Consider the following 56,136-nt stretch of genomic DNA (forward strand, 5'->3'; position numbering starts at 1 on the left):
CGACGACATCCTCCGGCTTGTGCCGCTTCGTTCCCATCTGTCCGTCCTCGTCCTGGCGACGACATCCTCCGGCTTGTGCCGCTTCGTTCCCATCTGTCCGTCCTCGTCCTGGCCCGAAAGCCATACCTCAGGGCGGACCACTTCACTGGGGGCGGATCAACCGTCAGCCGATCCCCTGAACCATCCGTCTGAGTCAGTGCACTAGATCACGTCAAATCCGGCTCAACGTCGTGCGCTCGGAACTTCCGAACCTCCGCGACGTGCCGCTGTAGGCTCCCGGCGATGTCGGCCGGCGTCCCGCGTTGTCGCCCGCATGGCCGCGCTCAAATCCAAGCTGTCGCCCAGCCAGGGACTGATGGCCCGCATCATGCGGATCGTCCGCACCTGCCCGGATGCGGCCTCCGAGGTCTTGGAGCTGATATTCCTCGTCAGGGATCGTTATCGGAGGCAGCACAACGGTCCCGCCCATGCCGCCGGCATCGCCTTCGGAGCATGGGCCGAGGCCGATGCCGGAGTTAAAGGTCTGTAGGCCGCCAAAGAGCGGCTCGGTGATCACCAAGGTCGGCAAGCTGAAGATGCCGGCGAGCTACCGCTGCTCCAACAAGGAGGCTGCGTTCCAGGTCGGCGAGATCGTGTCGTATCGACTAGGTCCGTAAAACCGCTTTGCTGCCAGCCTTTTGCGTCACCGAGAATATCCGAGACGCGATGAGCACCTCGCAGCCTGGATACGGTCAAGCTTTGGTATCGAATGTTGCAAGCAAATCACGTTTCCTCAAAGCCCGGCCGCACTGCGACAAAACAGGATGTGTCGGTTGCATCCGAGCCGAGACAGGATGAAGCTGTCACGGTCTGAGAGGGTTATCGAATGCCGATGCATGCGACGAACGACCTTTTCCAGAGCTTCTCCGGAGTGTTGCATGCAATCGACATGCCGGGCGCCATGCTCGCCGCACTGCGACAAAAGCGGGCCTGTCGGTTGCATCCGAGCCGAGACAGGATGAAGCTGTCACGGTCTGAGAGGGTTATCGAATGCCGATGCATGCGACGAACGACCTTTTCCAGAGCTTCGCCCGAGGGTACGAGGCCCGCCGCGACACGGAGATGACGCTCTCCGAGTACYTGGAGGCCTGTCGCGACGAGCCCCTKATGTACGCCTCGGCCGCCGAGCGCATTCTCGCGGCGATCGGCGAGCCGGAATTCGTGGACACCGCCAGGGATTCGCGCCTCGGCCGGATCTTCATGAACCGGACGATCCGGACCTACCCGGCCTTCCGCGAATTCTACGGCATGGAGGAGACGATCGAGCGGATCGTCTCGTTCTTCCGCCACGCCGCGCAGGGCTTGGAAGAGCGCAAGCAGATCCTCTACCTGCTCGGGCCGGTGGGCGGCGGTAAGTCGTCGCTGGCCGAGCGGCTGAAGCTCCTGATGGAGGTTCACCCCGTCTACGTMCTCAAGGCYGGGGACGAAGTGTCGCCGGTCTTCGAGAGCCCGCTGGGCCTGTTCGACCCCGAGACCATGGGCGAGGAGATCCAGCGCCGCTACGGCATCCCGCGCCGGCGGCTGACCGRCCTGATGAGCCCCTGGGCGCTSAAGCGCCTCGACGAGTTCAACGGCGACATCTCGCGCTTCAAGGTGATCAAGGTCCGGCCGTCGCGCCTGCGCCAGATCGCCAYCGCCAAGACCGAGCCGGGCGACGAGAACAACCAGGACATCTCCTCGCTCGTCGGCAAGGTCGACATCCGSCGGCTGGAGACGCTGTCGCAGGCCGATCCCGAYGCCTACTCGTACTCGGGCGGCCTGAACCGRGCGAACCAGGGCATCCTCGAGTTCGTCGAGATGTTCAAGGCGCCGATCAAGATGCTGCACCCGCTGCTCACGGCGACGCAGGAGGGCAACTACGTCGGCACCGAGAATATCGGCGCGATCCCGTTCACCGGCGTGATCCTGGCGCACTCGAACGAGGCCGAGTGGCAGACCTTCAAGACCAACAAGAACAACGAGGCCTTCATCGATCGGATCTACGTGATCAAGGTCCCGTACTGCCTGCGCGTCACCGAGGAGCAGCGGATCTACGAGAAGCTGATCTCCGGCTCGGAGCTGTCGGACGCGGCCTGCGCCCGGCGCGATCCCGTTCACCGGCGTGATCCTGGCGCACTCGAACGAGGCCGAGTGGCAGACCTTCAAGACCAACAAGAACAACGAGGCCTTCATCGACCGGATCTACGTGATCAAGGTCCCGTACTGCCTGCGCGTCACCGAGGAGCAGCGGATCTACGAGAAGCTGATCTCCGGCTCGGAGCTGTCGGACGCGGCCTGCGCSCCCGGCACGCTGGAGATGCTGGCGCGGTTCTCGGTGCTGTCGCGGCTCCGCGAGCACGCCAATTCCAACGTCTTCTCCAAGATGCGGGTCTACGACGGCGAGTCCCTGCGCGAGGTCGATCCCCGCGCCCGCTCGATGCAGGAGTACAAGGACACGGCCGGCGTCGACGAGGGCATGGACGGGATCTCGACCCGTTTCGCCTTCAAGGTGCTGGCCGCGACCTTCAACCACGACACCACCGAGGTCTCGGCCGACCCGGTGCACCTGATGTACGTGCTGGAGCAGTCGCTGCGCCGCGAGCAGCTCCCGCCCGAGACCGAGAAGAAGTACCTCGAATTCATCAAGACCGAACTGGCCCCGCGCTACGCGGAGTTCATCGGGCACGAGATCCAGAAGGCCTACCTCGAATCGTACCACGATTACGGGCAGAACCTGTTCGACCGGTACATCGACTACGCCGACGCCTGGATCGAGGACCAGGACTTCAAGGACGCCGAGACCGGCCAGCTCATGAACCGGGAGCTCCTGAACCAGGAGCTGACCAAGATCGAGAAGCCCGCCGGGATCGCCAACCCGAAGGACTTCCGCAACGAGGTGGTGAAGTTCGCCCTGCGCTCCCGGGCGCAGCACGGCGGCCGGAATCCCAGCTGGACCAGCTACGAGAAGCTGCGCGAGGTGATCGAGCGGCGGATGTTCTCCCAGGTGGAGGAGCTGCTGCCGGTGATCTCCTTCGGCTCGAAGAAGGACGGCGAGACCGAGAAGAAGCACGGCGAGTTCGTCGAGCGCATGGTCGCGCGCGGCTACACCGAGCGGCAGGTCCGCCGCCTGGTGGAGTGGTACATGCGGGTGAAGCAGGCCGGCTGAGGGACGACGGGGCTCGACCGGCCCGCTCGGTCGGCCGGGCCCCGTTCCGACCCTCCGCCGCCACAGTTTCGGACGACCGGCCGGCGAAGATCGCGGCCCTGCTGCCAAAGAGGGATCCTTCCCTCCGGTGACAGCATGGTACGACAAGGGTCCGGACCCGGCCGGAGCACGCGGACGAGGGTTTTCGCAGCGGATGCACATCGTCGACCGACGTTTGAACCCGGGCGGCAAGAGCCTCCCGAACCGCCAGCGCTTCCTGCGGCGCGTGAAGGACGTGGCCCAGCGCGCGGTGCGGGAATCCGCCCGCGAGAAGGACATCAAGGATCTCGGCAAGGACGGCCGCGTCACCGTGCCGGCGGACGGCGTCCGGGAGCCCCGCTTCTCGCGCCAGCCCGGCACCGGCCTGCAGGATCACATCCTGCCCGGCAACAAGACCTACGTGGAGGGCGACACGATCGAGCGCCCGCCGGGCAGCGGCGGTGGTCGCGGCTCCGGCGAGGGCGGGGAGGGCGGCGAGAACAGCGAGGACGCGTTCCGCTTCGTGCTCACCCGCGAGGAGTTCCTGGAACTCTTCCTCGAGGATCTGGAATTGCCGGACCTCGCCAAGCGTCGCCTCGCCATCGTCGAGACGGAAGGGTTGCGCCGGGCGGGCTACACGGTCACCGGCTCGCCGGCGAACCTCGCGCTCACCCGCACCCTGCGGAACTCGATGTCGCGGCGGATCGCCCTCAAGCGCCCGAAGCCCGACGAGGTGGCGGCCCTGGAGGCCCGGCTCGACGCCCTCGCCGAGGGGCATCCGGAGCGGCCGGACCTGGAGCAGGCCCTGTTCCGGCTGCGCGAGCGCGCGAAGCGCATCCCCTACGTCGACCCGATCGACCTGCGATTCCGCCGGTTCGAGCCCTATCCGCGGCCGATCGCGCAGGCGGTGATGTTCTGCCTGATGGACGTGTCCGGCTCGATGACCGAGCACATGAAGGACCTCGCCAAGCGATTCTACATCCTGCTGCACATCTTCCTGACGCGCCGCTACCGGCACGTCGAGATCGTGTTCATCCGCCACACCGACCGGGCGACCGAGGTGGACGAGGAGACCTTCTTCGGCTCCCGCGAGACCGGCGGCACGCTAGTGTCGTCGGCGCTCGTGGAGATGAAGCGCGTCATCGCCGAGCGCTACGACCCGAACGACTGGAACATCTACGCGGCCCAGGCCTCGGACGGCGACAACGTCTCGTCCGACGGGCCGACCTCCACGGAGCTGCTGCGGTCGCACATCCTGCCCGCCTGCCAGCACTTCGCCTATCTGGAGGTGGGCGACGAGAACGGTCCCCGCGCCGGCTTCGTCGAGCACCGCACCACCCTGTGGCGGACCTACGAGGCCATCGCCAAGGCCGGCGGCCCGATCGCCATGCGCAAGGTCAACCACCGCCGGGAAATCTACCCGGTCTTCCGCGAGCTGTTCGGCCGCAAGGAAGGCCGCGCCGAGGCGGAGGCGTGATGGCGGCGCGCGCATCAACCGATCGGGAGGCCGCATGACGCTCGTCAAGGCACGCACGCCCCAGATCATCGCGGGCAACCAGAAGCCGCTGTTCACCGGCAACGACTGGGATTTCGACACGATCCGGCGGATCCACGACGCCTGCGAGGCGGTGGCCGGGCCGCAGCTCGGACTGTCGTGGTACCCGAACCAGATCGAGATCATCACGGCCGAGCAGATGCTCGACGCCTACGCGTCGATCGGCATGCCGCTGTTCTACAAGCACTGGTCGTTCGGCAAGCACTTCGCCCAGCACGAGGCCGGCTACCGCCGCGGCCTGATGGGGCTAGCCTACGAGATCGTCATCAACTCGGACCCCTGCATCTCCTACGTCATGGAGGAGAACACGGCGACGATGCAGACGCTGGTCATCGCGCACGCCGCCTTCGGCCACAACCACTTCTTCAAGAACAACTACCTGTTCCGGCAGTGGACCGACGCCGAGGGCATCCTCGACTACCTCGACTTCGCCAAGGGCTTCATCGCCCGCTGCGAGGAGCGCTACGGCCACCAGGCGGTGGAGCAGGTGCTCGACGCCGCCCACGCGCTGATGAGCCAGGGCGTCCACCGCTACCCGCGCAAGAAGCGGCCGGACCTCGCCTCCGAGCAGCGGCGCGAGCGCGAGCGGATCGAGCACGGCGAGCAGATCTACAACGATCTCTGGCGCACCCTGCCGCAGAAGATCGGCACGGCGCGTCCGGACGCGGCCGCCGAGCGGCGCAAGGCGCTGCTCGAACTGCCGCAGGAGAACATCCTGTATTTCCTGGAGAAGGCCGCGCCTCGCCTGCGCCCCTGGCAGCGCGAGATCCTGCGCATCGTCCGCCTGGTGGCCCAGTACTTCTATCCGCAGCGCCAGACCAAGGTGATGAACGAGGGCTGCGCCACCTACTGCCACTACCGGATCATGAACGCCCTGTCGGAATCCGGGCAGATCACCGAGGCGGCCTATCTCGAGTTCCTGCAGTCGCACACCAACGTCATCCGGCAGCCGAACTACGACGACCGCTCCTACGGCGGCCACAATCCCTACGCGATCGGTTTCGCGATGATGCAGGACATCGCCCGCGTCGCCGAGCAGCCGACCGAGGAGGATCGGGCGTGGTTCCCCGACATCGCGGGGGTCGGCGACGCCATGGCGGTCCTGCGCGACTGCTGGGAGAATTACCGGGACGAGAGCTTCATCCAGCAGTTCCTGTCGCCCAAGCTGATGCGCGACCTGCGCCTGTTCCACGTGGTCGACGATCCCGACGAGCCGGAGCTGCGGGTGGAGGCGATCCACGACGAGCGCGGCTATCGCAAGCTGCGCCGCTCCTTCGCGCGGCAGTACGACGTGGCGTGGCTCGACCCCGACATCGAGGTGGTGGACGTGGATCTGGAGGGCGACCGGCGCCTGATCCTGCACCACAAGGCGATCAACAAGATCACCCTGCAGAAGGACGACGCCAAGCGCGTGCTGCAGCACCTCGCCGACCTCTGGGGCTACGACGTGGTGCTCAAGGAGGTCGAGCCGGCCACCGGCGCGGTGCTCGGCGAGATCACCGCCAGCGCGCGGCCGATCTTCTTCTGAGCGGGACGGCGGGAGGGCACCTCCCGCCCGATTCCCCGTCCTGATGTGGCGTCCGGCCGAAACCCTCGATGGCGGCAGCCCTCTGTCATCACGAGCGCAGCGAAGTGACCCAGGGTCGCGCGACATCGGTGAATGTAGCGCCGACTGGATCGCTTCGCGCCGCTCGCCAAGACGGCACCGGCCGATCGACCGGGACCTTCCGATGAGGACGGCAGTTCCGAAGGCCTCGTGATTGCCTCGGCGGTACCGCCGTGCTGCATGGGGCAATGACCGCCACGATCCTCACCCTCGCCGAGACCGGCGACTTCCTCGACCGCGAATTCCCGCAGATGCAGGCGGGCGGGCGCGCCTACCACCTCGAGGCCGTGGGACCGCTCTCGGCGCGGATGCGGCTCGAAGCCCACGAGCGCTTCCTGCGTCCCGGCGCGACCGTGTCGGGGCCGGCCATGATGGCGCTGGCCGACTACGCCCTCTACGCGGCGATCCTGGCCAATATCGGTCCCGTGGCGCTCGCGGTGACGACGAGCCTCACCTTCAACTTCCTGCGCAAGCCCGCCACGGGGGATCTCGTGGCCGAATGCCGGCTGCTCAAGCTCGGCCGGCGCCTCGCCGTCGGCGAGGTGTCGATCACCGCCGTCGGCAGCTCGGACCTCGTCTGCCACGCCACCGGCACCTACTCGATCCCGCCGCGCTGACGCGCCAGGCCGTCATCGCGAGCGGAGCCAAGCGCGCCGGGGCTTCGCGACACTCGAGAGCGTGGCGCTGCTGGGTTTTCGCTCCGCTCGCCATGACGAGGGTGCCCGGCTCAGCCGACACGCGCCTCGGCGAGCCGGGCGGCGTAGCGGGCGATCAGGTCGACCTCCAGGTTGAGCCGGTCCCCCTGCCGCCGCTCGCCCCAGGTGGTGACCTGGAGCGTGTGCGGGATCAGCAGCACCGAGAACAGGTCGTCCTCGACCGCATTCACGGTGAGCGAGGTGCCGTCGAGGCAGACCGAGCCCTTCTCGGCGATGAACTTCTTCACGGCGGCCGGGGCCCGCAGGGTGAAGCGCTCGCTGGCGCCCCAGGCATCGGCCGTCACGCTCACGCGCTCCACGATCTCGGCGAGGCCGTCGACGTGGCCGGTGACGAGATGGCCGCCGAGCTCGTCGCCGATCTTCAGGGAGCGTTCGAGGTTGATCCGCGTGCCCGCCGCCCAGGTGCCGACGGTGGTGCGCGCCAGCGTCTCGGCGGCGGCGTCGACCGCGAAGACGCAGCCGCCCGCGGCGGGCTCCACCGACACGGCGGTGAGGCACGGTCCGGCGCAGGCGATCGAGGCGCCGAGCGCGATCGTCGCCGGATCGTAGGCGGCGCGGATCGCGATCCGGCGCAGGTCACCGTCGCCCGAGACCGAGACGACCGTGCCGATGGCGCTGACCAAGCCCGTGAACATCGCTTACGTCCTGTTGCGTTCGTAGGTCACGGCCGCGTCGGGCCCGAGCTGCAGCCGCTCGGCCTCCCGGAACCGGTCGCCCGCCAGGGCCTCTGCCAGGGCCGGGCCCAGGGCCGGCAGGCCGCCCGCTGCGCCCAGCTCCGACGGCCCGGTGACCAGCGTGCAGGCATCGATCAGATCGGCCCGGGCCAGCGCCTCCGCAAGGCGGGGGCCGCCCTCGCTGCACAGGCGGGTCAGGCCGCGCTCGCCGAGACGCGCCAGGGCCGCCGGAAGGTCGATCCCGCCGGCCGCGTCCGCCGCTACGGTGGCGACCTCGACGCCGAGGGCCTCCAGGGCCCGCCGCGCGTGGGCCGGGGCCGAGCGGGTCGTGAGCACCAAAGTCGGTGTGTCGCGGGCGGTGCGGGCGAGGACGCTCGCCGGGGAGAGCCGCAGATGCGTGTCGAGCACGACCCGCAGGGGCGAGCGCGTGCCGAGGCCTGGCAGCCGCACGGTCAGCGACGGGTCGTCGGCCCGGGCGGTGCCGATGCCGATCAGGATCGCGTCGGCGTGGGCCCGCCAGAGGTGGACCGCCCCGTCCGCCACCGGCCCGGTGATCCGCAGGCGCTCCGGCCCGGCGGAAGCGCAGAAGCCGTCGCGGGTGCGGGCGAGCTTGAGGTGCAGGGCCGGGCGGCCGCGGGTCACCCGGGTGACGTGGCCGACATGGTCGCGCGCCGCCTCCTTCCGCATCAGCCCGGTCTCGACCGCGACGCCGCCCCGCCGCAGGAGGTCGTGGCCGCGCCCCGCCACGCGCGGGTCGGGATCCTCCAGGGCGCTGACCACCCGGGCGATCCCGGCGGCCAGGATCGCGTCGGTGCAGGGCGGCGTGCGGCCGTGATGGGAGCAGGGCTCCAGGGTGACGTAGAGGGTCGCGCCGCGGGCGGCCTCGCCGGCGGCGGCGAGCGCCACGGGTTCCCCGTGCGGGCGCCCGCCCGGCGCCGTGGCCGCCGTCCCGAGGATGCGGCCGGTTTCGGGCTCGACCACGACGGCGCCGACCGACGGGTTCGGCCAGGTGGTGCCGAGCCCGCGTCGGCCCAGCGCCAGGGCGAGGCGCATGAAGTTCGGGTCGCCGCTCATGGACGCCCGGCGCGGCGCCGCCCCGACGCCTCGGGCTCCGGGTCGCCCTCCGGACCCGGCGCGGCCGCCGGTACCGGCGTGCCGTCGCTCAGCGTGCCGAGCAGCTCCTCGAAGTCCCGGGCCTCGCGGAAGTTCTTGTAGACGGAGGCGAAGCGCACGTAGGCGACGTCGTCGAGGCCCTTCAGCCCCGCCATCACCAGCTCGCCGATCGCCTCGGAGGTCACCTCGGGCTCGCCCGCGCTCTCGAGCTGCCGGGTGATGCCGCTGACCAGCCGCTCGATCCGCTCCGGATCGACGGCGCGCTTGCGCAGCGCCACGTCGATGGAGCGCTGGAGCTTGTCGCGGTCGAACGGCACGCGCTTGCCCGAGCGCTTGAGCACCACGACCTCGCGGAGCTGCACGCGCTCGAAGGTGGTGAAGCGGCCGGCACAGTCCGGACAGACCCGGCGGCGCCGTATCGCGGCGCCGTCCTCGGAGGGCCGCGAGTCCTTCACCTGGGTCTCGGAGCCGCCGCAGTAGGGACAGCGCATGGATCTCGCTACTCGGGCATGAAAACGGCCGCGGACCGGTCGGATCCGCGGCCGTTTCCTAATCCACCGCGGGCCGGCCCGGAAGACCGGCCCCGCCTCAAGCGGCCCTCTTGCCTCAGCCGTAGATCGGGAACCGGTCCGTCAGCGCGTGGACGCGGGTCTTGACGTCGGCCTCGACCGCGCTGTCGCCGGCCTCACCCTTGGCGGCGAGCCCGTCCAGCACCTCGACGATGAAGCCGCCGATCTGCTTGAACTCGGCGACGCCGAAGCCGCGCGAGGTGCCGGCCGGGGTGCCGAGCCGGATGCCCGAGGTGATGGTCGGCTTCTGCGTGTCGAAGGGGACGCCGTTCTTGTTGCAGGTGATGTGCGCCCGCGACAGGGCCGCCTCGGCGGCCTTGCCGGTGAGGCCCTTCCGCTGGAGGTCGACCAGCATCAGGTGGTTGTCGGTGCCGCCCGAGGTGATGTCGTAGCCGCCCGAGATCAGCGTGTCGGCGAGCGCCCGGGCGTTCTCCACCACCTGGCGCGCGTAGATCTTGAACTCGGGCTTCAGCGCCTCGCCGAAGGCCACCGCCTTGCCGGCGATGACGTGCATCAGCGGGCCGCCCTGGAGACCGGGGAAGATCGCCGAGTTGAACTTCTTGGCGAGCGCCTCGTCGTTCGTCAGGATCATGCCGCCGCGCGGGCCGCGGAGGGTCTTGTGGGTCGTCGTGGTGGCGACGTGGGCGTGCGGGAACGGCGACGGGTGGACGCCGGCCGCCACGAGGCCCGCGAAGTGGGCCATGTCGACCATGAAGTAGGCGCCGACCGAGTCGGCGATCTCGCGGAACTTGGCGAAGTCCCAGTGGCGCGGGTAGCCCGAGCCGCCGGCGATGATCACCTTCGGCTTGTGCTCCTGGGCGAGCTGGGCGACCTGCTCCATGTCGATCCGCTGGTCCTCGCGGCGCACCGTGTAGGAGACCGGCTTGAACCACTTGCCCGAGACGTTCGGCGGGGCGCCGTGCGTCAGGTGGCCGCCGGCGGCGAGGTCGAGGCCCAGGAAGGTATCGCCGGGCTGCATGAGCGCCAGGAACACACCCTGGTTGGCCTGGGAGCCGGAATTCGGCTGCACGTTGGCGAAGCCGCAGTCGAACAGGCGCTTGGCGCGCTCGATGGCGAGATCCTCGGCGATGTCCACGAACTGGCAGCCGCCGTAGTAGCGCCGGCCCGGATAGCCCTCGGCGTACTTGTTGGTGAGCACCGAGCCCTGAGCCTCCAGCACGGCGCGGGAGACGATGTTCTCCGAGGCGATCAGCTCGATCTCGTGCTGCTGGCGGCCGAGCTCCTTGGCCACCGCCTCGGCGATCTCGGGGTCGGCTTCCGTCAGCGGGGCGGCGAAGAAGCTGTTGGAGAAGTGCTTGTCGGCGGCGGTACCGGCGCTCATGGTCTGCCTCTGTTCTGGTAGGGGCGATGCCCGGCCTTTCGTCGGCGTGCACGGGCGGGCGTTGAAGGTGGGATTCCTACACGCGCCGAAGGCTCAGGCCAAGCACAGGCATTTTGCTCGCGCGCCAAGAATAATTTGTCGCAGCCTGCCGCGGCGACCTGGAGAGTGCTGCCGGCATATTTTCCTTCTCTGCTAACCACGGCTCGATAAAAGGAAAAAAGTCATGGAATAAATCATGAACGTTTCGAGGATCAGAGACGCGATGCGGTACTGTGATCTGCCGGATGTCCTGGATTATTCCATCACTGAGCTTCGGCTCGGCCTGGCCTTCATCGCGCGACGGCAGGACCAGCGCTGCCCCGGTTCAAGCGATCTGGGATATCAAGACCGGCAAGGCGCAGTAGACGCCGGCTCGCGCGCGCGAACTGCGCAGAGATGTCGGCGTGGATGACAGTTTTCCCGTCATAGAGGTTCACTTGAGACGAGGAAAATCGGTCAAGGGACTGTCAATATCCGCGATCCTACTCGGAGAGAGGTTGCCATGAGCATGGAAGCCTACGCGCTCTGCGCGGGCGCGATGCCTGGCGTGGCGGAATGGCAGGCGGCCATCCACGAAAACGGGTTCGATCTGAAACTCGACGCCGCGCGCATACCGCCGGCCACGCAAGGGCATCTGCCCGCGACCTGGCGGCGCCGCGAGGCCGGCTTCGAGTGCCAGATCATTCCGCTGTCGGATCTGACAGACGCCTATACCGACATCGACTTCGGCGGGCCGTGGACGTGCGTCTATGCCTTCTACTTCGCCACGCTCCCGGCTTGCGTCGGGGCGTGGATGGCTGTCGCGGCCTGCGCGGCCCAGTCGGACGGTATCGTCTTCGATCCGCAAGAGGGGCAGCTGCTCACCGCCGAGGGCGCGGTCGGCTGCGCTCGCGACACGGTGGCGCGCATCGTCAGTCTGGAGGCGCAGTTCGACGCCTCGGCGGGCGGCTGAGGCCGGACGGCGTGCCGCGCCGCGGCGGCGCCGTCAGGTCCGCGTCGCGAGGTTCGTCTCGATCAGGACCGTCTCGGTCTCGAACGCGGCCGCGTGCCACGCCCCTGCCGGGAAGTGGAATACGCTGCCGGCCGAGAACGGCTCGCGGCCCCGCTCGGTCTCCAGGATCCCCGAGCCCGAGAGCACCTGCACGAACTGCTCGTGATCGTGGCTGTGCGCCGGCGCCGAGACGCCGGCCGGGACGACCACGCGCACGAGGCTGGCGCCCGAGCCCGGGATCGTGCGCTTGGCGACGCCGTTCCCGCCGAGGCTCTCGGCGCGGTCGTCCCAGGCGGTCAGGTAATCGCTCATCACGGGTCTCCTCGCCGGCAGGGTGCCGCTCCGATCGGTCGGGTCAACGCTCGACCGGACCCCGCCCCCGCGTCAACCGGTCCCGCCGGGCTGGCGGCCGCGCCGGCCCTTGCCGGCCGCGGGGTCGGCCGGCGCCGGATCCGGTCGGGCCGGGTTGGTCGACGGCGCCGGAGGCACGGCGCTCGCGGACGGCGTGCCGGACGTGGGCCAGAAGGTCTCGAACAGCTCCTGCATCGCCCGGATGTTGTTGCCCTGAACCTCGGCCCCGGTGCGCAGCATCTGCTGGAACATGTCGGAGCCGGCGTCGCCCGCGCCCGCCTGCGGGCTGGCGGCCGGCTTGGCGGCGGGTCTGGCGGCCGGCTTCGGCGGAGCCGGCGGCTCGACCGCCGGCATCATCGCCCTGGCCATCTCGGCCCAGGCCGGGCCGAACGGGAACGGCACGGGCGGCGGCGGCGCGCTCGGCCGCGCCGGCTCGGCCTGCGGCTGGTTCAGCATGACGTGGACGATGCTCGCCACCACGGCGCCCGCCATCATCGGCAGCATCTGGCGCAGGACCTGCGCGCCGACGCCGCTCGTCGCCGAGGCCTGCCGCAGCACCGCCTGCATCAGCTGCGCCGAGCCGAACATCTGGCCGAGGGCCTCGAACCCCTGCGCCGGCGCCGGCTTGGCGGCCTCCAGACCGAACATCCGCGCGAAGCCGGTCGGGTCCAGACCGACGCTGCGCTGGAGGCCGAGCGTCAGGGCCGGCATCAGCGCCTCGAAGGCGCGGGCCGTCTGCTCGGTCGTCAGGCCGAACGGCTGGCCCATGGCCTGAAGCCCGGCCTCGCCCTGGGCCTGGAACATCTCGAGCGGGTTGAACATGACGCCTCGATCCTGTCCCGGCCGGGACCGCCCGGGACAGGGCATCGTGACCCTTTGCGCGGGGAAATACCAGTTCCCACCCGCGGAACTTGTGCCTCCGCGCCGCCGTCTCAGCTCAGCGGCTCGGGATGGGCGTGCCCCGGCGGCAGCGGCGCCGCCCGCTGGGGCGCCTCCGCGGCGATGTCGGGCCCCGGCCGACGCGGGCCCACACCCTCGAGCCGGTCGACCGTGCGGCGGGCCAGCAGGATGCCGAGCGCCCCGAACACCAGGGAGCCGATCCCCATCCCGGCCACCACCCCGCGGGGGCCGTAGAGTGCCGCGCCGAGCATGGCCGGCGGGATCGTCCCGAGCGTCGCCCGGCCCCAGTTCAGCAGCGTCGAGCGCAGCGGGAAGCCGAGATTGTTGAAGGCGGCGTTGCCGAGGAACAGGAGCCCGTTGAAGAACCAGATCGCGCCGCCGACGAGGCAGAAGAAGCCGAACAGCTCGGCCGCGACCCCCTGCAGGCCGAACAGGCCGGCGAGCCATCCCCGGGCCAGCGCCAGGAGGAGCCAGACCGCAGCGCAGTAGGCCAGAGTCACCCGGATCGCCGCGCCGAGCACGCCGCGCATCCGGTCGAACAGGCCGGCGCCCCAGTTCTGCGCCAGGATCGGGCCGATCGCCCCCGACAGCGCGAACAGGCCGCCGAAGGCCACCGGCGTCAGCCGGTCGATCACCGACGCGGCCGCGACCGCGTCCGCTCCGTAGCCGGCGAACAGACGCGCCAGGAAGGCGCTCGCCACCGAGGGGGCGAGGTTCGTCAGCACGGCCGGGCCCGCGACGCCCGCCAGGGCGGCCGCGTCGGCCGGCAGATCGGACAGGCGCGGCCGGCCCAGGAGGCCGTGCCGGGCGACGCCGCGGACGCCTACCGCCACGAAGGTCGCACGCGCCGCGCAGACCGTGATCGCCGCGCCCGTGACACCGAGGCCGGCCCCGAAGATCAGCAGCGGATCGAGGAGCGCGGTGATCACGGCGCCGGCCAGGGTGACCGACATCGCCTGCCGCGCCTCGCCGACCGCGCGCAGCAGCCCGGTGAACAGCATGCCGGCGGCGAGCAGAAGGTTCGACGGCAGGGTGATGTAGAGGAACAGGACGGCCACCCGCAGCGCCTCGCCCTGCGCGCCGATCAGGGCCAGGAGCGGGCCGGCCAGCAGCGCGATCAGCCCCGCGATGAGGGCGGCCACGAGGCTGCCGAGGACCAGCGCCGAGGTCGCGAGGCGCCGCGCCGCCGCGCGGTCGCGCGCGCCGACGGCCTTCCCGACCAGGGCGCCGGCCGCGATCATCAGGCCAATATTCACCGCCGTGGCGAAGAACTGGACGATGCCGGCGAAGCCGACCGCCGCCGTGAGGTTCGGGTCGCCCAGCGTCGAGACGTAGAGCAGCGACAGGAGATCGACGACGAAGATCGCCATCAGCCCCACCGAGCCGGTGGCCGCCATCACCACGACGTGGCGGAGGATCGAGCCGGTGACGAAGCGGCCCGCCTCCGCCGGGGGCGGCCCGTCGGACATGTCAGACATCCCGCCCGTCACGCATCCCGGGCACTGCCTTCCGCCTCGAGCTCGGCCTCTGGATCGGAGTCCTCGGCGGCCTCCGTCTCCTGCGGGGCCAGGGCGGGCTTCTCCAAGAGCCGCTCGGCGGCCTCGCGCCGGTCGCTGCCCACGAGGTCGCGGGTCTCGGTGCTGAGCGCCCGGGCCGGCCGGACCGGGGCGGTCAGCGGCTCGGGCTTCAGCCCGGCCGCGGCGCCGCGCATCCAGCTGGACCCGTCCGGCAGGGCGCCCGCCTGCTGCAGGACCAGCCGCGCGATGTCGCGCTTGCGCACGTCGTCGGTCCGGGCCGTGGCGGCCTCCGGCGACAGGCCGAGCCCCTCCAGGGCCGCCCGCCCGAAGGCGAGGGCGGATTCGGCGGTCTCGCGGATCTGGTAGTCGACGTCCCGGTTCATCAGCTCCACCGCGTGCAGGCGGTCGTAGGCCCGCACGAAGGTGCGCACGCTCGAGAATTCCTCGTGGACGATGTCGACGATCTTGAGGGCGCCCTCGCGGTCGTCGACGCAGATGCAGACCAGCTCGACCCGGCCGATCCCGGCGGCGCGGAGCACGTCGAGGCGCGTGCCGTCGCCGTAGTAGATGCGGAAGCCGAAGCGCGAGGCCGCGCGCAACTGCTCCACGTCCTTGTCGATCACCGTGACCGGGATGCCCTCGGCCATCAGCACGTGCGTCAGCACCTGCCCGAACCGGCCGAAGCCGATCACCAGCACCCGCGCGTCGCCGCTCTCAGACAGCTCGGTGGAGGGCTCCTCCAGCGCGAAGGTGCTGCGCGCGTTGCGCCGCTCGATCAGCTTGTCGAGACCCTTGGCGGCGATGGGGCCGATCAGCATGGTCAGCGCGGCGAGCGCCACCGCGAAGCGCGTCGCCGTGACGCCGGTGAGGCCGAGATCCTGGGCCTGCGGCAGCAGCACGAAGGCGAACTCGCCCGCGGGCGCCAGGACCGCGGCCCCCCGCAGGGCCCCGAGGGTGTCCGAGCCGAACAGCCGGAACAGGCCGGCCACGATGGCGACCTTGACCAGGATCGCCGCCAGGGTCGCGCCGAACAGGGCCGGCCAGACCTCGCGCACGAGTGTACCGTCGATCGACATGCCGACGCTCATGAAGAACAGGCCGAGCAGCATGCCGCGGAACGGCTCGATGTCGGCCTCTAGCTGGTGGCGGAAGTTCGACTCGGCGAGCAGGATGCCGGCGAGGAACGCGCCCATCGCCATCGACAGGCCGACCTGCTCCATGAGCAGCGCGGTGCCGAGCACCACCAGGAGCGCCGCGGCGGTCATCACCTCCCGGGCGCCGCTCGCCGCGAGCAGCCGGAAGAACGGGTTCAGGCCGTAGCGGCCGACCAGCACCACCGCGAGGATCGCCGCGAGCGCCTTGCCGGTGGAGACCGCGGCCTCCCCGAGCCAGGAGACGTCGGTCGCCTCGCCGGCCGAGGCCAGCAGCGGCATCAGCGCCAGGATGCCGACCACCGACAGGTCCTGGAACAGCAGGACCGCGAAGGCGCGCGCGCCGTAGGCGCTGCCGAGATCGCCCCGCTCCTCCAGGAGCTGCAGGGCCACCGCGGTGGCCGAGAGGGCGAGCGCGAGGCCGATCACCGCGGCGGCCCCGAAGCTGAGGCCCGCCACGAGGCCGGCGCCGCCGAGCACGAGCGCGCAGACGACGAGCTGAGCGGCGCCGAGGCCGAAGATGTCGCGGCGCATCGAGACGAGCTGCGACAGGTGCAGCTCCAGCCCGACGATGAAGAGCAGGAGCACCACGCCGATCTCGGCGACGCTCGCGGCCGTGTCAGGCTCGGCGATCAGCGACAGGCCGGAGGGCCCGATCAGCACGCCGGCCACGAGGTAGCCGAGCACGGCGCTCTGCCCGATCAGCCGGAAGATCGGCACGCCGATCACGGCCGCCGTGAGGAAGGTCAGGACCGGCGGCAGGAAGCTCGCATGTTCGACGGGGCTCGCCATGGTGATCGTCCCGGCGGTTCTGCTGGATCGGCGCAGGTGGAGCCCCCGCTTAGCGCGCACGGGGCCGGGATGCGAGCCGTAAGCGGGTGCCGTTCGGCACCGACGGGCCCGCGCGGGGCGGTTCGGCCTCGGCTCGGCCCGAGAGGCGCGCTCAGCCCAGAGGCGCGCTCAGCCCAGAGACGCGCTCAGCCCAAGAGGCGGGGGCGCGCCCGGTGCGATCCGTCGATGAACTCGAAGCCACCGGCGGCGCTCAGCATGTGCAGGCGCGTGCCCGGCCAGGCCGCGCCCGGGCACAGGCGCGTCTCGACCCGCTGCGCGTAGGCCTCCTCGTCGAGGCGCAGGATCCGGGCGAGGCCGAGCGCCGCGCCGTAGCCCTGGCGGCAATCCTGGACGGGCCGGATCAGGCCGCCGTCGCGCGCCACGATCGGGCCCGCGGCCCGGGCGGAGCCGATATCGATCAGCACCGGGTTGCGCCGGTGCGGGGTCCAGGGCCCGCGGAAATGCGGCGCGTGCCAGAGATGGAGCGTGTCGGAGTAGCTGCCGCCGCCGGCCCGGACCGTGGCGAACATCCACCAGCGGCCGCCGTGCTGCAGCAGGGTCGCGTCCCCGGCCACGACCCCGTCGAGGAGAACCGCCTCGTGGACCCACCCGCGCGGGAAGTCGGTGGCCCGGTAGAGGTCGATCGTCCCGGAGGCGTGGGATTCCGGGATCATCCAGACCTGCCCGTCCGCCTCGAACACGAACGGGTAGGAGAGGTGGGTCTCGAGCTCGAGCACCGGCTCCGGACGGCCGCGGGGCCCGTTCTCCCCGAAATCCACCGCTGCGATCACGCCCTTGCCGCGGCGGTAGTCGAATTCCTCCACGAACAGGGTCACGGCGCCGTCCCGGGCGATCGCGAAGGGGTCGGCGTAGAAGCGGCGCCCGTCGTCGGGAAGGACCTGCCAGCCGCCTTCGGGATGCCGGCGCAGGTCGATCAGGTCGGGGCCGACGATCCGCCGCCAGCCCACCCGCCAGTGCGGGCCGTGGAAGCAGAGGGCGTAGAGCCGGCGGGCGATCTGGCGGGCGAGCCCCCCGGCGGCCCGGCGGCGGGCGCCCAGGCCGCCGAGGTCGTAGGCGGCCGCGGGCCGCAGGGATGCTCCGGCGCCGTCGGGGAGCGCCGTCGAGGCGGCGCCGTCCAGGGCGGCGAGGATCAGCGTGATGGTCCGCGCGAGGTAGCCCTCGAAGGCCGTGAGCATCACCGTGTGCGATTCCGTGCCGAGGCGGCCGACCGCCACCGGCGCGCCGTCCGGCCCGCGCAGGGCCGCCACCGGCGCCCCGTGGGCGAACAGGGCGGCGAGGAGGCCGGCCTCGCCCGGCATCCCGTCGTAATCGAGCCGCCAGGCCGGCGCCGGGCCGGGATCCGCGGGGCTGTCCGAGAGGTCGAGGACGAGGTCGGCGGCGCTCCCGACGGGCTCCGCGCCGTCGGGGCTCGCCTCGTAGGGGGCGAGGGCCACCGGCTCCGCCGCGGTCGCCAGACCCGGCCGCGGCAGGCCGTGGATGGCGGCCTCCAGGCGGAACAGGAGCTCCGCGTTCGGCGGCAGGCCCTCCGCGTGCTCGACCCAGGCGACGCGGATCCGATGGTCGGGCCGCTGCCCGAGCTGGTCGAGGAGCCGGATGTGCCAGCCGCGCAGGGACCGGCGGTCGAGCCGCACGACGATGGTCCGGGTGCGGGCGCGCGTCCCGGAGGGCGACGGCTCCGTCCGGGCGGGAGCCCGGCCACCGGTCGCCGACGGCCGGTCCGTGCCTCCGATCACCCGCTCCATCAGCCGGTCGGCCCCGCGCCCCGCGTGCCGGATTTCGTATCGACGCTCACGGCGGCCAGACCCAAGATGCGCCCGGCCTCGACCCTCGATACGGTCGAGCCAGGCTCGAATGCTGTTACGCCGCGCCACGATCAAGCACGGCCGCGTGGCTGTCTACCGGTTCAAGCTTAACGTGCGGGACGATTTCTGGACGATGAACCGGAAAAATCGAAACGCCGTCCTTCAAATAAACGCGTGTTGGCGGGTCGTGATACAATGTCGCGAGGCGGTGGCGGTTCGCCGAGGGGAACTCCACCTTGAGCTGGACCGTTCGCCAGTCAAGGACCTGGTGCGGAGACAGGACATGACGCGCAAGACGCTGACGATGCCCCTCGCGGCGATGCTCCTCGCCGCCATTCCGGGAACGGCCTTCGCCTGGGGCGGTGGCGGCGGTGGCGGCGGCGACAGCGGGAGCGGCCTCTCCCCCTACGCGGCGCTGAGCGGCAACGACCGCTCGGCCGGGGTCAACAACGGCAATTATCGCGACCCGGCCCTCGACCCCTACATCCGGACCTACGATCCGGAGGCTGCGGCCCGCTACGCGGCGCCGCCGGCCGCGCAGCCGCGCCTGCGCGTGCGGCCGTATTACGGGTACCCCTACTGAGGCGATCTGCCTGAGGCGATCTGCCTGAGGCGATCCGCGGAGGCCGTCGCGCGACGGCCTCGTCGTTCAGGAGCGTCCGACGCCGCTCGCGGCCCGGACGCGCTTGAGCGTCCACGGACCGCCCGAGAGCTTGCAGCCGGTGCCGCGGACGAAGCGGCTGCGGGTCGGCGCGATCACCGATGCCAGGAAGTTGCGGCAGATCAGCTCGTCCGACACGTACGGGAGCCCGGTCGGGTTGACCGACCCGTGAAGCCCGGTCTCCGGGTTGTCCCACTTCACCGGGCGCCCGTTGCCCTGCGGATCGAGAGCGACGCCGAGGGCGGCCCGCGCCCGGCGCCAATCCTCCTCGGCGAGGTCGTCCCCGAAGCTCACGGGCCGCTTCTCGATGCTGCCGGTGACGGTCGGCTCCTCGACGACGCGCGGCGCCGCCGCCGGCGGATCGCCCCGGAAGACCAGCAGGGGCTGGCTGCAGCCGCACAGGGCCATCGCCATCGCCATCGACACCACCGACACGGACGCGCAGATGCGCGAACGCCGGCTTGGCCCTTTACACGCGCATCCCCGCATTACACCTGACTCACGACGGGCTATTCGCTCGACCGAACATGCCGATGTCGGTGCCCCCTCAGGCCCTGGACGCGGCTGGCAGGAGTCTTGGCGTGGATCAGTTAAGGACCGATGACCCGAAGAGCGCGGACTTCACGCTGAGCGAGGACCCCGTCGGGCTGTTCGCGACCTGGATGAAGGAGGCCGAGGCCTCCGAGCCCGAGGACGCGAACGCGGTGGCGCTCGCCACCGCCGGATCGGACGGGCTGCCGGACGTGCGAATGGTCCTGCTGAAGGACTTCGACGCCCGAGGCTTCGTCTTCTACACCAACACGCAGTCCACCAAGGGGGAGGAGCTGGCGCAGAACCCCCAGGCGGCCCTGGTGCTGCACTGGAAGAGCCTGCGCCGGCAGGTGCGGGCCCGAGGGCCGATCACGCCGGTCACGGCCGCGGAGGCCGACGCCTATTTCCAGAGCCGCCGCCGGGAGAGCCGGCTCGGGGCGATCGCCAGCCAGCAATCCCGCCCGCTCGCCGACCGCGCCACGCTGATGAACGCGGTGGCGGAGCTGTCCGAGCGCTACGGCGACGGGCCGATCCCCCGGCCGGAGCACTGGACCGGATTCCGGATCGCGCCGGTGAGCGTCGAGTTCTGGCAGAACGGCGATTTCCGCCTGCACGACCGGGTCCGCTTCACCCGGACGGGCGCGGGCTGGAGCCGGGCGCGGCTCTATCCCTGACATCAAGCCGAAACGCAGAGAGCCCCGGCAGGGCCGGGGCTCTCGCGTCGCGTGACGGGTGGCGCTGAGGCTCAGGCCTCCTCGCCGTCCTTCTTCTCGTCCTCGGCGGACTCCTCGGCCTTCTCCTCGGCGGCCTCGGCCGACTGCGCCTCGGCGATGGCGGCCTCCTCGGCCTCCACCTCGGCACCCAGCACGGTCGGCGGCACGATGTTGGCCACCGGGTCGGTCTGCTCGCCGGTGTAGGTGCCGGCCGGGATCTTGATGTCGGAGACGTGGATGACGTCGCCGATCGCGCGGCCGGTCAGGTCGACCTCGATCGCGTCCGGGATCTGGTCGGGGGCGACGTCGAGGCTCAGCGTGTGGGCCACGATGTTGAGGGTGCCGCCGAGCTTCTTGATGCCGGGGGCCGCGTCCTCGTTGACGAAGTGCACCGGCACCTCGACCGTGACGGTCTGGCCCGAGACGACGCGCAGGAAGTCGACGTGCAGCGGCACGCCGGTCACCGGGTCGAGCTGGAAGTCGCGCGGGATCGCGCGGACCTTCTTGCCGCCGGCGTTGATCTCGAACAGCGTGGTCTTGAAGCCGCCGGCGTAGATCAGGGTGCGGGTGCGGATGAGGTCGACCGCGATGGATTGCGGCGGCTGGCCACCCCCGTAGATGACGGCGGGAACTTGGCCCTGGCGACGAACGGCCCGGGCGGCCCCCTTGCCGACCCGGTCGCGTGCCACGGCCTCAAGCGTCTTCACAGCGCTCATGGCGTGATCCTTTACGATTGCTGGAGCCGGAAAACGAAAAGGCCGCCCCTGGCGGACGGCCACATCCTTCCCGGCGCGCCCCTGCCTCCAAGGGTGTCTCGGGGGCGCGCCGTGCGCATACACGGGCGGGGGCGGATTGGCAATGCGGCGGCGCCGCCGACCCGCGGCGGCCCGGCCGTCCGGAATCGATCACAGGCCCGCCAGCGCCCGCCGCGCCCGGCGCTTCTGCAGCCACAGGGTCAGGCCGAGCGCGGTCCCGATCACCAGCGCCGAGACGGCCGTGGTGACCGTGCCGAGGGCGTAGATCTCCGGCGTCGTCACCGTCGTGGTCAGGCCCTGCAGTTCCAGCGGCAGGGTGTTGCGGCCGCCGATCGCCTGGCTGGTGCGGGCAAGCTCGTCGAACGACAGGGTGAAGCCGAACAGCGCGACGCCGACGAGCGCGGGCGCGAGGATCGGCACCACCACGTGCCGGAGCGTCTGCGGGCCGCTGGCGCCCAGGTCGCGGGCGGCCTCCTCGTAGGCCGGGTCGAACCGGTTGAACACCGCGAACATGATCAGCAGGCCGAAGGGCAGGGTCCAGGTGAGATGCGCGCCCAGCGCCGAGCTGTAGAGGCCCATCAGCGTGCCGTGATCCTGCAGGAAACCCCAGCCGGTGGCGGCGGCGAGCGCCTTCACGGCGTCGTCGAGGAGCCGGAACTCCAGGCCGATGCCCAGCGAGACCACGATCGAGGGCACGATCAGGCTCGAGACCGCCAGGGCGAAGACGAGGCCGGCCCCGCGAAACCCCTTCCGGAAGGCGAGGCCCGCGTAGAATGCGATTCCCACGGTGAGCGCCATGACCACGAGGCCGAGGGCCAGCGAGCGCCGCAGCGCCGCCCAGATGTCGATCACGCCGACGCCTTCCCACAGCTTGGCGAACCAGTGGGTCGAGACGCCGTTCATCGGGAAGGTCAGGCCGCCGGACGGGCCCTGGAAGCTGAGCGCCAGGATCGTCAGCGTCGGCCCGTAGAGGAACAGCACGTAGAGGGCGAAGACTGCCGCCAGCAGGTAGAAGGCGCGGCCGCGGGGCTGGTCCATCGCTACAGCTCCCGCCGGAGATCGATCATCCGGGTGAGCCCCAGGATCATCAGCAGCACGGCGGCGAGCAGCACAACGGCGTTGGCGGCGGCGGCCGGGAACTGCAGGTAGGACATCTGCACCTGGATCACCTTGCCGACGCTGGCGATCTGCTGGCCGCCCATGACGCCCACGGTGACGAAGTCGCCCATCACCAGGGTCGTCACGAAGATCGTCCCGATGGCGATGCCGGGCTTGGCGAGCGGCAGGATCACGTTCCACAGAATCTGCGCGCCGGACGCGCCGCCGTCGCGCGCCGCCTCGATCAGCCGCCGGTCGATGCGCGCGAGGCTGTTGAAGATCGGCACGATCATGAACACCGTGTCGAGGTGCACGAAGGCCAGCACCACCGCGAAGTCGGAGTAGAGCAGGCCGTCGATCGGCTGCCGGATCAGCCCGAGGGTGCGGAGCGTGTCGTTGACGAGGCCGTTGCGGCCGAGCAGCGGGATCCACGAGATCATGCGGATCACGTTCGAGGTCCAGAACGGGATTGTGCAGAGCAGGAACAGGCCCATCCGCACCGTGCCGGAGCGGATGTGGAAGGCCAGGAAATACGCGATGGCGAAGCCCAGCGGCAGGGTGATCGTCAGCGTCAGCGCGACGAACTTCACCGTGGAGAGGTAGGTGCGCAACGTCGTGCAGAGGTCGGCCGACAGGCAGCCGTCGAACACGTCGGCGTAGTTCTGCAGGGTCAGGGCCGGGATGATCTCGTACTCGTTGTACTCCCAGAGGGAGACGATCCCGGTGAGCACCAGCGGCACCACCAGGAAGACCAGGAAGACGAGGGCCAGCGGCGCGGCCTGGAGATAGGCGAGGGCGCGGCCGCGCGGGCGCGCCGCGACGGTGGGCGCTGCGGTGTTCGCAGCGGCCGCGGCGGGCAGGGCGAGATCGCTCATCGGGCTCGCCCCACGCGTGCTGATGCGTCCCATCTCCTCAGTGGGGTGCGATGCGCACGCATCGGTTCCGGCAAGGCGCGACGCGCCCCCTCTCCCGTGCGGGAGAGGGTTGGGGTGAGGGACAGGGGCTTTCCGGAGAGGTCGCATCCCTCACCCTGTCCCTCTCCCGCACGGGAGAGGGGACCCGCGTTCCATCCAGCCGCCGCGTGGCCGCGCAGGATGGGGCTCTTCGGTCGCTTGCAGCGGGCGCCCACCGCCCTCACGCCGCGATGAACTCGTTCCACTTGCGCACCATGTAGGTGTTCTCGTCCATCACGGCGTTCCAGCAGGCGACGGCGCCCATCCGCGCGTCGAAGGAGCCGCCGTCGCGGGTGGCGCCGGCCTTCTCGATCAGGGTGCCGTCGGGGCCGAGGATGTCCTTCTCGGCGGGCTTCCCCTCCATCCAGAAGGCCCACTCGTAGGGCTGCATGTTCGCCTGGGCGGTCTCCAGCACGGCGGAGTAGTAGCCCTGCCGGTTGAGGTACGCCCCGGCCCAGCCGGACAGGAACCAGTTGATGAAGTCGTAGGCCGCGTCGAGCTTCCGGCCGCTCAGCGTCTTGGGGATGCCGAAGCCCGAGGCCCAGGCCCGGTAGCCCTCCTTCAGCGGCTGGTAGGTGCAGGGCACGCCCTGCGCCCGCACCTTGGTGACGGCGGGCGACCACATCGACTGGATCACCGTCTCGCCGGAGGCCATCAGGTTCACGGATTCGTTGAAGTCCTGCCAGAAGGCCCGGAACTGGCCGGCGCGCTTGGCCTCGATCAACACCTTGATGGTGCGGTCGATCTCGGGCTTCGTCATGTTGCCCTTGTCGCCGTAGGTGTAGTCGCCGGTCGCCTCCACCACCATGGCGGCGTCCATGATGCCGATCGACGGGATGTTGAGGATCGAGGCCTTGCCCTTGAAGGCCGGGTTCAGGAGCTCCTTCCAGCTCGTGACGGGCATCTTGATCAGGTCCGGCCGGATGCCCAGCGTGTCGGCGTTGTAGACGGTGGGGATCAGCGAGATCCACTGAGTCTGTTCGCCGGCAAATTTTTTGGAGTCGATGCCCTCCAGGTAGAAGACCTTCTTGGGCGCCGTGCCCTGGTCGCCGATCTTCTTGCCCGCGACCTCGCCCTTGGTGAAGACCGAAGAGATCTTGTCGGCGAGCTTGATCCGCTTGGCGTCCATGCCCTGCAGGTTGCCAGAGGGCAGGATCTTCTTGAGGCTGAAATACTCGGTGTCGATCAGGTCAAAGGAGTTCGGCTGGGTGACCGCCCGCTTGGTCACCTCGTCGGTCACCACCGGAATGTATTCGAGGGTGATGCCCAGATCCTCCTTCACCTTCTTGGCGATGTCGGCGGACTGATTCACGGCGGTGCCGAGATAGCGGAGGGTCACGGGCTCGGCGGCGTGCACCGCCGGGAAGCCGGTCACCGGCGTCGTGGCGAGCGCGGCGGCCCCCTTCAGGAGCGTGCGCCGGCTCGGCTTCTGGGGCAGGTCCATGGTGGTCTCCGTTAGGCGTCGAGGCGGTGGGCGGCGGAAGCGTCCCAGCCGACCGGGATCGTGTCGCCGGGGCGGAGCGGGCGGGCCGCGAACTCCGCGTCGCTGAGGATCGCCGTGAGGGCGGCGGGGCTCTCGGGCGCGCGCTCCAGCCCCTCGGCGTCGAGGCCGACATGGACGCTGGTGCCCTGGTACTCGACGGCCACCACCCGGGCCGGCCGCGCGGCGGGGCCGGCCTCGGCGCCGAGCCGCATCCGGTCCGCCCGAACGGCGACGAGCCCCTCGGGCAGCCGGATCACGTTGTGGCCGCCGATGAACCGGGCCACGAAGGCGGTGGCCGGGCGCTCGAACACGGTGCGCGGGTCGGCGGCCTGCTCGATCCGGCCGGCATTCATCACCACCACGAGGTCGGAGAGCGCCATCGCCTCCTCCTGGCTGTGGGTGACGTGGATGAAGGTGAGCCCGAGCTCGGTCTGGATCCGCTTCAGCTCGACCCGCATCCGCACCCGCAGGAACGGGTCGAGGGCGGAGAGCGGCTCGTCGAGGAGCAGCACCTTCGGGCCGGTGACGAGGGCGCGGGCGAGGGCCACGCGCTGCTGCTGGCCGCCCGAGAGCTGGGCCGGCAGGCGCCCGGCGAGGTGGCCCATCTGCACGAGGTCGAGCATGGCTATCGCCTTGGTCCGGCGCTCCGCCTTGCCGATCCCGCGCATCTTGAGGCTGAAGGCGACGTTGTCGCGCGCGTCGAGATGCGGGAACAGCGCGTAGCTCTGGAACATCATGGCGGTGCCGCGCTCGGCCGGGGCGGCGTCGCCCACCGCCTTCGGGCCGATCACCACGTCGCCCGCGCTGGCGCGCTCGTGCCCGCCGATCATCCGGAGCGTCGTGGTCTTGCCGCAGCCGGAGGGGCCGAGCAGGCAGCAATAGGCGCCGGACGGCACCTTCAGGTCGATGCGGTCGACCGCAATGGCCGCGCCGTAGCGCTTGGTCAGGCCGATCAGCTCGACGTCCATGCGGTTCTCCCCCGGGAGCTGCAGGCAAGCGGCGGGCCAGCGCGGCCGTCAGGCGTCCCGCCGCTCGGCCGGATCGACGGCCCGGTCGAGCACCCGCCCGCGGCCCGGCTCGGACAGGACCCGGCCATCCTCGGCGATCACCTGGCCGCCCGCGATGGTCACCACCGGCCAGCCGGTGACGTCGAACCCCTCCCAGGGCGTGTAGTCGGAGCCGTGGTGCAGGTTCGCCTGGCGGATGGTCTCGCGCCGGTTCGGATCCCACAGGGTCAGGTCGGCGTCGAAGCCCGGGGCGATCGAGCCTTTGCGCGGGTAGAGCCCGTACAGCCTGGCGTGGTTCGTGGCGGTGAGCGCGGCGAACTGGTTGAGGCTGATCCGCCCCTTCGAGACGCCCTCCGAGAAGAACACCGGCAGGCGCGTCTCGATGCCGGGGATGCCGTTCGGGATCCAGCGGAAGGAGGTCTTCCCCCGCGGGTTCAGCTTGCCCTGCGGATCGTCGTAGCGGAACGGGCAATGGTCGGACGAGACCACGTCGAAGATCCCGCGCCGGATCCCCGACCACACCGCCTCCTGGCTCTCGACGTCCCGCGTCGGCGGCGAGCAGACGTACTTCGCCCCCGCCATGGGATCCTCCTGGCCGAGCCCCTTCATGTCCTCGGCCGTCAGCGTCAGGTATTGCGGGCAGGTCTCGGCCCGGATCTTCAGGCCCCGCGCCTGCGCCCAGGCGATCTGCTCGGTGGCCTCGCGCCCCGAGACGTGGACGATGACGATCGGCAGGTCGATCAGCTCCGCGTGGCTGATCGCCCGGTGGGCCGCCTCCCGCTCGACGATCTCCGGGCGCGACAGGGCGTGACCGTAAGGCTTGGTCTCGCCCGCTCGCTCCAGCCGCTCGCTGAGATAGCGGATCGCGTCGTAGCCCTCGGCGTGGACCATGACCCGGGCGCCCTGCCGCCGCGCGACGTGGAACACGTCGAGGAGCTGGCGGTCGTTCAGCACGAGGTCGTCGTAGGTCATGAAGACCTTGAACGAGGTGTAGCCGTCGGCCACCAGCGCCGGCAGCTCCTGGCCGAGCACCGCCTCGGTCGGGTCCGAGATGATCATGTGGATCGCCACGTCGACGTGGCACTGGCCCTCGGCCTTGGCCCGGTAGGCGTCGACCGCCCCGCGCAGGGAGGCGCCCCGGGGCTGGAGCGCGAACGGCATCACGCAGGTGTTGCCGCCGGCCGCCGCCGCCCGGGTGGCGCTGGCGAAGTCGTCGGCCATGACGATGCCCGGGCCGGAATCCTGGGCGATGTGGACGTGGCTGTCGATGCCGCCCGGCAGGACCAGCAGGCCGGAGGCGTCGATCACCCGGGCGGCGTCGGCGATACCCTCGGCCACCGCGACGATCCGCCCGCCGCGCACGCCGATATCGGCCCGGACCGTGTCGCTCGCCGTGACCACCGTGCCGCCCCGGATGGCAAGGTCGAATTCAGGCATGCCGCTCACTCCTCCGCGCCAGCGGGCGCGCCGGGCCGATGCACGGTCTGCGCCGATTCGGGCTGACCGGTTCGGCACGGCAGGAGGTCACAGGCCGCTGTTCGGGTCCAGCGGGCCGCGAGCGGCACGGCCTGACGCACACGGTTCCAGCCGAAGCCTTCGGCCGTCGTCGCTCTCCCGTCATCACGAGCGCAGCGACGTGACCCAGGGGCGCGCGACGCCGGAAAGCGGAGCGCTACCCTGGATTGCTTCGCTCCGCTCGCAAGGACAGGTGTCTCGCGGGGTGCCTCGGGCGGACCGGCGCGGACGCCCCGTCCGCGGGTCCAGCACGCAGGCGCGATGGCGCCGCTGCGTGGAACTGCCGCCAGACGCGGCGCATGTGCCGGGCGGAGCCGAAGCCGGCGCGCTCGGCGACCTGCTCCAGGCCGAGGTCGCTCTGCGCGATCAGCTCCCGGGCCAGCGCGACGCGGGACCGGTTGACCGCGTCCGTCAAGGTCATGCCGGCGTGGAGCCGGAACAGCCGCGCGAGGTTGCGCGGGCTCGCGCCCACGACCCGGCCGAGCAGCGCCGGCGACCAGTCCCGGGCCGGGTCGGCGGCGATCGCGTCCTGGGCCCGGTGGACCGCCGGGTGCAGATGGCCGCGCCCCTCGAGCCAGGGCGAGAGTTGGGGATCGTCGGGCCCGCGCCGCATGTACACGACGAGCGTCCGCGCGACGGCGACCGCCGTCGCCGGGCCCGCCCACTCCGCCACGAGGTGCAGCATCAGGTCGATGCCGGCCGTGACGCCGGCGCTGCTGAACCGGTCGCGGTCCTGCACGAAGAGGCGGTTGTCCAGGACCCGGGCCCTTGGGGGCCGCCGCCCTCAGCCGGTCGCAGCTGGCATGGTGGGTGGTGCAGGCGTAGCCGTCGAGGAGCCCGGCCCGCGCCGCGAGCAGCGCGCCCTCGCAGACGGTCGCCACAATGTGGCCCGGCCGGATGACGCCGCGCAGCCACGCGACGATCTCGGCCTCCGCGTCGGCGTCGGCCGCCGGGTCCGGCGCGTCGCCGAGCACCTGCGTCGCGGAGCCCGGCAGGAGCACGACCGTCCCGTCCGCCACCGTCTCCGGCAGCGGTCCGGCACCGCCCAGGTCGAGCCCGATCGAGCAGCGGGTGAGCGCCCGCGGTGCCGCGTACGCCACCGCGAAGCCGACCCGGTCCTGGACGGTGCCGGCGATCCGCAGCACCTCCAGCGGGCCGGCGAGGTCGAGCAGCAGCGCGCGCGGCGGCAGGACCACGAGGACCGGGATGTGCCGCGCCGCCCCGCTCACGCGGCGACCGGCAGGTCCGGGCCGGCCAGCGCCTGGTCCACGGTGGCGATCCGGGCGAACCGGTCGGTCAGCACCAGCTCGGTGCGGGCCTTGATCTCGTCCGCGCCGAAGCGGCGGCCGTCCGGGTGGGTCATGGCGAAGGTCAGGGTGGCCTCGGTCACGTAGTCGACCTGCCAGCCGCTGTCGGAGGCGTGGCGGGCCGTGGTCTCGCAGCACTGCTCGGTCCGGATGCCCGACACGATCAGCCGGCGGATGCCGTGCCGCGTCAGCCAGCCCGACAGGCCGCTATCGACCAGGGCGCTGTGCCGGCGCTTGTGGAAGGTGGCCGTCGGCGCGATCACGACCGGCGCGAGGGTACGGACGTAGCCGGAGGCAATGGCGAACGGGCCGCTCTCGGCCACGTGGAACACCTGCAGGACCGGGATCCGCCGCGCGGCGGCGCCGTCGATGAGCGCCTGCAGGCGCGCGGTGAAGGGCGGGACATCGGCGTCGTTCCAGAAGGGCCTGTGCCGGAAGGATTCCTGGACATCGATGACCAGCAGCGCAACATCGGACATTTCGTGTCTCCCGTTCGGTGAAGCGAGCCGCAGCATTCACCGGCGGGACCCGGCGGGAAAGAAACCGCACCGCCAACGAGCGGACATATCCGGCCATTCTCGGGCGAATAGGAGCCGCGCGTGAGCGACCATCCCAAGACGATCTTCGTGCTCACCGGGGCCGGCGTCTCGGCCGAGAGCGGGCTCGGCACGTTCCGCGACCGCGGCGGGATCTGGGCGCGGTTCGACCCGATGAAGCTCGCCACACCGGAGGCCTACGCGGCCGATCCCGACACGGTGCTCGACTTCTACGACCATCGCCGCCGCGGCGTGGTCGCGGCCGAGCCGAACGCCGCGCACTTCGCTCTGGCACGGGCCGAGGCGCGGATCGCCGACCGGGGCGGGCGGCTGTTCCTGTGCACCCAGAACGTCGACGACCTGCACGAGCGGGCCGGCTCGCGGGCGGTCACCCACATGCACGGCGAGCTGCTCAAGGCGCGCTGCTGCGCCTGCGGCGCGGTCACCCCGTGGCGCGCCGACCTGAGCCGGGCGGACAGCTGCCCCACCTGCAGCACTCCGGGCCGGATGCGGCCGGACGTGGTCTGGTTCGGCGAGATGCCGATGCACCGCGACGCGATCGAGGCGGCGCTCTCCGAGGCCGACCTGTTCGTGGCCGTGGGCACGTCGGGGGCGGTCTACCCGGCGGCCGGCTACGTGCGGCAGGCCCAGGCCCTCGGCATCCCGACCTGCGAGGTCAACCTGGAGCCGTCCGACAACGCCGACGCCTTCGACGCGACCCGCTACGGGCCGGCGAGCGTCGCGCTGCCGCGCTACCTCGACGAGCTCGGCCTCTAGCGGGGCGACCGGCCGACGGCGGGGATTCGGGGCCGGCCGCGGACGGGGCCGACCACGCGGCGTTCGCCTTCGGGCTCGCCAACCTGTTGTGCGAACGGGGTTTCTCGGCCCGTGATCCGCCGGACCGGGCCAGGATCAAAATCTTAAATGACGCGAATCACATCGGCGCGAGCTGTCAAGAACTGGTCGGGCAGTTGCCCACGGGTTACAACAGTCAAGCTCGGGATCGGCGTCGCGGCCTACCCGAGCGTTCGTTGAAGCCACAAGGGGAAGCAACTACCCATGCAGCACTTCACCGTAACCGACCGCGAGCGTGACACCGTCCTGGCGGCGCTGCGCTATTACCAGTTCTACCGGATGCAGGGGCATCCGTTCGATCCCCGTCAGGATCACCTGATCGACACCATCGCCGGCCGGGCCGGCGATGCGCTGGACCTCGCCGAGATCGACGATCTCTGCGCCGGCCTGAACGGCAACCGGCACGCCCTCGCGGCCGCAGCGGCCTGACGCCTCTTCCGGGGCGGCCGCGGCCGCCCTCGACGACCCCGCGGCCGGCCCAGGGATGGGGCCGGAGGACGGGCCGCCTCCGAGATGAGCGGGTCACCGCCGCCGGAGCCGAGCTATCCTCACCGGGGCCGGGCATCTGCCCGACCGACACCCCGCCGACGCGCATCCGGGACCTCCCACGGCGCGTCGGCCCGACGGGCGGACCCGCACGACGGGCCCCCCGAAAGGCCGGTTTCGCGCGACGTCGAAACGTGGCCTAACGGATGCGCGACGGCCGCAGGGCCGCGCCTTCCGGGAGCGCCGAGGCCGATGATGCGGACGGGTTCGCGACGGATCCGCCGCGGCGTGCTGCGGAGCGCCGGCCTCCTGCTCCTCGGCCTGGGTCCGGCCGCCGCCGCGCCCGAGAGCGTCGCCACCGCGCTCATCGTCTCCGTGGACGTGTCGCAATCCGTCGACGACGCGCGCTTCCGGCTGCAGATGGAGGGCATCGCCGAGGCCCTGGAGGATCCGTCGGTCCTCGGCGCGATCACCGGCAATCCGGGCGGGATCCTGTTCGCGATGGTGACCTGGGCCGACCGGGCGACCCTCGCGGTCGGCTGGCGGCGGATCGCCGGCCGGGCCGATGCCGCGGCGGCCGCGGCCCTGGTGCGGGCGACGCCGCGCCAGGCGGGCGAGTTCACCTGCCTCGGCCAGATGTTCCGCACCGTGACCGCCGCCGTGCTCCCGGCGCTCCCGGTCCCGGCCGAGCGCGTGGTGGTCGACGTCTCCGGCGACGGGATCGACAACTGCACCGACGCCGCCAGTCTCGCGGAGGCGCACCGGTCACTGCTCGACACCGGCGCGACGATCAACGGCCTGCCGATCCTGGTGCCGGGCGAGAACGACGTGGTCGGGGCCGGGGCCTACCGGGCGCCCGGCTACGGCCTGCTCCCGACGCCGCTGCCGCAGGAGCGCACGGGCCTGGAGCAGTGGTACCGCGCCCACGTCATCGGAGGCCCGGGCGCCTTCCTGCTGGCGGCTGCCGGCTACGACGATTTCTCCAGGGCGCTGCGGCGGAAATTCGTGATCGAGATCAGCGCGCTGGGGCGGTGACGGGGCTCTCCCCGGACGTACGTCACGCGGATCGAATCGCCCTCGCGGCCGGCCCTGGGCCTACCGTGATGGGCCGGCTCGGACCTGACGGAGGCCGGGGTATTACGCGCTCCGTCATCATGAGCGAAGCGACTCAGGGCAGCGCGACCTCGGAAGGCTTGGCGTGACCCTGGGTTGCTTCGCTCCGCTCGCAAGGACGGTGGGACAGAAACGGATAACCGGAAAGCGTATCAGCCCCTCAGGGTGCCTTCTTCAGCTGCTGCTCGGCGCGGGTGAGCGCCGCCTCGCACGCCTGCGCGTCGCCCTTCTGATCCGCCGTGCGTGCCTCTTCCAGGGCGACCTTCGCCTGCTGGGCGGCGTCCGCGCCCTGGCCGGCCTGGGCCGACTTCTCCGGCGGCGCCTGCGGCGACTCGTTCGCCCGCTGGCCCTCCGTCCCGGTGACACCCTCGCCGCCGCGCTTGGCGGCGTTACCCTGGCCGCTGGTCGAGGCGGAGATCGACTGGGTCAGCTCGGACTGGACCCGCTTGGAGACGCCCTCGATCCGGTCGCCGCAGGGCGAGGCGAGGGCGGGGGCCGCCGTCAGGATCAGGGTCAGGCAGGCCGTCAGGGCGGGACGCATCATCGGGTCGAGTACTTTCCAAGAGAATGGGGCCGCGGGTTTCCCCACGGCCCCAACGCCTCGCGACGGGTGACGGTTCAGGCGCTCAGCTGATCGCGGATCGGCAATTGCCGGACCCGCCGGCCGGTGGCCGCGAAGATCGCGTTGGCGATGGCCGGCGCCACCGGCGGCACGCCGGGCTCGCCGACGCCGCCGAGCGGACCGTCCCAGCGGCCGGTCGGCACCAAGTGCACGCGGACCGCCTTCGGGGCGGCGTCAATCCGGAGGACCTCGTAGCCGTCGAAGTTGTTCTGGACCGCCCGGCCCTGCTTGAAGGTGATCTCGGAGGTGAGGGCGAGCCCCATCCCCATGACCACGGCGCCCTCCATCTGCGAGCGGATGCGCTCCGGGTTGACCTGCGGGCCGCAATCGACCGCGATGTCGATCGCCTTCACCTGGACCTGGCCCTTGTCGTCGACCTCCACCTCGGCCGCCACCGCCGTGTAGGTGACGAAGCTGTAGTGGCCGGCGATGCCGAGGCCGGTGCCCTTGGGCATCTGGCGACCCCAGCCCGCGCCCTTGGCGGCCGCCTCGATCACGCCGCGCAGGCGGCCGGTCTCGATCGGGTAGCGCTTCGGGTCCTCGCCGTAGTTCCAGACGTCGCCGATCTCGGTCGGGCTGATCTTGCGATCGGGTCCGATGAGCGCGAGCAGGTACTCCTTCGGCTCGCGGCCGGCGGCGTGAGCCAGCTCCGACACGAAGGACTGGATCGCGAAGGCGTGCGGGATGTTCGACACCGAGCGGAACCAGCCGATGCGGGCATGCGCGGCGGCCTCGGGGTTCTCCAGCCGCATGTTCGGGATGTCGAGCGGCGTGTTGACCAGCCCCATCCCGAGCTCGAACGGCAGCTCGTGCTTCGGGTCGGGCGCGAAGATCGAGCCGATCGTCGGCGCCACCGAGCGGTGCAGCCACGCCACCGGCATGCCCTTGTCGTCGAGGCCGGCCTCCAGCCGCTCCACCGAGATCGTGTGGTAGAAGCCGTGGTGGAGGTCGTCCTCGCGGGTCCAGGCCAGCTTCACCGGCGCGCCGTCGACGGCCTGCGAGCAGAGCGCCGCCTCGACCACGTAATCGGGCTTCGACTTGCGCCCGAACCCACCGCCGAGCAGCGTAACGTTCACCTTGACCTTGTCGTCGGGCAGCTTGAGCGCCTTCATCAGGCGGTCGTTGGCGGCCTGCGGACCCTGGACGCAGGCCCAGGCCTCGCAGAACCCGTCCTTCACCCGGGCTACCGCAGCCGGGGGCTCCATGGGAGCCTGGGCGAGGTGCGGCACGAAGTACTCGGCCTGGACCTTGGTCTTGGCCTTGGCCATGGCGCCGTCGACGTCGCCCTGCGTGCGCACGACCTTGCCGGGCTTGCGCGCGGCGGCCTCCAGCTCCTTGCGGAACGCGTCGGTATCGTAGCCGGCGTTCGGGCCGTCGTCCCAGGTGATCTTGAGCGCGTCCCGGGCCTTCAGGGCCGCCCAGGTGTTCTTGGCCACCACGGCGACGCCGCCGAGCGGCATGAACTCCGAGGGGATCGGGGTGGCGTCGATCTTGAAGATCTTCACGACGCCCGGGACCTTCTTGGCCTCGCTGTCGTCGAAGGACTTCACCGTGCCGCCGTAGACGGCCGGGCGCGCGACGACCGCGTACAGCATCCCGTCGAGCTTGGTGTCGAGGCCGTAGACGGCCTTGCCGGTGGTGATGTCGAAGTTGTCGATCAGACCGATCTTGCCGGTGCCGATGTAGCGGAAGTCCTTGGGATCCTTCAGCTTGACGTCGGTGGGCACCGGCAGCTCGGCGGCGGCCTTGGCGACCGCGCCGTAGCCGAGGGTGCGGCCCGACTTGGCGTGGGTCAGCGTGTGGTTGACGGCCGTCACCTCGGAGGCCGGCACGCCCCACTGCTTGGCCGCCGCCTGGATCAGCATCAGCCGCGCGGCGGCGCCGGCGTGGCGGAAATGCTGGAAGAAGTGGCGGGTCGAGCGCGAACCGTCCGTGTCCTGGTTGCCGAAGCGGCTCTCGTCGCCCCAGGCCTGGACGACCTTCACCTTCGCCCAGTCGGCCTCCAGCTCGTCGGCGACCGTGAAGGCCACAGAGGTGCGGATGCCCTGGCCCATGTCGGAGCGGTGGTTGGTCACCGTGACGGTGCCATCCGGCGCGATGGCGACGAAGACCTTCGGGTCGTCGCGCCAGCCGTGCGGCATGCCGTCGGCGCCGAACTTCTGCTCCTTCTGCTCCTTGGTCTGGGTCTCGTCGGCCCGGGCCGGGCGCAGCGAGAGGGCCAGAACCAGGGCGCCGGCGCCGCCGAGGATGCCGCGGCGGCTGACGTTGTCGAGGGCCGGCGTGGTGCCGGCGGCGAGCTCAGCGGTGAGCTTGGCGTCGTGGATCACAGGCGCTCTCCCTTGCTGGCGGGCGCCGTCTGGCCGGCGGCCTGATGGATCGCGGCGCGGATGCGTGGGTAGGTGCCGCAGCGGCAGATGTTGCCGCTCATCGTGGTGTCGATGTCGTCGTCGGTGGGCTTCGGCGTGTCCTTGAGGAGGGCGGCCGCCTGCATGATCTGGCCGCACTGGCAGAAGCCGCACTGGGCGACGTTCTGGTCGCGCCACGCCACCTGCACGGGATGGTTGCCGTCCGGCGACAGACCCTCAATGGTCACGACCTCCTGGCCGGCGGCCGCCGAGACCGGCGTGATGCAGGCGCGCGTCGCCGCGCCGCCGAGATGGATGGTGCAGGCCCCGCAGAGCGACACGCCGCAGCCGAACTTGGTGCCGGTGAGCCCGAGCTCGTCCCGCAGGTACCACAGCAGCGGCATGTCGGGGTCGCCGTCGAAGCTGCGCGCAGCCCCGTTCACGGTGAGTTTGATCATCGTTGCGTCCTGTCTGGCGGCGCCGGAGCGGCGATCAGTCGGGTCCGAGCCGGGCCGGGGGCCTCGGCCGGCTTAGCCGGCTCACGTTCCCCGGTGCGGACAGGCCGCGGGGCGAACGCTCAAGCTCAGAATAATAAATATTCTAAGGCACGCGGCGGGGTCGGCGCAACGCGGGGACGCGGCCGGTCATCCCCGAGCCTCTGCGCCCCGGGCATGCCGCGTGCGGCGGCGCACATGGGCGACCATCGATGCGGAGACGCGGGCCAGTCGATTCAGGCCAGCGGCCCGGTCAGCCGCGCGCCGTGGCCGCCGACGGAGCGACGCACTTCGCTCCGCTTGGCGCCCCAGCACTGCACCTCGGGTTGGGGCGCTTCGTTGCGCGTGATGACGGGCGACCGCTGTCGATCTTCGTCGGGCCGGCAGCTCAGCCCTCGAAAGTTTTGTCGGCGCCGATCAGAAGATCGCGGCCGTTCTTCGAGATAGGGAAGCCGTACTCGTCACCGGGATTCTCCCATATCAGGCACCGGCCTTATGGGCCGCGCTTACGTGGAGATCGAGACCGATCTTCTGCATCGCCATATGGAGCGCCTGCAGGGCGTCCGCTCCGGCTCCGAAACTGTCTCGCGGCTGCTCGGGCCAATCGATCGTGTAGCGACAGATCCAGTGCCCGTCCGCGTATTCCGGCGCGCGGAGCCGGACCGGGACAGGGACATCGCCGTCCGGAGCCCGGATCGTCAGGACGCGCACGCCGATGACCATGGCGGCGCGGCCCTCAGACCGTCACCTGCGTCCCGACCTCCACCACGCGCCCGGTCGGGATCTGGAAGAAGTCCGTGGCGTCGTTGGCGTTCTTGGCGAGGGTGATGAAGATCCGGTCCTGCCAGAGCGGCATGCCCGAATGCGCCGCCGGCCGGATCGAGCGGCGCGACAGGAAGAACGACGTCGCCATGATGTCGAACTTGAAGCCCTGGCGGCGCAGCAGCACCAGCGTCTTCGGGATGTTCGGCGTCTCCATGTAGCCGAACTTCATCACGACCTTGTAGAAATGCGGGCCCACCGGCTCGATCCGCACCTTGTCGGCCTCGTTCGAGCGCGGCGTGTCCACCGTCTCGACGGTGAGGATCACGTTCTTCTCGTGCAGCACCTTGTTGTGCTTGAGGTTGTGCAGGAGCGCCGCCGGGGCGATCTCGGGATCGCTCGTCAGGAACACCGCGGTGCCGCGCACGTGGTGGGGCGGGCTCTTCTCCAGCATGCCGACCAGCTCGACCAGCGGCACGTCGGTCTTGCGGGTCTTGTTGAACAGGATCGTCACCCCGCGCACCCAGGTCCACATCAGGATGATGAGGCCGCCCGCGAGCAGCAGCGGCACGTAGCCGCCCTCCACGACCTTGATCAGGTTGGAGAGCAGGAACAGGAACTCGAGGACGATGAAGGGCAGCATCACGGCTGCGGCCGCCACGGGCGACCACTTCCACATGCGCCACATCACCAGGAAGGTCAGCGAGGCGGTGAGCAGCATGGTGCCGGTCACCGCGATGCCGTAGGCCGAGGCCAGCGACGACGAGGTCTTGAACAGCACGGCGAGCAGCACGACGCCGAACATCAGGAGGGCGTTGATCTGCGGCAGGTAGATCTGGCCGGCATGCGACTCGGAGGTGTGGCGGATCTCCAGCCGCGGCAGCAGGCCGAGCTGGATCGCCTGCCGGGACAGCGAGAAGGCGCCGGTGATCACCGCCTGGCTCGCCACCACGGTGGCGATCGTGGCGAGCACCACCATCGGTAGCAGGCCCCAGGCGGGCACGAGCTGGAAGAACGGATCGGCCGTGTCGGGCTTCTCCAGCACCAGGGCCGCCTGCCCGAGATAGTTGAGGGCGAGCGCCGGAAAGACGAGGCAGATCCAGGCCACCTGGATCGGCTTGCGGCCGAAATGGCCGAGATCGGCGAACAGGGCCTCGGCCCCGGTCACCGCCAGGAACACCGCCCCCAGGGCGATCAGCGCGCCGCTGCCGTGGCCGAGCAGGTAGTGCACGGCGTGCCAGGGATTGAGCGCGCGGAACACCTCCGGGTGCAGGGTGATGTGCGGCAGCGCCGCGAGCGCCATGGCGAGGAACCACACGACGGTCACCGGCCCGAAGAAGGCCGCCACCTTCCCGGTCCCGCGGTTCTGCACGAGGAACAGCGCGACGATGATCACCACGGTGATCGGCAGGACGTACTCGTCGAGGGCGGGCGTGACGAGCTTCAGGCCCTCCACCGCCGAGAGGACCGAGATCGCCGGCGTGATCACCGCGTCGCCGTAGAACAGCGAGGCGCCGAGCAGCCCCAGCATGAACACGATGCGCGAGCCGCCGAGCGCCTTCCGGGCCAGCGCCATCAGCGAGAGGATGCCGCCCTCGCCGTTGTTGTCCATGCGCAGCAGGATCGCGACGTACTTGACCGTCACGATCATGAAGAGGGCCCAGAGGATCAGCGACACGGTGCCGATCACCTCCTCGGGCAGCAGGATGCCGTCGGTCCGGGCCGGGACCAGCGCTTCGCGGAACGCGTAGAGCGGGCTGGTGCCGATATCGCCGTAGACGACGCCGACGGAGCCGACCAGCAGCGTCCAGAACCCGGCATGGCCGTGCTGGGTCTCGGCCTTCTCGGGGGCGTCGAGGCTGCCGGCGGTGGCCGGCCCGTGCGTCGGCGCCGGGGCGCCGGTCTCGTCGGCGGCCTGGGCGGCCGCGCGCGCGGCGTCGGGGGCTGCGGGCGCGGGCTGGGGGGCTACGCCGGGTGCGAAGGTTTGGCTCATGCGGATGTCGGAAGCTCGGGCGTGGCCGGCGCTTCGCGGTTCGGCTCAGGGGCCAGTCGGGGCCGGGCAGAAAACGCGAAGACTCCGCCGAACCGTGCGGGCCGGCCACCGGGCCGACCGCTCGCGGGATCGTGCGGCCTTGCTATCATGCCCTCGTGCGCCCGGAAACCGTGTGCACCCGCGAAGAACGCGGAGCTGGGTCTCGGCACGGCGGGCCACGCCGCCAACGTTAACCGGACGCGCGGCGCCCCGGAGCGACGGCGGGAGGCGACGCGGTCTCCGTCTCGCGGGACCTGCGCGTCGGCCCGCCCGTCACTCGGCGGCGGTGCGGTTCCCGCCCTGGCCGAATCGGCGCTCGATGTAGTCGATCACGATCGTCTCGAAGTCCTTGGCCAGCGTCGGGCCGCGGAGCGTCATCGCCTTCTTGCCGTCGATGAAGACCGGCGCGGTCGGGGTCTCGCCGGTGCCGGGCAGCGAGATGCCGATATCGGCGTGCTTCGATTCGCCCGGGCCGTTCACGATGCAGCCCATCACGGCGACGTTCAGCCCCTCAACGCCCGGATAGGTCTTCTTCCACTCCGGCATCGAGGTGACGATCCAGTTCTGGATGTCGCGGGCGAGTTCCTGGAACGTGGTCGAGGTCGTGCGGCCGCAGCCCGGGCACGCCGCCACCATCGGCACGAAGGTGCGGAACCCCATGGTCTGCAGGAGTTCCTGGCTGGCCTTGACCTCGACGGACCGGTCGCCGCCCGGCTCGGGGGTCAGCGAGTACCGGATCGTGTCGCCGATCCCCTCCTGGAGCAGCACGCCGATGGCGGCCGAGGCGGCCACGAGACCCTTCGATCCCATGCCGGCCTCGGTGAGGCCGAGATGGATGGCGTAGTCCGAGCGGCGCGCCACCTCGCGGTAGACGGCGATCAGGTCCTGCACCGCCGAGACCTTGGCCGAGAGGATGATCTTGTTCTGCGGCAGGCCGAGCTCCACGGCGCGGTCGGCCGAGCTGATCGCCGAGCGGACCATCGCCTCGCGCATCACCGCCCGGGCGTCGATCGGCCGCGGCGCCTTGGCGTTCTCGTCCATCAGGTGGGTGAGCAGCTCCCCGTCCAGCGAGCCCCAGTTGGCGCCGATCCGCACGGTCTTGTTGTGCTTGATCGCCTGCTCGATGATCGCCGAGAACTGCGTGTCCTTCTTGTCCTTGAAGCCGACGTTGCCGGGGTTGATCCGGTACTTGGCCAGCGCCTCCGCGCAGGCCGGGTGGTCGGCGAGCAGCTTGTGGCCGATGTAGTGGAAGTCGCCCACCAGCGGCACGTGGACGCCGATCCGGTCGAGGCGCTCGCGGATCTTCGGCACTGCGGCCGCCGCCTCGTCGCGGTCGACCGTGATGCGCACGAGCTCCGAGCCGACCCGGGCGAGCTGGGCGACCTGCGCCACGGTGGCATCGATGTCGGCCGTGTCGGTGTTGGTCATCGACTGGACGACGATCGGGGCGCCGCCGCCGACGGTGACCGCGCCCTCGCCCTCGCCGACCGTGACGCCGACGGTGCGGTGGCGCGGGGCGGGGCCGGCGATCTCCGGTCCGCCGCCGGCCAGCGGGTTGTCGGCGGGGTTCTCGGAACGGGTGGCTTCCATGACTTCCATCGTGGACTTTCGCGGGCGCGCCTCGCGGGTGCCGGAGCCGTGACGGCTGCCGGGCCGGTCCCGGGGACACGCCTCGCCGGAACTTCGGGGCTGCCGCGGGTTAGCTGCGGACGACCCGGCGCCGCGTCAACCCGGCGCCGCGCGGGGCAGCATCGCGCAGGACAGCATCGCGGCTGTCATGTCGTATCCGGGCGCGGATGTCGAGTTTCCTGCACGTCCCGGAGGCACCCGCCGCCGCCGCCAGCCGGTTTTCGTCGGACTCTGTTGCCGATTCGCTCGGGCCGGGGCAGGTGCCGGCGCGGGGCGAGCACCCCGCCGCGATCCCGTCGCACGGTTGATGCTGCATCGCAGCATCCCATCTGTGTGGTGGATCAGGAGACCGACATGAGCGAGCAATTCGGTGGCGCCGAGCCGCACAACCCCGCCACCGCCGTTCCCGAATCGCCCGTCACCGACGCGATCGAGGCGCAGCCGGCGCAGGCGCCGGGCCCCGCGCTCGCCGGGCCCAAGTTCGAGAAGCCGGTGGCGCTCGCCCTCCAGGGCGGCGGCGCGCACGGCGCCTTCACCTGGGGCGTGCTCGACGCGCTCATCGAGGACGGCCGCCTCGGCTTCGAGGCGGTGACGGGGGCGAGCGCCGGGGCGATGAACGCCGTCGTCCTGGTGGATGGCTGGCTGAAGGGCGGCCCGGACGGGGCCCGCGAGGGTCTGGAGCGGTTCTGGCGCGAGGTCAGCCTCGACGGCGACCTGGGGCCGGCCCAGCGCAACCTCGTGAGCGGCCTGTTCAGCCTGTGGAAGGGCAACCCGGTGGCCGAGTTCTGGGCCAAGATGCTGGCGCCGAGCCCCTACGTGTCGAACCCGCTCAACATCAATCCGCTGCGCAAGGCGCTCGCCGAGCAGGTCGATTTCGACCGCCTCCGCGAGGCCGACACGGCGGGCCTGTTCGTGTCGGCGACCAACGTCTGGACCGGCAAGCTCGCGGTGTTCGAGCGCGAGCGCCTGACCGTCGACCACCTGATGGCCTCGGCCTGCCTGCCCACGGTCTTCCAGGCGGTGGAGATCGACGGCGTGCCCTACTGGGACGGCGGCTACCTCGGCAATCCGCCGCTCTACCCCCTGCACCGCGGCGCCCAGACCCGCGACATCCTGCTCGTGCAGATCAACCCCGTGGAGCGGCGCGAGACTCCGCGCACGGAGGCCGAGATCCGCGACCGGCTCAACGAGATCACGTTCAACGCGAATCTGATGCGCGAATTGCGGGCGATCGACTTCCTCGACGGGCTGATCGAGGAGGGCACCCTCGGCCAGGGCCAGTACCGCCGGGTCCTCGTGCACCGGATCGACGGCACCGACGCCCTCGAGGACTACAACGCCGCCTCCAAGCTCGACGCGCGCTGGACCGTGTTCAAGCGCCTGCGCGACAAGGGCCGCGCCGCCGCGCAGGCCTGGCTCGCCGAGAACTACGAGCGGATCGGCCGGGATTGCACGGTCGACCTTCAGCAGGCGTATCAGTGATGGGCCCCTCGGGTCGCGTACGGATAATTGATCTCGAGACATTCTCCTGTCGAGATCTGTCAAAGATTGTCGAATCTGGCAGATTATCGGCCTGCCGTTCGGTGGAAGGAAAGGAGTTTGCGTAGATGGATCTTGGTCTGGCTTGGAGTTAATAAAAATTTCTCTTCATAAGCGACGATGAAGCGTCTACGGGCAGAGCGCGGTTGATGAGGCGGCGACTCACTCACCGCGGGGAGAGCCCGAGACATGTCATTTCGTATGTCCGACTACAGGATCAGCATCAAGATCGCCCTTGTCATGGGCGCGATGCTCATCGTTACATTGGTCGTGGCCGGCATAACCTTGCGGAACATCGGTGACATCCGGGAAGCTCAGGACCGGATCGAACACACGCAGGCGGTGCTGGAACAGGTCGAGCGGATGAGCCTCGCGATGGTGAATCGGGAGACCGGCCTGCGCGGCTACCTGATCGCCGCGGAGCCGCGCTTCCTCGAGCCCGAGACGGCCGGACGTGAGGCCTTCGCGGCGGCTTGGTCGGAGATGCGGCGGCTGGTGGCGGACAACCCCGCGCAGCAGGCACGCTTGACGGACCTGAAGTCCCTAGCTGATCGCTGGGGCAGCGCGTTCGCGGATCGCGAGATCGCCCTGATGCGCGATGCCGCGACGCGGGAAGAGGCGCGCCGGATCATGATCTCGGGCGTCGGCAAGGCGATCATGGACGAGATCCGCGCCAAGACGGCCGAGATCGCCGACACGGAGCGCGCGCTGATGAACGGCCGGGCTCAGGCCGCGGCGACGGCCATCGCGGCGACGCGTTCGGCGAGCCTGATCGGCCTCGGCCTGATGGCCGGCATCGGGCTGATCGGTCTGGCGCTCCTGCAGATCGGCATCGCCAAGCCGGTCCGCGCCATCACGGCCGCGATGACCCGGATGGCGGCGAACGATCTCCGGACCGAAGTGCCCGGAGTCGGCCGCGGTGACGAGATCGGCGCCATGGCCGATGCGGTCCGGGTCTTCCGCGACGGCCTCGTCCGAGCCGCGACCCTCGAAGCCGAGGCTGCGCAGGCCCGTGCCGCCCTCGATGCGCAACGCAAGGCCGCGATGGTCGAGATGGCCGACGGCTTCCAGGCGGCGGTCGGCGGCGTGGTGCGGGCCGTCTCGTCGGCGGCGAGCGAACTCGAATCCACGGCCGCGCGCATGAGCTTCGCCGCGGCCGAGACGGCCGACCAGTCGACGACGGTCGCGGCGGCGGCCGAGCAGGCGGCCACGAATGTCAGCACGGTGGCTGCCGCCGCCGAGGAACTCGGCACGACCATTCACGAGATCGGCCGTCAGGTGCAGACGGCGGCCGACTTCGCCGACACGGCCGTCGCGGAGGCCGGACGATCCGCGGACCTGATGCGCAGCCTGCGGGAGAGCGCGACGCGGATCGGCGACGTGGTCGGCCTCATCTCGGGCATCGCCGGCCAGACCAACCTGCTGGCCCTCAACGCCACGATCGAGGCGGCCCGCGCTGGCGCGGCGGGTCGCGGCTTCGCGGTGGTCGCGAGCGAGGTCAAGGAACTGGCCGAGCAGACGGCGAGAGCCACCGAGGAGGTCGCCCGACAGGTCGGCGAGATTCAGTCCTGGACCGGGGACGCCTCCGACGCGATCACGCGGGTCGTCAGCCGCATCAACGAGATCAGTGCAGTGTCGAGCGGGATTGCCGCGGCGGTCGAGCAGCAGGGCTCGGCGACCCAGGAGATCGTCCGGAACGTCGGTCAGGCGGCACTCGGGACCGGAGCCGTCACCAACAACATCACGGCCGTGGCCCGCTCGGCGGAGGGGGCCGGGAGCGCCGCCGCACAGGTGCTCGAGGCGGCGTCCGGGCTGCTGGGGCAGGCTCAACAGCTCGACGTGGAAGTGGGCCGCTTCCTCGACACGGTCCGGACCGGTTGAGGCCGCCCGCCGGCCTTCCGATCCGCCGGCGGTCGAGCCTGCGTCGAAACGACCGTCGCGGCGCATGAAACCGTGGCGGGTCGGGCGCGTTTCCGCGCGGAAAATCGCGCGCTCAGTGGCGCGACGAGGTCGCGAATAGGTCACCGCCATGACGCTGCTGCGCCGCGAGGCCCTGATCCTGATCGGTGCCGGTCTCGCCGGCGGCGCCCGCGCCGCGGAGCAGCCCGCCGGCACCGCGCGGGCCACGGATTTCGCCTTCGAGACCCCGGAGGCCGCGCCGATGCCGCTCTCCGCCTACGCGGGGAAGCCGATTCTCGTGGTCAACACCGCGACAGCTTGCGGCTATGCCGGGCAGCTCACCGGGCTGCAGACGCTCTGGACGCGGTTCGGCGATCGCGGGCTCATCGTGCTGGGCGTCCCGTCGCCGGATTTCGGCAACCAGGAACCCCTGGACGGCCCGGCCATCGCGGAGGCGGCGCGGAGGAATCACGGCGTCACCTTCCCGCTCACGGCCAAGACCCGGGTGAAGATGCCGGGCGCCCACCCGTTCTACCGCTGGGCGGCGGCCGAGCGCCCCGCCGAGACGCCGCGCTGGAACTTCCATAAGTACCTGATCGCCCGCGACGGCAGCCTCGCGGCGGCCTTCGCCACGCAGGTCGAGCCGACCGATCCGCGGGTGATCTCGGGGATCGCCGCCACCCTCGACCAGGCCTGACCGCGACGCCGGGCCGGCAGGCGGGATTAAACGCGCGGGCCCCGCGTTCACACATCATGGCATCGGACAAGAACAAGCGCCCGGACCTCCTCGACCTGCTGGTGCCCCTGCGGCGCTACGCGCGGTCGCTCACCCGCGACACGCTGCGGGCCGATGACCTCGTGCACGACACGCTGGTGCGGGCCCTGGAGATGCAGGGCTCGCTCCGGCCGAACACCAATCTGCGCACCTGGATGATGACGGTGCTGCACAACGCCTTCATCGACGAGCAGCGCCGCCGGCAGGTGGAGGCGCGGCACGCCGACACGCTGGTCCGGATGACCGAGGACATGGCGCCGCCGGCCCAGGAGGGTCAGGTGCGCCTCGCCCAGATCCGGCAAGCCTTCCTCAAGCTTCCGGAGGAGCAGCGCGCCGCGCTCCACCTCGTCACCCTGGAAGGCATGGCCTACGCCGACGCGGCGGCCGTGCTCGGCATCCCGATCGGCACGCTGATGTCCCGTCTCGGCCGCGGCCGGGCGGCCCTGCGGGCCTTCGAAGAGGGGACGCGGACCGACCGCGGCTCCGACGAGGCGGAGCCCGCCAAGACACCCGAGACGCGGCGCGGACCGCCCTCCACCCTCCGGCTCGTTGTGTCCGACGAGCCGCGGGAAAGGTCCGCCTGGCCTCTGCGACGCGCCGTCGGAGAGAGCTGAGCACGGAGCTGATGAAGGACCGGCACCCGCGGGCGCCGGTGCCGACTGACGATTGCGACCGGCGGATCGCCTCCGGGCACGCTGGATTCGAGGACTTCACGATGATCGATCCGATCACAGACGACGATCTCATCGCCTTCGTCGACGGCCAGATCGACCCGATGCGCCGTCTCGACGTCGAGGCGCACCTCGCGGCCAATCCCGAGGCCGCGGCCCGGGTGATGGCCGAGATGCACGATCGCGACGCCCTGCGGGCCTGCTTCGAGCGCGTTCCGGGGCCCGGGCCGGACCGGAACATGGTCCTGGCGCGCCGCTTCGACCGGAACCTGCGCTGGCGCCGCGTCGCCTCGCGCCTGAAGCGGGCCGCCGCGATCGCGGTGCTCGTGGGCGCGGGCTGGCTGGCCCACGACGAGATCGGCCGCTTCGGCGTTCCCGACACCCTGGCGGCGACCCCGGATCCGGCCCTGATCGCCGACGCGCGGCAGGCCCGGGTCGTGGCGCAGCTGCGCAAGAGCATCGGTGGCCAGGCCGACGATCCGGTCTACGACCGGGCGCGCCTCCGCTCGGCGACCGGCATCGACCTGCCGGCCCTGCCCGACGGCTGGCGGGTGCGCGACATCCAGGTCTTCCCCGCCCGGCACGGCACCGGGATCGAGGTCGCCCTGGAGACCGAGCGCTTCGGCGAGGCGTCGCTGTTCGCCACCCGCGGCATCCGCGGAGGACCGACGACGCTCATCACCGGCTCGGACGACGGCGACGTCGTCTCGTGGAACGCGGGCGACACCGCCTACGCCCTGAGCGGTCCGCGCAGCGACGCGGACCTGCGGCAGGCGGCGAGCCTCCTCGGCGCCGGTCCGGCGACCCGCTGAGCGCGCGCCGGCCTCCCGCCCGGGGCCTCGACAGGGCGCCCCGGCGGGTGCCAAAGATCGGCCATGCAGGCCACGGATCCAGCACGGGACCCGGCACGGGACGATGACGGGCTCGCAGCCCTGTTCGACGCGGCGCGCGCGGTGCGCGCGCGGGCGCACGCCCCCTATTCCCACTTCCCCGTCGGAGCCGCGCTGCGCGACGAGCGCGGCGCGATCCACGCGGGCTGCAACGTCGAGAACGCCGCCTACCCGGTCGGGACCTGCGCGGAGGCCGGGGCGATCGCCGCCATGGTGGCGACCGGCGGCCGGCGCATCGCGGCGATCCTGGTCTGCGGCGACGGCAACGGCTTGGTGACGCCCTGCGGCGCCTGCCGCCAGCGCATCCGCGAATTCGCCCGGCCGGACACCCCGATCCACGCCGCCGGTCCGGGCGGGGTCGCCCGCACCTTCACGCTGGCGGAGCTACTGCCGGAATCCTTCGGCCCGGAGACGCTGGGTGAGTGAGGCGGCCGCCCGCGACGCCCTGCGCGCCGCCGGCTTCGCGGGCCCCTACGCCTGCGCGGTGGTGACCGGCACCGGCCTCGGCGGGATCGCGGCGGCCCTCACGGACGCGCGCGCCGTCGACTACGCGGCGATCCCCGGATTTCCGGGGCCCGGCGTCAGCGGCCACGGCGGCCTGCTGCATCGCGGCCGCCTCGCCGGGCGGCCGGTCCTGATCTTCGAGGGGCGGGCCCACGCCTACGAGCGCGGTGACCCGGCGGCGATGCGGGTGCCGCTCGCCTGCGCCCGGCACCTCGGCGCCCGCCGCCTGCTCCTCACCAACGCCTCCGGATCGCTGCGGCCCGCGACCGGGCCCGGCTGCCTCGTGCTGCTCGCCGACCACATCAACCTCTCCGGCCTGAACCCGCTGATCGGCGAGGCCAGCGACGCCCGGTTCGTGCCGATGACCGAGGCCTACGACCCGGACCTGCGGGCGCGGCTCCGCGCGGCGGCCGGGGCCTGCGGCGTGCCCCTGGGGGAGGGGGTCTACGCGTGGTTCTCGGGCCCGAGCTTCGAGACGCCCGCGGAGGTGCGGATGGCCGGCATCCTGGGCGCCGACCTCGTGGGCATGTCCACCGTGCCGGAGGTGATCCTCGCCCGGTTCCTCGACCTGCCGGTGGCGGCGGTCTCGGTGGTGACGAACCTCGCGGCCGGCATCGCCGGCGGCGCGCCGCACCACGCGGAGACGAAGGAAGTCGCGGCCCGGGCCGCGGAGGATCTCGGCCGCCTGGTCCGGGCGTTCGTGGCCGGCCTGCCCGACGGAGAGACAGCCGATGACTGACCCCGAAGCCGGCGCGGTCGCACGCCGGGCCCTGCCGCTCCTCGACCTCACCGATCTCGGCGAGACCTGCACCGAGACCCGGATCGACGTCCTCTGCCGGGACGCGAAGCGCGGCGGCGTCGCGGCGATCTGCGTCTGGCCGCGCTTCGTCGCGCAGGGCGCGCGGGCGCTCGCGGGCACCGGGATCCGGATCGCCACGGTCATCAACTTCCCCGCGGGCGGCGAGGACTGCGCCCGCGCCACCGACGACACCGCCGAGGCCCTGCGCGACGGCGCCGACGAGATCGACCTCGTCCTGCCCTACGGCGCGCTGCTGCGGGGCGAGGCGGCGGTGGCCCGCGACATGGTCGAGGCCGTGCGCGACACCTGCGGATCCGCGACCCTGAAGGTGATCCTGGAGACGGGCGCGCTCGCCGAGCCGGAGCGGATCCGGGAGGCCAGCCGGATCGCCCTGGAGGCGGGCGCCGACTTCCTGAAGACCTCCACGGGCAAGAGCCCGGTCTCGGCGACCCCGGAAGCCGCCGAGGCGATGCTGGCCGAGATCCGCGCCGGCGGCCGCGCCGCGGGCCTGAAGGTCTCCGGCGGCCTGCGCAGCGTCGCCGACGCCGCCACCTACCTCGACCTCGCCGACCGGCTGATGGGTCCCGGCTGGGTGAGCCCGAGAACCTTCCGGCTCGGGGCGAGCAGCCTGTTCGAGACCCTGATGCGGGCGCGGACGCTGTGAGCGTGCGGCTGCCTCAGGAGACGATCCGGGCCAAGCGCGACGGCCAGCCCCTCGACCCGGACGAGATCGGGGCCTTCATCCGCGGCCTCACCGACGGCACGGTCGGGGAGGGGCAGGCGGCGGCCTTCGCCATGGCGGTGTTCTTCCGCGGCCTGTCGCTGCCGGAGCGGGTGGCGCTCACCCGCGCAATGGCGGAATCGGGCCGGATCCTCGCCTGGGACCTGCCCGGGCCCGTCCTCGACAAGCACTCCACCGGCGGCATCGGCGACGCGGTGAGCCTGCCGCTCGCTCCGATGGTCGCGGCCTGCGGCGGCTACGTTCCGATGATCTCGGGGCGCGGCCTCGGCCATACCGGCGGGACGCTGGACAAGCTCGGCAGCATCCCGGGCTACGACGCCACGCCCGGGCTCGACGCGTTCCGCCGGGTCGTCGCAGAGGTCGGCTGCGCCATCATCGGCCAGACCGCCGAACTCGCGCCCGCGGACCGGCGCCTCTACGCGATCCGCGACGTCACCGGCACGGTCGAGTCCCGCGACCTGATCACCGCCTCGATCCTGTCGAAGAAGCTCGCCGCCGGGCTCGACGGGCTCGTGATGGACGTGAAGCAGGGCTCCGGCGCCTTCATGGCGGGCGTGCCCGAGGCGCGGGCGCTGGCCCAGAGCATCGTCACGGTGGCGGAGGGCGCCGGCCTGCACACCGCCGCGCTGATCACCGACATGGACGCGCCGCTCGCCAGCGCGGCCGGCAACGCCGTCGAGGTCGCCTACGCGCTCGACTACCTGACGGGCGCACGCCGCGAGCCGCGCTTCCACGCGGTTACGATGGCGCTGGGCGCCGAGATGCTGGTCGTGGGCGGCCTGGCGCCGGACCGCGACAGCGCCGCGGAGCGGCTGGAGCAGGCCCTCGCCTCGGGCCGGGCGGCCGAGGGCTTCGGCCGCATGGTCGCGGCGCTCGGCGGACCGGGCGATCTCCTGGAGCGGCCGGAGGCGCACCTGCCCGCCGCGCCGGTGCGCCGGGCGGTCCGTCAGGACGGGACCGTCGCGGGGATCGCGACGCGGGCGCTGGGCCTGGCGGTGATCGGGCTCGGCGGCGGCCGCACGCGGCCTGAGGATCCGGTCGACCCGCGGGTCGGCTTCACGGATCTTGCCGGTCCCGGATCGTCCGGCGGGCTGCTCGGGATCGTCCACGCGGCCGACGAGGCCGCCGCGGACCGGGCGGAGGCCGCGCTGCGGGCGGCCTACCGAATGGGCAACGCGCCGCCGGAGCGCCCGCCCGTCCTCGAGCGGGTGGGCGCCGGCTAGCGGGCGCGCCCGGCCATCACGGAGCCGTGGCCGGGCGCGGCGGGCTCGGAGCCCTTACCAGCGGCCGTAGCCGTGGCGATGGCCCCAGCCGCCGTGGTGATGGTGACGCGGGCCGAAGCCGCGGTGCCCCCAGCCGTGATGGTGGCCCCGGCCCCAACCGTGGTGGTGATGGCGCGGGCCGTAGCCGCGGTGACCCCAGCCGCCGTGGCGGTGCCCGTAGCCGTAGCTGTACTGGACGGACTGGACGTCGCCGGCTTCCGCCTGCAGGCCGGCGTCGCGGCCGAGGGGCGCGGCCATGGCCGGCGCCGCGAAAGCGAGTCCGCCGAAGGCCAGGGCGGCGGCCAAACGGGTCCGTGCGGTCTTGGTGAACATCGGCGTTCTCCTGATCCACGCCGGTCGCCTTGTGGCGTCCGGCCGTGTCCCAGGTGTGCGCCTTTCCAGTTGACGCAAACGTGACCTGTTCGCTCAGGCCGTGTTCAGGTCAGGGTCTGCGGTAGACCCAGACCCGCGCCGGCGGCAGGTTCAGCCAGACCCGGTTGGAGCGATCGGCGGTGTAGCTGCCGGCCTCGCAGCGGGCCGGGATCGGCGGAACGACCGCGTAGGTGAACTGCACGAAGGGCGCGCCCGGCCGCATCAGGTCGTGGGCGGTGTTGAGCAGGTCGAGCCGCTGCTCCAGCGGCTTGGTGAACAGCGGCAGGCTCGAGATCGTCGCGGCGGCGGGCTCCGTCAGCACGTCCTGGAGGCTCGCGCGCATGTTGTAGGCGTCGCCCTGGATGACCCGCACGCCCGGGAAGCGATGGGTCAGGAGGCGGCAGAAATCGGGGTTGAACTCCACGAGGATCAGCCGCTCAGGCGCGACGCCGCGCCGGATCAGCGCCTCGGTCACAGGACCGGTGCCGGGGCCCAGCTCGACCACGGGCCCTTCGAGGCGCGGGTCGACGTAGGCCGCCATGGTCCGGGCGAGCATCTTGCCCGAGGGCGTCACGGCCCCCGTGACCAGGGGGCGCTCCAGCCAGGATCGCAGGAATCGGGCCTCGTCCTCGAGGGGGTCGCGCCGCGGCCCGAAAATCGCGCTCCTGCCCGCAGGAGCCTTCGCGTTGGGACGGCGGAGCGGCGGCAAGTCCTGGATTCCTTGATGCCGGATGAGAATGAATGGCTAGGGACGGCGCTGTCTTACAGTCAAGCCGGCGCCGCGCCTAGGGGATGCAAGCCACGCCGGCCGCTTGCATAACGGGTCTTCCCGGGATTCGGATCCGGCCTCACGGCCGGACCGCGCCCCCGAAGAAGTCCCGCACCTTCGAGAAGAAGCCCGCGGACTCCGGATGGTTCTCCGGGGAGGCCGACTGGTCGAACTCCTGGAGCAGCTCGCGCTGGCGCTTGGTCAGGTTCTGCGGGGTCTCGACGAAGACCTGGATGTAGAGGTCGCCGACCTCCCGCGAGCGCAGCACCGGCATGCCCTTGCCCTTGATGCGGAACTGCTTGGCGGTCTGCGTCCCCGCCGGGATGCGCACCTGCGTCTGCGAGCCGTCGATCACCGGCACGGTGATCTCGCCCGAGAGCGCGGCCGTGACCATCGAGATCGGCACCCGGCAGAACAGGTCGGCGCCGTCGCGCTGGAAGAACTCGTGCTGCTTGATCGACAGGAAGACGTAGAGGTCGCCCGCCGGCCCGCCGCGCAGCCCGCTCTCGCCCTCGCCGGCGAGCCGGATCCGCAGCCCGTCATCGACGCCCGCCGGCACGTTGATCGAGAGGGTGCGCTCGCGGTTGACGCGCCCGGCGCCCTGGCAGGCGGTGCAGGGGTCGTCGACGATCTCGCCGCGGCCGTGGCAGTTGGGGCAGGTCCGCTCGATGGCGAAGAAGCCCTGCGCTGCCCGGACCCGTCCGTAGCCCGCGCAGGTCGGGCAGGTCCGCGGCTTCGAGCCGGGCTTCGCGCCGGACCCGTCGCAGACCTCGCAGGTGATCGAGGTCGGGATCTTGATGGTCTCGGCCTTGCCGGTGAAGGCCTCCTCCAGGGTGATCTCGAGGTTGTAGCGCAGGTCGGCCCCGCGCTCGCGGCCCGGCGTGCCGCCGCGTCCGCGGCCACCGCCGGCGGCCCCGCGGCCGTCGCCGAAGAAATTGTCGAAGATGTCCGACATGAAGTCGCCGAACTCGTTGCCGAATCCGGGACCGCCGGCCCCGCCCTGGCTGAAGGCCGCGTGGCCGAACCGGTCGTAGGCGGCGCGCTTCTGGCCGTCGGAGAGGCACTGATAGGCCTCGTTAATTTCCTTGAACTTGATCTCGGCGTCCTTGTCGCCGGGATTTCGGTCGGGATGATAGGTCATCGCGAGCTTGCGGAAGGCGACCTTCATCTCGCCTTCCGTGGCGGTCTTGGTGACCCCCAGGATCTCGTAGTAGTCCCGCTTCGACATCCCGCCCTCAGGTGCCTTCCCGTCCCGTCCCGTACCCCGGGCCGCGACGCTTCTCTACCACCGCGCCGCCGTTCCGGGAGGCCGCGACGAGCCCGGAAACCGGAGGCGCCGACGACGCGGATCCGCGATCGGCCGGCGGCTCCCGGTTCCGGGCCCCGCAGGCCCGGCATGACGGAGCTTCTGAATACGCTTCTCACGCAAAGGCGGGGCCGGATCGCTCCGGCCCCGCGCGGTCGTATCAGATCCGCGCCTCAGGCGCGCTTCTTCTGGTCCTTCTCGTCGACCTCCTGGAAGTCGGCGTCGATGACGTCGTCCTTCTTCTCGGAGGCCGCCGCCTCGGCGCCCGCATCCGGGCCGGCCGCCTGGTTGGCGGCGTACATGGCCTCGCCGAGCTTCATCGAGGCCTGCATCAGGTCCGTGGTCCGGGCCTTGATGGTCTCGACGTCGTCGCCCTCCAGCGCGGTCTTGAGCGCGGTCATCGCGGTCTCGATCGCGCCCTTGTCGGCGGCCGGGACCTTGTCGCCGTACTCGGTCACCGACTTCTCGGTGGCGTGGATCAGGCTCTCGCCCTGGTTCTTCACCTCGACGAGCTCGCGCCGCTTCTTGTCGGCCTCGGCGTTCGCCTCGGCGTCCTTCACCATCCGGTCGATGTCGGCGTCCGACAGGCCACCCGAGGCCTGGATGCGGATCTGGTGCTCCTTGTTGGTCGCCTTATCCTTGGCCGTCACGTTGACGATGCCGTTGGCGTCGATGTCGAAGGTCACCTCGATCTGCGGCATGCCGCGGGGCGCCGGCGGGATGCCGACGAGGTCGAACTGGCCGAGCAGCTTGTTGTCGGCCGCCATCTCGCGCTCGCCCTGGAAGACCCGGATCGTGACGGCGTTCTGGTTGTCCTCGGCCGTCGAGAAGGTCTGGGACTTCTTGGTCGGGATCGTGGTGTTGCGGTCGATGAGCCGGGTGAACACGCCGCCCAGCGTCTCGATGCCGAGCGACAGCGGGGTCACGTCCAGCAGCAGCACGTCCTTGACGTCGCCCTGGAGCACGCCGGCCTGCACGGCGGCGCCGATGGCCACGACCTCATCCGGGTTGACGCCCTTGTGGGGCTCCTTGCCGAAGAAGGCCTTCACCACCTCCTGGATCTTGGGCATGCGGATCATGCCGCCGACCAGCACCACCTCGTCGATCTCGGAGGCCGACACGCCGGCATCCTTGAGCGCCTTGCGGCAGGGCTCGATCGTCCGCTGCACCAGATCGTCGACGAGCGACTCGAACTTCGCGCGGCTGAGCTTCAGCGCGAGATGCTTCGGGCCGGTGTTGTCGGCGGTGATGTAGGGCAGGTTGATCTCGGTCTGGGTGGCCGAGGACAGCTCGATCTTGGCCTTCTCGGCGGCCTCCTTGAGGCGCTGGAGGGCGAGCTTGTCCTTGGTCAGGTCGATGCCCTGCTCCTTCTTGAACTCGGCCGTCAGGTACTCGACGATGCGGTTGTCGAAGTCCTCGCCGCCCAGGAAGGTGTCGCCGTTCGTCGACTTCACCTCGAAGACGCCGTCGCCGATCTCCAGGATGGAGACGTCGAAGGTGCCGCCGCCGAGGTCGTAGACCGCGATCGTGCCGGACTTCTTCTTGTCGAGGCCGTAGGCGAGCGCCGCCGCGGTCGGCTCGTTGATGATGCGCAGCACCTCGAGGCCCGCGATCTTGCCGGCGTCCTTGGTGGCCTGACGCTGGGCGTCGTTGAAGTAGGCCGGGACCGTGATGACCGCCTGCGTGACCGGCTGGCCGAGATGCGACTCGGCGGTCTCCTTCATCTTCTGCAGCGTGAAGGCGGAGATCTGCGACGGCGAGTACTTCTTGCCGTCCGCCTCGACCCAAGCGTCGCCGTTGTCGCCGCGGGCGATCTTGTAGGGCACGAGGCCCTTGTCCTTCTGGGTCATCGGGTCGTCGTAGGTCCGGCCGATGAGCCGCTTGATGGCGAAGAACGTGCGCTCGGGGTTCGTGACCGCCTGGCGCTTGGCCGGCTGGCCGACGAGCCGCTCGCCGTCGTCCGTGAAGGCGACGATGGACGGCGTGGTGCGCGCGCCTTCCGAATTCTCGATGACCTTGGGCTGCGTGCCTTCCATCACGGCCACGCAGGAATTGGTGGTGCCGAGGTCGATGCCGATAACTTTACCCATGGTGGGATCCCTCTTTGTGTCGCGTTCAAGCAGACCGCCGAGCCCCGAAGCAGCTCGGCCCATGGCGGTGTCGGGGGTGATGTGAGTATGGGACCCGGGCCGGATCAAGGGCCGTGAACGGCTGAAACCCAGCGCGCAATCCCGCGTCGAGGGCGATATAAGAAGCCCGTTCCGGGCCCGCAAGGCGAAGCCTGCGCGGCGGGATCGGCCCCGCGGATCCGCGCCATCCCCTTGTCATTCCGGCAGGATCTCGCCGCACGGACGGCGTCGGCCCGGTGGCGTGGCTGCATTTTGTTGCTCCGCTGCCACGTCCGCGCCATCGACGGCGTGTTAACGTTTCGACAAGGGGTTGCGCGTGGCCCCGCCACTTCGTCTCCCCGTCGTAGAGTCCGATGCGCCCGACCCGCAGCCTCCTGCTCCCGATCCTGGCGGTCGCCGTCGCGGCGCCCGGGATGCTCGCCGCGCCCCCCGCGCGGGCCCAGAACTTCTTCGAGCGCCTGTTCGGCATCAAGCCGGAGCGGCCGCCGACGCCGCCGCGGGGCCTGCCGGAACCGGCGCCCGGCCCGGCGGCGCCGGGCGAGCCGGGACCGCCCGCGGCCCCCGAGGCGCCCCGGCCCGCCCCAGTCCCGGCCCGCCCGGTCGTGCTGAAGACGCCCTCCGAGGACGGCGTGATCGGCCAGGAGCTGCAGCTCAACGGCCTGTCCGGGTCCCTGAAGCTGGAGCGCTCCGGCACGGCCGTCACGGCGCGGATCAAGCTGCCCGGGACCAAGATCTCGCAGCCGGCGGATTCGTGCACCGTCCCGCTCGCGGGCGGCAATCCGGTGGCGCTCACCGCCGAGGGCAAGCCCGAGGGCGTGCCGCGCTTCGAGGCCGCCGGGGCCGAGTGCCCGCTGCGCTTCGACGTGACGGACGGCGGCGTCCTGGTCTCGAGCCTGGGTTCGGGCCCGGTCTGCACCTTCTCGGCGGCGGATTGCGCGACCACGCCGGTCGGCCTCTGGGGGCCAGGCGCCGCCACCCTGATCCCGCGGGCCGGCGAGTTCGACACGGCCCGGGGCGTCGCCGACAAGGCCGTACGGGACAATTACAAGCTGATGACTCAGCGGGCCCGGCGCGAGGACGTGCGGCCGATCGTCAGCGAGCAGGCGGCGTTCTCCTCGGACCGGGAGCAGCTCTGCCGCACCTACGCGCGCGAGGGGACGCACGGGTTCTGCCATCTGCGGGTGACGGAGAACCGCGCCCTGGCTCTGGCGACCCGGCTCGGCGCCAACACGGCGACGCCCACCGCCGCCGTGGCGCCCCGGCGGCCCCGGCCCAAGCCGGCCGTCGAGGGCATGAACCCGGACGCGGTCGGCGGCGGCGACGCCGTTCCGGAGTAAGACCGCCCCGTGACGGCCCGGCGCGACCGTCTTTGCGGGCGGAGCGAAGCAGCCCAGGGTAGCGCGAGGCTGGCCGGCGTAGCGTTCCTGGATCGCTTCGCTCCGCTCGCAAAGACGGCGTGCCGCCCCGGCGAGCGCGGTCGGGTCAGGCCCGGCCGGCGGTCATCGACAGCATCGCCGGGTCGATGCCGTTGGCCCGCAGGGCGAGGTCGTACTTGGCGTCGAGGTCGGCGTTGAAGATCAGGGCCGGGTCGGCCGGGCAGTTGAGCCAGCCGTTGGCCATGATCTCGCTCTCCAGCTGCCCGGCCTGCCAGCCGGCGTAGCCGAGCGCCAGCACGGCGCTGGCCGGCCCCTCGCCGCTGGCGATGGCGCGGAGGATCTCCACGGTCGCGGTCAGGCAGATGCCATCGTCGATGATCAGCGTCGATTGCTGGATGTGAAAATCGTCGCTGTGGAGCACGAAGCCGCGCCGTCCCTCCACCGGGCCGCCCAGCAGGACCGGCATGTGGCCGACCCGCTCGCGCAGGCGGATCGCGTCCGCCTCGGGCGCCACGTCGAGCTGGACCAGCAGGTCCGGCATGCTGATGTCGGTCGCCGCCTTGTTGACGATGATGCCCATGGCCCCGTCGGCGGAATGGGCGCAGATGTAGATCACCGAGCGCGCGAAGCGCTCGTCGGCCATGCCGGGCATGGCCACGAGGAACTGCCCGTCGAGGAAGTGCGGGCCCGCCAGCTCCGTGCGGAGCGGCGCCGCCTTCCCGGCCTGGGACGACGCTGCCGACATGGGATCGGGCCTGCGGTGCGGAGGGTGCGCCATGCGTCCATGCTACGCCGCGCCCCTCCGTTGTCCAGCGGGCAAAAGGGACGCAGCAAGCCTCCCCCAAGCTTGTGCGGGTCTCATGCGCGCCGCAGAATGTCCTGGCCGGCACGCGAGGCGATCGTTCCGGCCACGTTCGAGACCGTGACCATCGTGGCTGGATCCGCCTCTCAGACCGCGTTCGACATCGAGGAGCAGCGTGCCCGGATCGAGCGCGCGCACGAGGAGACGCGGAAGTTCGTCGCCGAGCAGCACAAGCCGATCGCCGAGCAGTCGAACCTGGCCGCGGAGCAGACCAAGCTGGCGGCCGAGCAGTTCAAGATGACGGCCGAGGCTTCGAAGACGGCCGTCGAGCAGACCAAGCTCGCGGCCGAGGCCGCCAAGATCGGCCGGGACCGGGGTATCGCGCCCTGGCAGGTGGCGCTGTTCGGCATGACGGCCGGGGTCGCGCTGTTCGGCGCCGGGACGGCCTTCGTCAAGCTTCTCGGACCGTGAGCCGCAGGCCGCTCCCGATCCTCGACAGGCACCCCCTGCCACGCTAGGTCAGGCGCGCTGCTCACGCGCGCCATCCCAGCGCGCGACAACGAGGGACCCGCGATGATCCAGGTCGGCGACCACCTGCCCCAGGCCACCTTCCGGGTGATCGGCCCCGAGGGCCCGATCGCGCGCACCACCGACGACGTGTTCAAGGGCCGGCGCGTGGTCCTGATCGGCGTGCCGGGCGCGTTCACCCCCAGCTGCCACCGCAACCACCTGCCGGGCTTCGTCACCCACCGGGACGAGATCCTCGGGCGCGGTATCGACGCCATCGCGGTGACGAGCGTCAACGACGTGTTCGTGCTCGACGCGTGGTCGAAGGCGAGCGGCGCCGAGGGGCTGGAATTCCTCGCCGACGGCAACGCCGATTTCGCCAAGGCCCTCGGCCTGGAGATGGACGGCACCGGCTTCGGCCTCGGGATGCGCTCGAAGCGCTACTCGATGCTGGTCGAGGACGGCGTCGTCCGGATCCTCAACGTCGAGGAGACCCCCTCGAAGGCCGAGGCGTCCG

General features: G+C 71.3%; 50 protein-coding genes and 4 pseudogenes (1 of these 54 only partly in view). 25 read left to right on the forward strand and 29 right to left on the reverse strand.

Features of this window, described 5'->3' with window-relative positions; all coding sequences use genetic code 11:
* Positions 1-313 precede the first annotated feature (313 nt).
* From ASG32_RS06260 to ASG32_RS06285, 7 genes and pseudogenes are all read left to right on the forward strand, one after another.
* Positions 314-529: a hypothetical protein gene (locus tag ASG32_RS06260; protein ID WP_056523573.1), complete on the forward strand. Its 216-nt coding sequence runs from the start codon at positions 314-316 to the stop codon at positions 527-529.
* A pseudogene (locus ASG32_RS35765) lies at positions 504-611 on the forward strand (4-aminobutyrate aminotransferase); the annotation flags it as partial. The gene ASG32_RS06260 and the pseudogene ASG32_RS35765, both read left to right, overlap by 26 nt.
* 418 nt (positions 612-1,029) lie before the next feature.
* Positions 1,030-2,118: pseudogene (locus ASG32_RS06265) on the forward strand (PrkA family serine protein kinase); the annotation flags it as partial.
* Between the two features lies 1 nt (position 2,119).
* A pseudogene (locus tag ASG32_RS06270) lies at positions 2,120-3,184 on the forward strand (PrkA family serine protein kinase); the annotation flags it as partial.
* A 193-nt stretch (positions 3,185-3,377) separates the two neighbouring features.
* Positions 3,378-4,679, forward strand: a complete 1,302-nt coding sequence (locus ASG32_RS06275; protein WP_020093871.1) for a YeaH/YhbH family protein — start codon at positions 3,378-3,380, stop codon at positions 4,677-4,679.
* A gap of 34 nt (positions 4,680-4,713) precedes the next feature.
* Entirely contained in the window at positions 4,714-6,285 is a 1,572-nt protein-coding gene (locus tag ASG32_RS06280; protein WP_056523575.1) for a SpoVR family protein, read from the forward strand.
* 266 nt (positions 6,286-6,551) lie between these two features.
* Positions 6,552-6,980 carry a PaaI family thioesterase gene (locus ASG32_RS06285; RefSeq protein ID WP_056523577.1) on the forward strand — a complete coding sequence of 143 codons (429 nt, stop codon included), beginning with the start codon at positions 6,552-6,554 and terminating at the stop codon, positions 6,978-6,980.
* Positions 6,981-7,090: 110 nt separating this feature from the next.
* On the opposite strand, the gene ASG32_RS06290 is transcribed toward ASG32_RS06285, so the two are convergent.
* From ASG32_RS06290 to glyA, 4 genes are all read right to left on the reverse strand, one after another.
* The gene (locus tag ASG32_RS06290; protein ID WP_056523580.1) at positions 7,091-7,714 is read right to left on the reverse strand and encodes a riboflavin synthase; all 624 of its coding nucleotides are present in this window, start codon (positions 7,712-7,714) and stop codon (positions 7,091-7,093) included.
* Between the two features lie 3 nt (positions 7,715-7,717).
* A complete protein-coding gene (ribD, locus tag ASG32_RS06295) occupies positions 7,718-8,827 on the reverse strand; it encodes a bifunctional diaminohydroxyphosphoribosylaminopyrimidine deaminase/5-amino-6-(5-phosphoribosylamino)uracil reductase RibD (RefSeq protein WP_056523581.1) in 1,110 nt (369 codons plus the stop codon).
* A complete protein-coding gene (nrdR, locus tag ASG32_RS06300) occupies positions 8,824-9,357 on the reverse strand; it encodes a transcriptional regulator NrdR (protein WP_056523583.1) in 534 nt (177 codons plus the stop codon). Before nrdR ends, ribD begins: the two co-directional genes overlap by 4 nt.
* Before the next feature lie 115 nt (positions 9,358-9,472).
* Positions 9,473-10,777: a serine hydroxymethyltransferase gene (gene glyA, locus ASG32_RS06305; RefSeq protein ID WP_012320887.1), complete on the reverse strand. Its 1,305-nt coding sequence runs from the start codon at positions 10,775-10,777 to the stop codon at positions 9,473-9,475.
* 541 nt (positions 10,778-11,318) lie between these two features.
* Here glyA and ASG32_RS06310 point away from each other — a divergent pair.
* The gene (locus ASG32_RS06310) at positions 11,319-11,768 is read left to right on the forward strand and encodes a hypothetical protein (protein WP_056523586.1); all 450 of its coding nucleotides are present in this window, start codon (positions 11,319-11,321) and stop codon (positions 11,766-11,768) included.
* Between the two features lie 33 nt (positions 11,769-11,801).
* Here ASG32_RS06310 and ASG32_RS06315 read toward each other — a convergent pair whose 3' ends face one another.
* The 5 genes from ASG32_RS06315 to ASG32_RS06335 form a co-directional block, all read right to left on the reverse strand.
* Positions 11,802-12,119 (reverse strand): cupin domain-containing protein, encoded by a 318-nt coding sequence (locus tag ASG32_RS06315; RefSeq protein ID WP_056523590.1) that lies wholly within the window; start codon positions 12,117-12,119, stop codon positions 11,802-11,804.
* A 72-nt stretch (positions 12,120-12,191) separates the two neighbouring features.
* Complete coding sequence (locus ASG32_RS06320; RefSeq protein WP_056523593.1) at positions 12,192-12,980, reverse strand: DUF937 domain-containing protein; 789 nt, start codon at positions 12,978-12,980, stop codon at positions 12,192-12,194.
* Between the two features lie 110 nt (positions 12,981-13,090).
* On the reverse strand, positions 13,091-14,527 hold the full coding sequence (locus ASG32_RS06325) for an MATE family efflux transporter (RefSeq protein ID WP_056523597.1): 1,437 nt from the start codon (positions 14,525-14,527) through the stop codon (positions 13,091-13,093).
* A gap of 17 nt (positions 14,528-14,544) precedes the next feature.
* Positions 14,545-16,518 (reverse strand): monovalent cation:proton antiporter-2 (CPA2) family protein, encoded by a 1,974-nt coding sequence (locus ASG32_RS06330; protein ID WP_056523599.1) that lies wholly within the window; start codon positions 16,516-16,518, stop codon positions 14,545-14,547.
* A gap of 185 nt (positions 16,519-16,703) precedes the next feature.
* Positions 16,704-18,320, reverse strand: a complete 1,617-nt coding sequence (locus ASG32_RS06335) for a hypothetical protein (RefSeq protein ID WP_056523602.1) — start codon at positions 18,318-18,320, stop codon at positions 16,704-16,706.
* Between the two features lie 343 nt (positions 18,321-18,663).
* Between ASG32_RS06335 and ASG32_RS06340 the strand changes: the two genes are divergently transcribed.
* Positions 18,664-18,963, forward strand: a complete 300-nt coding sequence (locus tag ASG32_RS06340; RefSeq protein WP_020093859.1) for a hypothetical protein — start codon at positions 18,664-18,666, stop codon at positions 18,961-18,963.
* A 66-nt stretch (positions 18,964-19,029) separates the two neighbouring features.
* Here the strand turns inward: ASG32_RS06340 and ASG32_RS06345 are convergent, their stop codons facing one another.
* A complete protein-coding gene (locus tag ASG32_RS06345; protein WP_244491831.1) occupies positions 19,030-19,461 on the reverse strand; it encodes an RT0821/Lpp0805 family surface protein in 432 nt (143 codons plus the stop codon).
* Positions 19,462-19,622: 161 nt separating this feature from the next.
* On the opposite strand from ASG32_RS06345, the gene pdxH reads away from it, so the two are divergent.
* Positions 19,623-20,246 carry a pyridoxamine 5'-phosphate oxidase gene (gene pdxH / locus ASG32_RS06350; RefSeq protein WP_082557770.1) on the forward strand — a complete coding sequence of 208 codons (624 nt, stop codon included), beginning with the start codon at positions 19,623-19,625 and terminating at the stop codon, positions 20,244-20,246.
* Between the two features lie 71 nt (positions 20,247-20,317).
* Here pdxH and ASG32_RS06355 read toward each other — a convergent pair whose 3' ends face one another.
* The 8 genes and pseudogenes from ASG32_RS06355 to ASG32_RS06390 form a co-directional block, all read right to left on the reverse strand.
* The gene (locus tag ASG32_RS06355) at positions 20,318-21,001 is read right to left on the reverse strand and encodes a 50S ribosomal protein L25/general stress protein Ctc (RefSeq protein ID WP_020093856.1); all 684 of its coding nucleotides are present in this window, start codon (positions 20,999-21,001) and stop codon (positions 20,318-20,320) included.
* Between the two features lie 189 nt (positions 21,002-21,190).
* Positions 21,191-22,078 (reverse strand): ABC transporter permease, encoded by an 888-nt coding sequence (locus ASG32_RS06360; RefSeq protein WP_056523607.1) that lies wholly within the window; start codon positions 22,076-22,078, stop codon positions 21,191-21,193.
* 2 nt (positions 22,079-22,080) lie between these two features.
* Complete coding sequence (locus tag ASG32_RS06365; RefSeq protein ID WP_082557771.1) at positions 22,081-23,013, reverse strand: ABC transporter permease; 933 nt, start codon at positions 23,011-23,013, stop codon at positions 22,081-22,083.
* Positions 23,014-23,272: 259 nt separating this feature from the next.
* Positions 23,273-24,535 (reverse strand): extracellular solute-binding protein, encoded by a 1,263-nt coding sequence (locus ASG32_RS06370; protein ID WP_056523613.1) that lies wholly within the window; start codon positions 24,533-24,535, stop codon positions 23,273-23,275.
* A gap of 11 nt (positions 24,536-24,546) precedes the next feature.
* Positions 24,547-25,542, reverse strand: coding sequence for an ABC transporter ATP-binding protein (locus ASG32_RS06375; RefSeq protein ID WP_056523616.1), 996 nt, complete (start codon positions 25,540-25,542; stop codon positions 24,547-24,549).
* Positions 25,543-25,590: 48 nt separating this feature from the next.
* The gene (gene hydA, locus ASG32_RS06380) at positions 25,591-27,018 is read right to left on the reverse strand and encodes a dihydropyrimidinase (RefSeq protein WP_056523619.1); all 1,428 of its coding nucleotides are present in this window, start codon (positions 27,016-27,018) and stop codon (positions 25,591-25,593) included.
* Between the two features lie 235 nt (positions 27,019-27,253).
* Positions 27,254-28,325: pseudogene (locus ASG32_RS06385) on the reverse strand (helix-turn-helix domain-containing protein).
* A complete protein-coding gene (locus tag ASG32_RS06390) occupies positions 28,322-28,882 on the reverse strand; it encodes an isochorismatase family protein (protein ID WP_056523622.1) in 561 nt (186 codons plus the stop codon). Before ASG32_RS06390 ends, ASG32_RS06385 begins: the two are co-directional and overlap by 4 nt.
* Before the next feature lie 120 nt (positions 28,883-29,002).
* On the opposite strand from ASG32_RS06390, the gene ASG32_RS06395 reads away from it, so the two are divergent.
* The 3 genes from ASG32_RS06395 (at position 29,003) to ASG32_RS06405 (ending at position 31,315) form a co-directional block, all read left to right on the forward strand.
* Positions 29,003-29,716 carry an NAD-dependent deacylase gene (locus ASG32_RS06395; RefSeq protein WP_056523625.1) on the forward strand — a complete coding sequence of 238 codons (714 nt, stop codon included), beginning with the start codon at positions 29,003-29,005 and terminating at the stop codon, positions 29,714-29,716.
* A 282-nt stretch (positions 29,717-29,998) separates the two neighbouring features.
* Entirely contained in the window at positions 29,999-30,223 is a 225-nt protein-coding gene (locus tag ASG32_RS06400) for a hypothetical protein (protein WP_056523627.1), read from the forward strand.
* Between the two features lie 312 nt (positions 30,224-30,535).
* On the forward strand, positions 30,536-31,315 hold the full coding sequence (locus ASG32_RS06405; protein WP_056523832.1) for a DUF1194 domain-containing protein: 780 nt from the start codon (positions 30,536-30,538) through the stop codon (positions 31,313-31,315).
* 238 nt (positions 31,316-31,553) lie between these two features.
* Here ASG32_RS06405 and ASG32_RS06410 read toward each other — a convergent pair whose 3' ends face one another.
* The 6 genes from ASG32_RS06410 to ispG form a co-directional block, all read right to left on the reverse strand.
* On the reverse strand, positions 31,554-31,937 hold the full coding sequence (locus ASG32_RS06410) for a hypothetical protein (RefSeq protein WP_020093846.1): 384 nt from the start codon (positions 31,935-31,937) through the stop codon (positions 31,554-31,556).
* A 74-nt stretch (positions 31,938-32,011) separates the two neighbouring features.
* The gene (locus ASG32_RS06415) at positions 32,012-34,342 is read right to left on the reverse strand and encodes a xanthine dehydrogenase family protein molybdopterin-binding subunit (RefSeq protein WP_056523631.1); all 2,331 of its coding nucleotides are present in this window, start codon (positions 34,340-34,342) and stop codon (positions 32,012-32,014) included.
* Positions 34,339-34,818 carry a (2Fe-2S)-binding protein gene (locus ASG32_RS06420; RefSeq protein ID WP_020093844.1) on the reverse strand — a complete coding sequence of 160 codons (480 nt, stop codon included), beginning with the start codon at positions 34,816-34,818 and terminating at the stop codon, positions 34,339-34,341. The genes ASG32_RS06415 and ASG32_RS06420 overlap by 4 nt, the downstream gene beginning before the upstream one ends.
* 516 nt (positions 34,819-35,334) lie before the next feature.
* Positions 35,335-35,577 (reverse strand): hypothetical protein, encoded by a 243-nt coding sequence (locus ASG32_RS06425; RefSeq protein ID WP_056523633.1) that lies wholly within the window; start codon positions 35,575-35,577, stop codon positions 35,335-35,337.
* Between the two features lie 13 nt (positions 35,578-35,590).
* The gene (locus ASG32_RS06430) at positions 35,591-37,609 is read right to left on the reverse strand and encodes a potassium transporter Kup (RefSeq protein ID WP_056523636.1); all 2,019 of its coding nucleotides are present in this window, start codon (positions 37,607-37,609) and stop codon (positions 35,591-35,593) included.
* 312 nt (positions 37,610-37,921) lie between these two features.
* Complete coding sequence (gene ispG / locus ASG32_RS06435) at positions 37,922-39,247, reverse strand: flavodoxin-dependent (E)-4-hydroxy-3-methylbut-2-enyl-diphosphate synthase (RefSeq protein ID WP_056523641.1); 1,326 nt, start codon at positions 39,245-39,247, stop codon at positions 37,922-37,924.
* A gap of 384 nt (positions 39,248-39,631) precedes the next feature.
* Between ispG and ASG32_RS06440 the strand changes: the two genes are divergently transcribed.
* The 9 genes from ASG32_RS06440 (at position 39,632) to deoA (ending at position 48,319) form a co-directional block, all read left to right on the forward strand.
* Complete coding sequence (locus ASG32_RS06440; protein ID WP_056523645.1) at positions 39,632-40,759, forward strand: patatin-like phospholipase family protein; 1,128 nt, start codon at positions 39,632-39,634, stop codon at positions 40,757-40,759.
* Positions 40,760-41,005: 246 nt separating this feature from the next.
* Positions 41,006-42,697 (forward strand): CHASE3 domain-containing protein, encoded by a 1,692-nt coding sequence (locus ASG32_RS06445; protein WP_056523648.1) that lies wholly within the window; start codon positions 41,006-41,008, stop codon positions 42,695-42,697.
* 148 nt (positions 42,698-42,845) lie between these two features.
* The gene (locus tag ASG32_RS06450) at positions 42,846-43,412 is read left to right on the forward strand and encodes a glutathione peroxidase (RefSeq protein ID WP_056523650.1); all 567 of its coding nucleotides are present in this window, start codon (positions 42,846-42,848) and stop codon (positions 43,410-43,412) included.
* 56 nt (positions 43,413-43,468) lie between these two features.
* Positions 43,469-44,104, forward strand: a complete 636-nt coding sequence (locus ASG32_RS06455) for a sigma-70 family RNA polymerase sigma factor (protein ID WP_056523653.1) — start codon at positions 43,469-43,471, stop codon at positions 44,102-44,104.
* A 101-nt stretch (positions 44,105-44,205) separates the two neighbouring features.
* Positions 44,206-44,973: an anti-sigma factor gene (locus ASG32_RS06460; protein WP_026605029.1), complete on the forward strand. Its 768-nt coding sequence runs from the start codon at positions 44,206-44,208 to the stop codon at positions 44,971-44,973.
* Between the two features lie 63 nt (positions 44,974-45,036).
* Positions 45,037-45,477 (forward strand): cytidine deaminase, encoded by a 441-nt coding sequence (locus ASG32_RS06465; protein ID WP_056523657.1) that lies wholly within the window; start codon positions 45,037-45,039, stop codon positions 45,475-45,477.
* Complete coding sequence (locus tag ASG32_RS06470; RefSeq protein WP_056523661.1) at positions 45,470-46,294, forward strand: purine-nucleoside phosphorylase; 825 nt, start codon at positions 45,470-45,472, stop codon at positions 46,292-46,294. The genes ASG32_RS06465 and ASG32_RS06470 overlap by 8 nt, the downstream gene beginning before the upstream one ends.
* Positions 46,287-47,018 (forward strand): deoxyribose-phosphate aldolase, encoded by a 732-nt coding sequence (deoC, locus tag ASG32_RS06475; RefSeq protein ID WP_056523664.1) that lies wholly within the window; start codon positions 46,287-46,289, stop codon positions 47,016-47,018. The genes ASG32_RS06470 and deoC overlap by 8 nt, the downstream gene beginning before the upstream one ends.
* Positions 47,019-47,020: 2 nt before the next feature.
* Complete coding sequence (gene deoA, locus ASG32_RS06480; RefSeq protein WP_056523666.1) at positions 47,021-48,319, forward strand: thymidine phosphorylase; 1,299 nt, start codon at positions 47,021-47,023, stop codon at positions 48,317-48,319.
* Between the two features lie 54 nt (positions 48,320-48,373).
* On the opposite strand, the gene ASG32_RS06485 is transcribed toward deoA, so the two are convergent.
* From ASG32_RS06485 to dnaK, 4 genes are all read right to left on the reverse strand, one after another.
* Positions 48,374-48,691, reverse strand: coding sequence for a hypothetical protein (locus ASG32_RS06485; RefSeq protein ID WP_056523669.1), 318 nt, complete (start codon positions 48,689-48,691; stop codon positions 48,374-48,376).
* Between the two features lie 109 nt (positions 48,692-48,800).
* A complete protein-coding gene (locus ASG32_RS06490) occupies positions 48,801-49,439 on the reverse strand; it encodes a phospholipid N-methyltransferase (RefSeq protein ID WP_020093830.1) in 639 nt (212 codons plus the stop codon).
* 139 nt (positions 49,440-49,578) lie between these two features.
* Entirely contained in the window at positions 49,579-50,727 is a 1,149-nt protein-coding gene (dnaJ, locus tag ASG32_RS06495; protein ID WP_020093829.1) for a molecular chaperone DnaJ, read from the reverse strand.
* Between the two features lie 251 nt (positions 50,728-50,978).
* On the reverse strand, positions 50,979-52,895 hold the full coding sequence (dnaK, locus tag ASG32_RS06500; RefSeq protein ID WP_056523672.1) for a molecular chaperone DnaK: 1,917 nt from the start codon (positions 52,893-52,895) through the stop codon (positions 50,979-50,981).
* Between the two features lie 392 nt (positions 52,896-53,287).
* Between dnaK and ASG32_RS06505 the strand changes: the two genes are divergently transcribed.
* A complete protein-coding gene (locus ASG32_RS06505; RefSeq protein ID WP_056523675.1) occupies positions 53,288-54,271 on the forward strand; it encodes a hypothetical protein in 984 nt (327 codons plus the stop codon).
* Positions 54,272-54,416: 145 nt separating this feature from the next.
* Here ASG32_RS06505 and ASG32_RS06510 read toward each other — a convergent pair whose 3' ends face one another.
* The gene (locus ASG32_RS06510; protein WP_056523678.1) at positions 54,417-55,055 is read right to left on the reverse strand and encodes a YqgE/AlgH family protein; all 639 of its coding nucleotides are present in this window, start codon (positions 55,053-55,055) and stop codon (positions 54,417-54,419) included.
* A gap of 129 nt (positions 55,056-55,184) precedes the next feature.
* Between ASG32_RS06510 and ASG32_RS06515 the strand changes: the two genes are divergently transcribed.
* The gene (locus ASG32_RS06515; RefSeq protein WP_244491832.1) at positions 55,185-55,583 is read left to right on the forward strand and encodes a hypothetical protein; all 399 of its coding nucleotides are present in this window, start codon (positions 55,185-55,187) and stop codon (positions 55,581-55,583) included.
* A 102-nt stretch (positions 55,584-55,685) separates the two neighbouring features.
* Positions 55,686-56,136 carry the 5' portion of a peroxiredoxin gene (locus tag ASG32_RS06520; RefSeq protein ID WP_020093824.1) on the forward strand. It continues 29 nt past the right edge of the window, so only the first 451 of its 480 coding nucleotides appear in the window; the start codon lies at positions 55,686-55,688; the stop codon falls past the right edge of the window.

Source organism: Methylobacterium sp. Leaf361, from assembly GCF_001424445.1.
Lineage (GTDB): Bacteria > Pseudomonadota > Alphaproteobacteria > Rhizobiales > Beijerinckiaceae > Methylobacterium.

Bases quoted from the DNA above. Each gene is read 5' to 3' on its own strand.
- ASG32_RS06260 (WP_056523573.1), top strand. From the start codon at position 314: ATGGCCGCGCTCAAATCCAAGCTGTCGCCCAGCCAGGGACTGATGGCC.
- ASG32_RS06275 (WP_020093871.1), top strand. From the start codon at position 3,378: ATGCACATCGTCGACCGACGTTTGAACCCGGGCGGCAAGAGCCTCCCG.
- ASG32_RS06280 (WP_056523575.1), top strand. From the start codon at position 4,714: ATGACGCTCGTCAAGGCACGCACGCCCCAGATCATCGCGGGCAACCAG.
- ASG32_RS06285 (WP_056523577.1), top strand. From the start codon at position 6,552: ATGACCGCCACGATCCTCACCCTCGCCGAGACCGGCGACTTCCTCGAC.
- ASG32_RS06290 (WP_056523580.1), bottom strand. From the start codon at position 7,714: ATGTTCACGGGCTTGGTCAGCGCCATCGGCACGGTCGTCTCGGTCTCG.
- ribD (WP_056523581.1), bottom strand. From the start codon at position 8,827: ATGAGCGGCGACCCGAACTTCATGCGCCTCGCCCTGGCGCTGGGCCGA.
- nrdR (WP_056523583.1), bottom strand. From the start codon at position 9,357: ATGCGCTGTCCCTACTGCGGCGGCTCCGAGACCCAGGTGAAGGACTCG.
- glyA (WP_012320887.1), bottom strand. From the start codon at position 10,777: ATGAGCGCCGGTACCGCCGCCGACAAGCACTTCTCCAACAGCTTCTTC.
- ASG32_RS06310 (WP_056523586.1), top strand. From the start codon at position 11,319: ATGAGCATGGAAGCCTACGCGCTCTGCGCGGGCGCGATGCCTGGCGTG.
- ASG32_RS06315 (WP_056523590.1), bottom strand. From the start codon at position 12,119: ATGAGCGATTACCTGACCGCCTGGGACGACCGCGCCGAGAGCCTCGGC.
- ASG32_RS06320 (WP_056523593.1), bottom strand. From the start codon at position 12,980: ATGTTCAACCCGCTCGAGATGTTCCAGGCCCAGGGCGAGGCCGGGCTT.
- ASG32_RS06325 (WP_056523597.1), bottom strand. From the start codon at position 14,527: ATGTCCGACGGGCCGCCCCCGGCGGAGGCGGGCCGCTTCGTCACCGGC.
- ASG32_RS06330 (WP_056523599.1), bottom strand. From the start codon at position 16,518: ATGGCGAGCCCCGTCGAACATGCGAGCTTCCTGCCGCCGGTCCTGACC.
- ASG32_RS06335 (WP_056523602.1), bottom strand. From the start codon at position 18,320: ATGGAGCGGGTGATCGGAGGCACGGACCGGCCGTCGGCGACCGGTGGC.
- ASG32_RS06340 (WP_020093859.1), top strand. From the start codon at position 18,664: ATGACGCGCAAGACGCTGACGATGCCCCTCGCGGCGATGCTCCTCGCC.
- ASG32_RS06345 (WP_244491831.1), bottom strand. From the start codon at position 19,461: ATGGCGATGGCGATGGCCCTGTGCGGCTGCAGCCAGCCCCTGCTGGTC.
- ASG32_RS06355 (WP_020093856.1), bottom strand. From the start codon at position 21,001: ATGAGCGCTGTGAAGACGCTTGAGGCCGTGGCACGCGACCGGGTCGGC.
- ASG32_RS06360 (WP_056523607.1), bottom strand. From the start codon at position 22,078: ATGGACCAGCCCCGCGGCCGCGCCTTCTACCTGCTGGCGGCAGTCTTC.
- ASG32_RS06365 (WP_082557771.1), bottom strand. From the start codon at position 23,013: ATGAGCGATCTCGCCCTGCCCGCCGCGGCCGCTGCGAACACCGCAGCG.
- ASG32_RS06370 (WP_056523613.1), bottom strand. From the start codon at position 24,535: ATGGACCTGCCCCAGAAGCCGAGCCGGCGCACGCTCCTGAAGGGGGCC.
- ASG32_RS06375 (WP_056523616.1), bottom strand. From the start codon at position 25,542: ATGGACGTCGAGCTGATCGGCCTGACCAAGCGCTACGGCGCGGCCATT.
- hydA (WP_056523619.1), bottom strand. From the start codon at position 27,018: ATGCCTGAATTCGACCTTGCCATCCGGGGCGGCACGGTGGTCACGGCG.
- ASG32_RS06390 (WP_056523622.1), bottom strand. From the start codon at position 28,882: ATGTCCGATGTTGCGCTGCTGGTCATCGATGTCCAGGAATCCTTCCGG.
- ASG32_RS06400 (WP_056523627.1), top strand. From the start codon at position 29,999: ATGCAGCACTTCACCGTAACCGACCGCGAGCGTGACACCGTCCTGGCG.
- ASG32_RS06405 (WP_056523832.1), top strand. From the start codon at position 30,536: ATGCGGACGGGTTCGCGACGGATCCGCCGCGGCGTGCTGCGGAGCGCC.
- ASG32_RS06410 (WP_020093846.1), bottom strand. From the start codon at position 31,937: ATGATGCGTCCCGCCCTGACGGCCTGCCTGACCCTGATCCTGACGGCG.
- ASG32_RS06420 (WP_020093844.1), bottom strand. From the start codon at position 34,818: ATGATCAAACTCACCGTGAACGGGGCTGCGCGCAGCTTCGACGGCGAC.
- ASG32_RS06425 (WP_056523633.1), bottom strand. From the start codon at position 35,577: ATGGTCATCGGCGTGCGCGTCCTGACGATCCGGGCTCCGGACGGCGAT.
- ASG32_RS06430 (WP_056523636.1), bottom strand. From the start codon at position 37,609: ATGAGCCAAACCTTCGCACCCGGCGTAGCCCCCCAGCCCGCGCCCGCA.
- ispG (WP_056523641.1), bottom strand. From the start codon at position 39,247: ATGGAAGTCATGGAAGCCACCCGTTCCGAGAACCCCGCCGACAACCCG.
- ASG32_RS06440 (WP_056523645.1), top strand. From the start codon at position 39,632: ATGAGCGAGCAATTCGGTGGCGCCGAGCCGCACAACCCCGCCACCGCC.
- ASG32_RS06445 (WP_056523648.1), top strand. From the start codon at position 41,006: ATGTCATTTCGTATGTCCGACTACAGGATCAGCATCAAGATCGCCCTT.
- ASG32_RS06450 (WP_056523650.1), top strand. From the start codon at position 42,846: ATGACGCTGCTGCGCCGCGAGGCCCTGATCCTGATCGGTGCCGGTCTC.
- ASG32_RS06455 (WP_056523653.1), top strand. From the start codon at position 43,469: ATGGCATCGGACAAGAACAAGCGCCCGGACCTCCTCGACCTGCTGGTG.
- ASG32_RS06460 (WP_026605029.1), top strand. From the start codon at position 44,206: ATGATCGATCCGATCACAGACGACGATCTCATCGCCTTCGTCGACGGC.
- ASG32_RS06465 (WP_056523657.1), top strand. From the start codon at position 45,037: ATGCAGGCCACGGATCCAGCACGGGACCCGGCACGGGACGATGACGGG.
- deoC (WP_056523664.1), top strand. From the start codon at position 46,287: ATGACTGACCCCGAAGCCGGCGCGGTCGCACGCCGGGCCCTGCCGCTC.
- ASG32_RS06485 (WP_056523669.1), bottom strand. From the start codon at position 48,691: ATGTTCACCAAGACCGCACGGACCCGTTTGGCCGCCGCCCTGGCCTTC.
- dnaJ (WP_020093829.1), bottom strand. From the start codon at position 50,727: ATGTCGAAGCGGGACTACTACGAGATCCTGGGGGTCACCAAGACCGCC.
- dnaK (WP_056523672.1), bottom strand. From the start codon at position 52,895: ATGGGTAAAGTTATCGGCATCGACCTCGGCACCACCAATTCCTGCGTG.
- ASG32_RS06505 (WP_056523675.1), top strand. From the start codon at position 53,288: ATGCGCCCGACCCGCAGCCTCCTGCTCCCGATCCTGGCGGTCGCCGTC.
- ASG32_RS06510 (WP_056523678.1), bottom strand. From the start codon at position 55,055: ATGTCGGCAGCGTCGTCCCAGGCCGGGAAGGCGGCGCCGCTCCGCACG.
- ASG32_RS06515 (WP_244491832.1), top strand. From the start codon at position 55,185: ATGTCCTGGCCGGCACGCGAGGCGATCGTTCCGGCCACGTTCGAGACC.